Here is a 57,671-nt window from a genome sequence, read left to right as displayed (position 1 = left end):
GTTCTTATGTACTTTATGCGGGTGGGTTGGCGTCAATAGGACTAGCTCTTTGTTACTGGATCATCGATGTTCAGGGTTACAAAAAATTCACCACTCCTTTTGTTGTTTATGGTGTAAATGCCATAACAGTCTTTTTCTTAGCAGGCTTAATGCCACGGGTATTAAACCTAATCCAGATTACCAAACCTGATGGTACAAAAACAGGATTATTGGTACGCTTTTATGAAACTTGTTACAGTCCGTTTTTTAGTCCCGTAAATGCTTCCTTAGTTTGGGCCATAACCTATGTTCTTGGTTTTTATGTATTATTATATTTTATGTATAAAAAGAACATTATTATTAAGGTTTAGTAAATTTACGCTATAATTGATTGTCCCCCCTGCAATTGAAAAAGAAAACCACCATATACGATATAGCCAAGGAGCTTGATATTACCGTATCAACTGTTTCCAGGGCGCTTAGTGGCTTTCCGGCAATAAGTGACGCCACAAGGAAGGCAGTTGTTGAAATGGCTAAAAAATTAAACTATAGCCCGAATAAACTCGCCTCTGCATTAAAATCTGGCAAAACCCATATTATTGGTGTAATTGTGCCAAGTGTACAAGCACACTTCTTCGCATCTATTATCCATTGCATAGAAGACGGACTGAAAGACACCGGCTACCGCGTTATTATCTACCAATCCAACGAATCTGTAGAGAACGAAATAAACGGCGTAAGAACCTTGCTAGAGGCACAGGTAGATGGCATTATGGCCTCCATGTCTTTAGAAACAAAAGATGTTTCGCACTTTGCCGAAATTATAAAGCAAAATAAACCACTTATCTTATTCGACCGGGTAGATCTAGAACTAAAAGTCCCTACCATTACACTTGATGATTTCAAGGCAGGTTATATCGCTACGAAACATTTAATCGATCAGGGTTATAAAAAAATTGCATTTGTAACCACCGTTCATCAGATTAAAATATTTAACGATCGCTTAGAAGGCTACAAAGCAGCCTTAGCAGACCATAACCTTCCGCTAATGGAAGAACATATTATTTTTGGCGGTTTATCTATTAAAGATGGTAGGTTTGGCGCAGGGAAGTTAATGCGCAGCAGAAACAAACCCGATGCAATTATTGCGGGTGATGATTTTACCGCCTTAGGTGTAATTAAAAAGCTTAAAGAGATTGATGAAACACCCCCTGAAGTTGGCGTAATTGGTTTCGCCAATGAAGCATTCTCCGCTTACATTACCCCTAACCTATCAACAATTGATCAGCATGCACCACAAATGGGCAAAGAATGTGCTAAAATGTTTCTGAAAATGATCAATCAGGAGAGCCCATACGCCAACATGGAGCATATTGTGCTTGATCCAGCTGTTGTAGAAAGAGAATCGACCAATAAGAAAGATAAATAGCACTTATTATTCCTTTGCTAAGGGAACTTCGATACCAACAGGCCCACTAGGTTCACTTTCATTTTTTAGTCGGTCTAGCGCAGTCACTAGATAGCTGTACCGCTTTCCACTTTCTACGCTGGTATCAATATATGAAAGATAATCTTCAAAGCTTATTTTAACAATGTACTTAGGGTCGAGTACCGAAATTTTTTCTCCTTCATTAAACCTGTAAATTACAAATCCCGATGCCGTTTCTCCATCTTTCGCCTTTAACGGAAGCTGCCATTTTAAATGCACACCATCTTTTAGTGCATCAGCCGTTAATGCCTGAGGTTCGTTTGGCGGCACTTCATCCAGCCATGGCATTTGCGGTGGCAAAGCAGGGTACTTATAAAAATCATTCTTTAAGGAATCGCCTACGGCTTTAGCAACCGTACTTAACGATTTAGAACTAAAAAACACGCTCCCCTGAATTCGGTTGTTATTTCTTATGTATCTAATCTGATTGGGTATTTCACTAAGGTTTTTCCATGCTGCTTCTGCCCTCGAATTTACCAGATAAGCACCCTGTCCGATATAAACATGCCTACCAAAGGTATTATTGCTCCACCAGTCGACCAAAATACCATAGGGAGCTACTCTTCTGGTAAACGTAAAATAAATTTGAGGGTTGATGTAATCTACCCAACCTTCTCTAACCCATTTACGGCTATCGGCAAAAAGTTCTGCATAATTGGATAGACCACTGGTAGCAGAACCTTCGGGATCTTCATTTTTATTTTTCCAGATCCCAAAAGGACTAATGCCAAACTTTACCCATTTTTTATAGTGGTGGATACTATCGTCCAGCTGCTTGATGAGCAGATCAACGTTGTTGCGCCTCCAGTCTTTTATATCTGAAAAATTATTGGGGTATTTGTAAAAAGTATTACCATCGTTAATCGTTTGCCCTTCTACTTTATAAGGGTAAAAATAATCGTCGAAGTGAATTCCATCAATATCGTATCCTTTTACTACATCTAAAATTACCTGGACAATATACTCCCTCACATCTGGAATACCCGGATCAAACTGCTTTTTGCCCCCGTAGGTAAAAAACCAATCGGGATGTTTACGATAAGCATGGTTTTCACTTAAAACCGCTGTGCTACTCATGCTGGCTCTATAGGGATTAAACCAGGCATGAAGTTCCATTCCCCTGAAATGGGCTTCCTTAATGGCAAAGGCCAAAGGGTCGTAACCAGGTGCGGGTGCTAAACCTTGTTTACCCATTAACCATTGGCTCCAGGGCTCTCTGGATTTTGCGTAGAACGCATCGGCTGCTGGTCTAACCTGCAAAATAATTGCATTCATTCCTTGACTTTTATGTCTTTCTAAAATACCAATCAGCTCCTGCTTTTGTTGATCGATGCTTAAACCTGGCTTTGATGGCCAGTCTATATTGGTAACAGTAGCCACCCAAACACCCCTAAACTCCCTTTTTGGTGCAATTTTTGATAAAGGTTGTGCATTTAATATATAAGGTACTACAGTTAAAGATAAAAGTGCGTATAGGAAGTTTTTAAGCATTATTTCTGTCTTATTTTTTATTCAGGCTGTGTGTTTGTGTTGATTTGAATACAAATGAACATTAGCAAGTAAACGATTTTTTTTAAAAACTCTTATAAGTTTTTAAAAAAATTAATTTGCGCCCTGCTAAAATTAATTGTGTACCCCCCATTTACCTATGGACAACAAAAGTATATTAATTTACAGAAGATACAGCGTTATTAAAAATGGAACCACAAAAGATTAATAAGGGTGATAGAAACAAAATTTACTTCCTGGTCATCGTTATTGCTGCTTTAATTGGCACAAATGCTTACTTGTTTTTTAAAGACCGACAGCAAAGTGAAAGATTTGTTACAGTTAGTACAGAGAAAGATAAACTGCGGCTCGAGGTAGAAAAGATTGAGGTTGAGCTGGATAAGGTTAATGCATTAAACCTGGATTTAAACGAGAAACTTGTTGAAGAACAGAAGCTTGCCCGGGTAAAAATCGAAGAGCTTAAAGCAGCTTTAGAAAAAAACCAGATTACCCAGGGCGAACTCGACAAAGCCAATACGCAGATTAATGAACTGAAAACCTTTGTTAAAAACTACAATGATCAGATTATTCAGCTGCAGAAAGACAATATTTTCCTAAAAAACAGCCGCGATAGCTTACAGAATACCCTAAGAAACATCAGCAATAAGGCATCTAACTTAGAGAACGAAAACGCTAATCTCAATGCGAAAGTTAAAACTGCCGCGGCATTAAAGCTTCAATCTGCCGAGATTATTGCCTTCAGAACAAAATCAAGTGGCAAAAAAGTCGAAGTTACCAAATCATCTACCGCCGAGAAATTAAGCGTGCGCTTTAATGTTGTGCCTAACCAGTTAGCAGAAAAAGGACATCATAACATTTATCTTCGGGTATTCGATCCGGCTGGGAATCTGCTTGCAGACGAGGGAAACCATTTTGAGGCTGATGGGCAGGATATGCAGTTCAGCCACTCTATTTTTATTAACTACAATAACGATGACAGCACCTATGTTATCGACTGGGCAAACCCTAAACCATTTATAAAGGGCATATATACCGTAATTTTATATGCTGATGGTAATACCATGGGCAAGGCTCAAGTGGAGCTGAGATAAAATCCACCTTCTGATTAACCAAATCTCTTCCGATTATTTTTAATTTAAGCTAAAGGAAAGTTTAAGTAGAATGTTGTTCCTAAACCGTTTATTGAGGTAAACTTAACAGAGCCACCCGCATTTTCTACAGCCTGCTTAACAAAGGCTAAGCCTAAACCTGTACCTGATGTTTTTGTAGTGAAGTTCGGTACAAATATTTTATCGTGCAGGGCCGATGGAATGCCTTTTCCATTATCTTTTATTTCGATATATGCATTTTTTGCATCTACATATATAATTATGGTGATGCAGCATAAAGTTTCCTCATCAATAGCTTCTATTGCGTTTTTAAGCAGGTTGTTAAACGTTCTTAAAAGCTGATCATGATCGGCCATGATTTCGATGTCCTTATCGCTTTTGTTTAGCACATCAATGGTTACGTTTTCGGTACTTTTAAATACTTCTCTCGCCTGTTCAATAATCGGAAGCAAAGAAAGGCGCTCCAGATTGGTATCGGGCATTTTGGCAAAATTAGAAAACTCAGAAGCAATTTTCGAAAGGCTATCAATCTGTTCTATAAACGATTTGCTAAACTTATTAAACTTCAGCTCGAAATTAGGATCTTTCTCTTTCCACGATTTCTCTAACAGCTGAACACCCAATTTTAAAGGCGTTAACGGATTCTTGATTTCGTGGGCAACCTGTTTCGCCATTTCGCGCCAGGCACTCTCCCGTTCCGATCTGGCGAGCTTAATCGCACTATCTTCCAAGGCCGCAATCATGTGATTATACTCCTTAATTAAAGAGCCGATCTCATCATGCCTACGCCATACAATGGGTTCGTTCTTTTGCCCGATTTTCGTTTTACTAATACTGTCCTGAATAAAAGTTAAGGGACTGGTAATCTGATTGGCCAAAAATACAGCCAGCACTCCAATAGCCACAAATACCAGGGCATAAAGATTAATCAGGTTACTTACAAAAAGCGCCAGTTTATCTGTATATTCTTCTTCGGTAGAGTAATTTGGCAGGCCGATATAGGCAATTGTTTTATTTTGTGCATTCCTGATAGGAGCATATGCTGCAGCGTAGGTTAAGTTACCTATCTTTTCTTCAGCATTGATAAATTCTGAACGATGCAAACCTCCTAAAGAAGCAAAGGCTGATGGTCCCATCTTTTTACCGATAATTTTATAATTATAGAGTTTTGGATAGGTGGTCATGATCAGGTTACCATTCAGATCGTATAGGTTTAGATCCGCGTTATTGATATCAGCAAAATTGTTGAAATCTGCCGCTGCATTCTCGTCGTTTGCAATTATGCCATTGCTAAAAATCTGCTTCTCAAAATTCTGCTGCACCTTCCTTATCTTATCTTTTAATATAGTATCCTGTTGCCCTCGGTACTCATTGTTCATGTAATAATAAGTTCCCCAACCTACAATAACCAGCGTTGCAACAACGGCCAGCACAATAGATACCTGGATCCTGGTTTTGTACAAGATCTTATTGGCATTGATCATTAAAGACCTGTTGATACTAAACCAGCCCACCTTATCATCATCAAGGTTTTTGATTAGCCATATTAAACCATAAAGTAACAAAGAGAAGATGATAAATATCAGGAAGAAAAACGATAGCGCAGCCAAACGTTCTACATAATCTACCTTCTCTTTACTGATTACAACCATTTTGCTATCAGTAGGCTTATAAATTAAATGGCTGTAACGAAGTTCATCGTCGTTACTGGTTATAAAATCATCCTTTTTACCTTTAAATATGCTTCCATCTAAAGGGTAAGTATAATTTCCAGATTGATTAAGCAATTTATTATTGCTATACAAGGCAATAGAATAACCCTTAAAATCTTCGTCTTTGATCAATTTTTGATCACCTAAGAGATCGGGTAGCCGATTGTTATAATTATATGGCTTTGAGCGGAGTTCGATAACGAGTGTGCCTAATAAACTGCCATTATCTACAACAGAGATGATACCAAAGTAATCCTGATAACCAAATGTATTGTTAACCTGATAAAAAAAGTTTGATCCATCAATTTTAACAGAGCCGGCCTCAACCAGGTTTTTATATTTATCAATCGGTGGTGTATCAGAATTTTCTATCGCAGCACCCAATCTATCGTACGGATAGATCTGATAATCGTAGCGGTTTAAATAGCCATCCAAATAATCTTTAATATGATTTTTAAGCACCGAGTAACTGCCTTTTCGGTTTTGACTAAAATAGCCTGTCAGAAAATTATCTTTAACAATTTCATTGCCCAAAGTACCTAAAGCAATAATGGCATTCGGATCTTCTGACGATTGCACTTTTCTGGCCAAAGGCTCGCGTAAACTTCTTTCCTTAATATCTTTGTACTTTGTGTATTTAATAGAAGTATTAAAAGCCAAACAGAAAAACACAATGGCAAACATGCCGATTGAAAAGTTCTTTTCTTTTAAATAAACGGCCCGTGCCACGATAAATAATACAAGGGCAAAAACAATAAAAAATGCATTAAAATCTACCACGAGCTTGTAGATAAAAACACCTGCAAAGCCAATTAAAAAAATAATCACCCGCTCTTTATTGCTTACATTTAATTGGCTGCTTACTGTTGCCGAAACAGCTGTTATCAGGTAAATCTGAAACCAGGCCAGACACAAAATTACAATACCCACCCAGCTGGTTCCACTGAGTTTAAGAATATTAACGATATCGAAATTAATTTTTGAATTAAAAATCAATCCGAAGAAAATGTCATCGGTATCCCAAACTATCCGACCTATCAACACCATTAATCCAGCCTGAATAACAACTCCAATTATTTTGCTCCGCTTAACCCATCCCGGAAACTTATATTGTTCCTTATGGTTATACATAAACAAGAGCAGCCAGGTTAGTGCAATTACATTTAACAAAAAGTCGCCCAACGAAGGCATCAGGAAATTATCGGCATATATTTTCGGATCAAATAGATCTAAAGTAAACCGGTGGTTAAACCAGCCATAATATAAATCTGTTAACCGAAAGGCCAGGAAGAAAAACAATAACAAAAAAGTACCCCATGCAATGTGCCCACGCCTGGCAATGAACGAACTTAAAGAATTAAAAAACATGCAGATGCATAACATACCAGCAACAAACAACCATAATTGTGTGCCTGAATAATGGGTTTCTGCATATCCTGGTTTAACTTTAAGTCCGAATAGAAATTTATTATCCAAACTTTTTATTACATACACATCCTTATCTGTAAAAGATGCAAACGTTAATATTTTGGTATTTGATAAAATTGGATCGATATCATTTTTAAAATATTTTGTTTCTTTAAATGGATATTGAGATTGAATGCCGATCAAGAAAATAAAGCTGAAATTGCCCTGGGTACTTTTAATTACCTCGTACCAGCCGTTATAAAAAAACAAGACCGAACTACCCTCTTTTATTGTAGTTGGATCTATTTCTGCAACTTTATAGGTGCTCCAAAACTTAAGTTGGTTATTTTGATAGGTGAGCAGGTTTATGCCGTTGTTTTTGCGGTAGGTATTGATAAAATCTATCGCATTTTGCGGGTTGAGATGAAACTGTTTGGCCTTAGTAACCTGATTTTTATCGGCCAAAAAACTTTTTACCGCTTTTTCTTTAATCAAAAGGTTCTGTTGAATCTCTTGCGCGTCGTGCTCCAGGAGTTCACTTTTGGTTGTAAACCGACTTAACGAAATAGAAGTTGCAATGAGACAACAGCCCAAAACAAGCAATAGAAATCTTATTTTTACACCAAAGCTCATTTTCATCTACGGATAAAGATATTAAATATTGATAAAAAACAACGCCATAAACAGCTGAGTTTATGGCGTTGGCAAAATATTCTATTTTGAATAAATTAAGCTATGGCAGCACTACTTGTTTGTACCTCGCGGCTTACCTTTTTAACCAATCCCTGTAACACATTGCCTGGACCAACTTCTACAAATTCAGTTGCACCATCGGCAAGCATGTTCCCTACTGTCTGTGTCCAACGTACAGCACCTGTTAATTGTTTAATTAAATTGCCTTTAATTTCAGATGGGTCTGTATATGGCTTTGCATCAACATTTTGGTAAACCGGACAAATTGGTGCAGAAATATGAGTGGCCTCTATCGCTGCTTGTAATTCAATTTTTGCAGGTTCCATTAAAGGAGAGTGGAATGCACCGCCTACATTTAATTTTAAAGCTCTTTTAGCACCTGCTTCTGTTAGTTTAGCACAAGCCAGATCAATCCCTTCTATGCTGCCCGAAATTACCAATTGCCCAGGGCAGTTATAATTTGCAGGAACTACTACAGCATCAATTTCTGCACAGATTTTTTCAACTACATCATCAGCTAAACCTAAAATAGCTGCCATGGTTGATGGTTGTGCCTCGCATGCTTTTTGCATGGCATTTGCACGGGCAATAACCAGTTTTAATCCATCTTCAAAGCTTAACGCATTTGCAGCCACTAGTGCCGAAAATTCGCCTAATGAGTGACCTGCAACCATATCTGGCTTAAAATCATCGCCCAACACTTTAGCTAAAATAACCGAATGCAAAAAGATTGCCGGTTGGGTTACATTGGTTTGTTTAAGCTCTTCATCTGTTCCGCTAAACATAATATCGCTAATGCGGAAACCGATAATTTCATTAGCCTGTTCAAATAATGCTGCAGCTTTTGGGTGCTCATAAAGATCTTTACCCATACCTACAAACTGTGCTCCCTGTCCGGGAAAAATATATGCTCTCATTATAATTAGTTTGGCGTATCGCGTTTATCGGCTAGCGTTTTTATCTATTGCCCTATCTTGATACCTGTTACTTTCTACCTGATACTATTAATCTAAACTTGCGGTAATTAACCTTAAAAACTCGGCTCTTGTTTTATCGTTACTTAAAAAAGTTCCTGTAAAGGCTGATGTTGTGGTTACCGAATTTTGCTTTTGCACACCACGCATAGACATACATAAGTGCCTGCACTCCATCACCACTGCAACGCCCATTGGGTTAAGGGTATTTTGAATACAATCTCTAATTTCGTTCGTTAAACGTTCCTGTACCTGTAAACGACGGGCAAAAGCATCAACTACGCGTGGGATTTTACTTAAACCAACAATGTGTCCGTTAGGAATATAAGCAATATGTGCTTTACCGAAGAATGGTAGCATATGGTGTTCGCACATCGAATACACTTCAATATCCTTAACCACAACCATTTGGCTATAATCTTCTTCAAACATTGCACCCTTCAGAATCTCATCAGGTTTTAAATCGTACCCATGTGTTAAATATTGCAGCGCCTTAGCCACGCGCTCAGGTGTTTTTAGTAAACCTTCGCGTTCCGGATTTTCGCCCAACTGGCCAAGAATATCTTTATAATGTGTAGCTACAGCTTCAATTTTATCTTCGTTGTAACGGTCTATTTTTACATAACCATCTCTCGATTCGCCTTTCAATACGTCTTTATCGCTCATTAATTCGGGTTTTTAACCAAAGTATTCAACAAAATTATTTTCGGTCTCGTATATTTTTACGCAATGTAAAACTGCGCCGCTCTCTGCAATCGGCGCCCATAATTGTTTCCAGATTTCTATGGCCAGATTTTCAGTTGAAGCCAACTTGCCTTTCATAAAATCTACATCAAGATTCAGGTTTTTATGGTCAACCTTATCTACCACATAGTCATTCATTACGTCTTTCAGCCATTTCAAATCAACAAGAAAACCTGTTTCCGGATTCACTTCGCCTTTAACTGTAACATATAACCAATAGTTATGGCCATGCCAATTGGGGTTGGCACATTTACCATAAACTTCATTGTTTTTATCATCATCCCAATCGGTACGGGCCAATTTGTGCGCCGCATTAAAGGATGCTTTTCTCGTTATGTAAATCATTACTATAAAATAAAATGCAAATATACGGATAAAGGTTCAAGCTTAAAGACTAAAGACCAAAGCTTACATAAAACTTAAATGAAAACAATCTGCTAACTTTACGTTATGAAAACTTTAGTTGTTGCTGCCACAAAAGCCGAACTCACCTTCTTTTATCAACATTTTAATTTGCCAGATGGAGATTTTGTAGAAAGTAAAAATTTCGATTTGCTGATCACAGGCGTTGGAATGGTGGCAACAGCTTTTGCCCTGGGCAAACATCTTTCATCTAAATATAATCTTGTGGTAAATTTCGGCATTGCCGGAAGCTTCGATCGGGATATAGCTTTAGGTACTGTATTAAATATTGCCGAAGATACTTTTGCTGAACTGGGCGCCGAAAATGGAGATGAATTTTTAACCATAAGCGATTTGGGTTTTGGTGAGAACCATTACACCTCGAAAACAAACAAAAGCATTAATCTACCAATGGCAAAAGGCATAACCATGAACTGTGTAACGGGAAGCGAAAAAAGCATTAAAAATCTAATGAAAAGGTTAAACCCAACTACCGAAAGCATGGAGGGTGCCGCTGTTTTTTATGCCAGCAAACAGTTAAATATAGATTGTTTACAGATTAGAAGTATATCTAATTATGTAGAACCAAGAAATAAAGACAATTGGAAAATTGGCTTGGCCATTAAAAACTTAAATGATTGGGCCATTGCATTTGTTGGAGAAATGAACTGATTATGACTGATTAGTTTACCGCAGTACTTAATTTTGATTTATGAATCTAACAACTGAAAACAAAAAAATAAATAGATGAAACTTACACTTGGATTTTCTCCCTGCCCTAACGATACATTTATTTTTGATGCGCTAATTCACCATAAAATTGATACGGAAGGACTAGAATTTGAGGTTTCTTATGATGATGTAGAAACGTTAAACCAAAAGGCACTTAAAGGCGAATTAGATGTTACCAAGTTAAGTTTCCATGCCTTTGCCTATGTTGCTAATCAGTATGCCTTACTGGATGCAGGAAGTGCCCTGGGTTTTGGTGTTGGGCCGTTATTAATCAGTAAGAATCATTTCGATGGAGAAAAGGACGCTGAACTGCAAACGCCAGATTCCAAACTAAGGGTTGGAATACCAGGAAAATACACCACAGCTAATTTCTTGCTGGGAATTGCTTATCCTCATTTGCAAAACAAACAGGAACTTGTTTTTTCAGAAATTGAATCGGCTTTACTTAGCGGGCAGATTGATTTAGGACTGATTATTCACGAAAACAGGTTTACCTATCAGGATAAAGGTTTAACCAAAATTGTTGATTTAGGCGATTATTGGGAAAAACTAACTGGCTGTGCCATCCCCTTGGGTGGCATCGTAATCAACCGTAATTTAGATCGCGAAGTACAGTTAAAAGTGAACCGTTTAATCCGCCAGTCGGTAGAGTTTGCCTTTGCACATCCAAAATCTGGGATCGATTTTATCCGCCAGCATGCCCAGGCCATGGAAGAAAGTGTGATGTACAAACACATCGAATTATATGTAAATAAATATAGCGTAAACCTTGGCGAAGAAGGCCGTAAAGCAGTTGACACTTTGTTTAAACTTGCTCAGGAAAGAAATATTATTCCTGCCATTCAGGAGAATTTATATATCTAACCATATTTTTACTGCCTTGCGTCGTGGCTGTATCATCAGTTGTAATTCAGTAGAATTTGTCACGTTGAGCTCCCCGAAGAATCGGGACAAGTAGTCGAAACGTCTTTCTAGAAATTTAAACAGGTCCTTCGACAGGCTCAGGAAGACAATTCTATATTTATGATACAGCCTCCTTTCCTTTAATGCGTTACATCGGATACTGAAACAAGTTCAGGATGACGAACCGATCTATTAACTCACCAATAGTTTATAGCCTTTTCCGTGCACATTGATAATTTCTACCGTCGGATCTGCCCTGAGATACTTACGCAACTTACTCAAAAACACATCCATACTCCGCCCGTTAAAGTAATTATCATCATGCCAGATACTTAACAATGCCTCTTCGCGGGTTAAAACGGTATTCTTTTTCAAACACAATAAACGCAACAGCTCGGCTTCTTTGGTAGAAAGTTTTTGCTGATGATCGTTATCGGTAATAATCTGGGTTGTATAATCGAAATGATATTGACCGATAGAAAACTGTGTTTCGGCAGCCTCATCGTTATTATCTGTTTTATTGGCCACACGCTTAAACATCGCATTAATACGTAATAAAAGCTCTTCTATACGGAAAGGTTTGGTAATATAATCATCACCACCTAAATCATAAGCAGCAGATTTATCTTCCAACATGGTTTTAGCCGTTGCAAAAATAATGGGTACCTGTGTGTTTACCTTCCTAATGTCTTTACCCAAGGTAAAACCATCTTTTTTAGGCATCATCACATCTAAGATACATAAATCGAAGTTCTGCTTATTAAACGTTCTCAATCCATCTTCACCATCGGTGCATAATACTACATCAAACTTGCCTTTAAGCTGCAAATAGTCTTGTAACAATAAACCTAAATTTGGGTCGTCTTCTACCAGAAGTATTTTTTTCATTTTCTTGTTTTTATTCACATATGTAGCACTAGCCACACTGAAAGTTTGATTCTGAATATGCATAACGGTTTAATTGATGTTGTAGATTAAATTAATACTCCACTATATTAGCTAAATTAAACCTGTTCTATTTTAATGTATCGATAAAGTAAGCTTTTGTACCGATGTTTAATTATAAAGGTAAAGATATTTCGAACGTGGTTCCTCTATCTTTTTCGCTACTTACCTTAACGGTTCCATTCAATTTTTTAATTATATCCTGAACATAATTTAAACCTAAGCCAAAGCCTTTAACATCGTGTAAATTACCTGTTGGCACCCTATAAAACTGGTCGAAAATCCGTTTAGACTGCTCCTTGGTCATTCCAATGCCTTTATCTGCTATTTCGATAATTAAATTTTTACCAGTATTGCGGGTAGTAATCGTAATCTCTGGCGTATCGCTACTGTATTTATTTGCATTATCAATAAGGTTATAAATTACATTGGACAAATGCAGCTCATCGCCATATACAACGGCATTTTCTGCATTGGTATGTACATTGATAATGGCATTCCTTTTCTGTAATTGCAATTCCATGCTATCCAACACAATCACAATCAAATCGTTCACATCCACTTCTGTGTTCTCCATTTTAAGTTCACCTTTTTCTAAGCGGGCAATACTTAAAACGCGTTCAATATGGTTACCTAAACGAACATTTTCATCATAAATAATCCCTGCAAGGCGTTTTAATCTGGCCTTATCTTCTGTCACCTCCGGATCTTTCAAAGCTTCGCTCGCAATCATAATAGTAGCAACAGGGGTTTTAAACTCGTGCGTCATGTTATTGATGAAATCTGTTTTCATCTCCGACAGTTTTTTCTGCTTTAAAATGGCATAAAGGGTATATGAGAAAATAAAAACAAGTACCAGTAACAGGCCGATGGATGAGGCCAGTGTTGCACTTAGGTTAGAAATAATTGCCGAATTTTTATTGGGAAAACTGACGAAAAGCATCCCTGGATCGCGAAAGATATCGTTCCCAAACAAAGGTGTTTTATAGGTGTTTTCGGGTAAAAACTCTCCTTTAACGTTAGATGCCGTCATAAAAATGGTCGAATCTTTTCTGGCTAACGAAATCCGGTAAGAAGGTTCTAGTGTAATATTATTGGCAAGGAGTTCTTGTTTTAATAAATTGCCTAACGAATTAAAATTAATGCGTTTATAGATTGGCACATTGGTTTCCTGAAGTTCTTTAGATACATCCTCAACTACACTCGATCGGGTATACGAAAAAGTGTCTTTGCCCAACGCTGCAATTTTAAGTTCTAATTTTTTCCGCTCAATCTCATCTTCACGTTGAAATTTTTTCTGTAAATCGTTAGGGATTTTTGGAACATTTGCAAAACCGGGGCTACCATCTCTGGGATCAAAAACCAAATACCTTAATGTATCGGGCAAACTTTGTAAACTTTTAAATTCGAATGCTTTTGGTGGCGCTGTAAAAGGTTTTGTGCGCATGCTATAACCTTTTAAAATAAGGCTTTTGATATCAATAATCGCATCCATCTGCAAATCCAGCTTGTCGCCGTTCTTTGAACTCAACGAAGTATATTCCCTTTCAGAAATTACATTGGGCGCCCGGTAAGATACGCGGATAATACTATCTTGTTGGTTCAGGTAACTTTCGATCTGATTTTCCCTTTCGGCTTGCCGCAGCTCTGCCTCTTGTACATATTGTTGCCGTAAATCCTTAATGTCTAACGCCCTTTGCCTGGAGTCTTGTAGTTGTTTCAGTTTATTTTCAGCGTCTTTCCGATTTAAGTGATCGGCAACATTTCTGCGCTGTAGTTTATTTACTACCGATGTTAACGTTTGGTTTACCTGCTCATCAAAAAGCTGAGATTTTAGTTTATACGATTCCCTGATGTAATACAGCTGCATTACAAAAACACCAAGCAAAGCTACCGTCATTAAAACGGTAATTAACCAAAAACTCTTTTTCTTCATGAACTAGATTGGTTTTAAATTAAAAAAACCGGAGCATAATCTTCTTAAATCTAAACAGATATCAAAAATACTGATTAGCTAAGCGAAGTGTTTGTTTTTAACATATTTTAACAGCGCATGCGCGCGAAAGGCATCCGAAGTTTGCTGTGCCACGAGCCAGATAAACTTCGGATGTCTGGCAAAAGGGCAAAAAAAATGCCGAGACTAAAGCCTCGGCATGGTTCAAAATTGTTTGCTTAAAAAAGATTCTTTATTTAGAAAGGCAAATCATCATCTTCACCTGGTGCATTGCTTACATCAACCGGAGCTGCATAAGCTGGTGTAGCTGCTGGAGCACCTGCTGCAACTGCATTTATACGCCAAATAACCAAACTGTTAAAATATGATGTTTTACCTGCTTTATCTGTCCAAGGACGACCACGTAAATTAAAGAAAACCTCAACCTCATCGCCTGCTTTAAATGTATCTAATAATGCAGTTTTATCTTGTAAAGCCTCAAAACGGATATATTCTGGGTATGTTGGATTTTCTGCGTATTCTACTATTAAATCACGTTTTTTAAACGTTTCACTTACTTGTTGTGTGGCACCTACTTCGTGTACTTTTCCTTTAATTTCCATATCTAATACTACTTAATGTACTATAAACATCAAATCTCTATAATTTTATTGATAACTTCGCATATATTATGATGCAAGTTTTCCACAATAAAAGCAAGGTAATTATTACCTGCAACAAGCGCCTTTCGCCCTATTTACAAGATGAAGTTACGGCTTTAGGTTACACCATAGAAAGATCTTTCGCTACGGGTGTTGAGCTCAATATCACCCTCACAGAGTGCATAAAGCTCAATTTGAACTTGCGTTGTGCCAGTCAGATTCTCTATGCCATAAAAAGTTTCAAGGCCATTACACCCGATGATTTATACAATGAAATTGCAGCCATTGAGTGGGAAGAACTGATTGATTTTTCGGGTTATTTCTCGGTAACCTCAAATGTTGATAACCCAAATATTACCACGCCACTTTTCGCAAACTTAAAAGTAAAGGATGCAATAGTAGACCGCATGAAAGAGAAAAAAGGCATCCGCCCTAACTCTGGATCTGATGCAAACAAAACAGTAGTGCATTTATACTGGAAAGATGCAGACGCCGATGTTTTTATGGATACTTCAGGCGAAACCCTTGCCAAACACGGTTACCGTAAAATACCTGGTAAGGCCCCTATGTTAGAAGCTTTAGCCGCGGGGGTTATTCTGGCAACAAACTGGGATAAGAAATCACCATTTATTAACCCAATGTGCGGTTCAGGAACTTTAGCTATCGAAGCAGCGCTGATTGCAACCAACCGTGCCCCTGGATTATACCGCATGAATTATGGCTTTATGCATATCTTAGGTTATAACGAAGAAGATTTTTTCGCCGAGCGTAGAATTTTAAAAGATCAGGTAATTAAAAATGTCGACCTTAAAATCGTAGCTTCCGATCTTTCGGAAGATGCAGTTGAAGTAACCCGTAGAAATGCTAAAACTGCTGGTGTTGATACTTTAATCGAATTCGAAGTTTGCGATTTTGAATTAACGCCAGTTCCTGAAGATGGCAAAGGTGTTGTTGTTTTTAACCCTGAGTATGGTGAACGTTTAGGGGTGCATAGCAAGTTAGAATTGACTTATAAACGTATGGGCGATTTTATGAAAACGAAATGCAAGGGCTATTCTGGATATATTTTCACTGGAAATCCTGATCTTGCAAAGAAAATTGGATTAAAAGCTGCTAAAAAAGTTGAATTTTATAATGGTAAATTAGACTGTCGTTTACTAGAGTATGAATTATATGACGGCTCTCGCCGGGCGCCGTTAATTGAGGCCTAGTCTTTTTCATTGAAAATTAATATATTACGCTCTCTTACGTACCATAACGTAAAAAATTTTGAAGAATATGGAATTTGATGACATGGACCATATGCCCGAATGGGAACATTTTAGCCGATTTGGCCGGGATGATGAGGATGAAGAAAATCTATCAAGTGTTGATGCAGAAAAGGTCAGACTAAAAGTGACCAGGGCTAAAAGCCTTTACAACCAGGCAAGAGCTGTATATAAATATGCTGCCCTGTTCTGCGAAACGCTGGAAGGAGAGATGGCCGAAATGACCGCTAACTTAATTATGCAGAATGCCCTCATGTTATGTCCTAAAATTGTTGGGGCAGAAGGTGCAGATATGTATATTTTAAGAATGGAAAATGCCTCTATTATCAGAACCAATTGCCGTGAATTAGAAACCCAGGTGAGAGCAGCAGATATGTTCGAAATCTGCACTCCAGAATATAAAGATATTGTTTTAGACGAAATTGAAAAGTTTCGTCTACTCTTTATCGAATGGGTTAAATATTTCGAAAAAGACGAATTTGAAGATGACTGGGGGCTATACTAACCCTTAATAGTTAATTTTCCTGTATTTTCTTACCCCCACCTTTTCTCTTGTTGATTTGAACGGCCTAACGTAATAATGTTTCTAAATATCTCATTAGCCCCTTCTATCAAAAGAACACAATCATCACAAAAGCTTGATTATCAACCAAAAAAAGAACGCTTAAACATTTAGGTTATTTTTTTGTTGTAACATTTAGTTCATTAATCCGTTTCGCGTAATTCCCAATAGTGCTAAAATTTATACTTTTAAAAACTGTTGCGGTTAAAGTTTCGTACATAATGAAAAAACATTAAAAAATTTATCCCCTTTTTATGGAAGATGTATTGGCTTTAAAGACAAAGAATGTTGCCGGGAATATCAGAAAAATTAGAGAATACAGAGATTATACTCAGGATTATCTGGCGGCGAAATTGAAAATATCTCAAAATGCTTATAGCAAAATTGAGCTCGGTTATAGTAAATTAACGATCGATCGTTTGTTCCAAATTGCAGCAATTTTGGAGGTTGAAGTATCTCATTTATTAACTCTTAACCACAATGATTTAATTAAAATTATTGCTGATGATGAGAACAGGACAGCAGCTGCGAGTTAATACCCAGGCGCTGTTGATATCATTTCTTTTACCCTGCAAATAATTCCAATACCTTTGGAACAAATTTAGAACTATGCAGGCTACCATTCAAAAAACTATCGATTTTGTTCAGAAAACATTGGCTAATGCCGAGGCAGGGCACGATTGGTTCCATATTGAACGTGTTTTTAAAACCGCTCAAACCATTAATCAACAAGAAAATGGTGATGAACTTGTAGTAGCCTTTGCCGCATTGTTGCATGATATTGCTGATCCTAAATTTAATAATGGGGATGAAGAACTGGGGCCGAAAATGGCTGCTTCATTTTTAGCATCGATAGCTGTTGATACTGAGGTTATTGCCCATGTTAAACTGATTATCCAGAACATGTCGTTCAAAAATAGTTTTGATGGCTCAGGTTTCACCTCAAAAGAAATGCAAATTGTACAGGATGCAGATCGCTTAGACGCAATTGGGGCCATTGGCATTGCAAGAGCATTTACCTATGGTGGATTCAAAAACAGGGTACTTTACGATCCGGCTATTTTACCCGAAGAACACCTCACTAAAGAAAGTTATAAAAATACCACCGCGCCTACCATTAACCATTTTTACGAAAAACTGCTGTTATTGAAAGACATGATGAATACGGAAGCAGGTAAAGCAATAGCCACAGAAAGACACAATTTTATGCTGCTGTATCTGGATCACTTTTATAAAGAATGGGATGGCAAATAATCAACTATAAGCCATTAAAATACCTAATAGTAAGTATTCCGGAACAATGCATTAGGGCTTAACTTTACAAAAATTAATCCTCATGCATCCTTACAAACTAAAATACCATAAAAATAGTGTTTTGTTAATCGCGATGGTTGGCATTCCTGTGTTCTTCATTTCCTTAATGTTGTATTGTCTTTTTAGTTTACCTTCATCGCTTTCCGAAACGTCTACTTTGATATTTGTTTCGCTATCAATTATTTTAATGGCACTTCTTTTATTATGGATTACCAAAACACAGATTTTTGTACATAGTAAAATTTTAATCAGTGAAAAAGGTATAAGCTTTAAATTAAAAAGCACTTCTTTCTTATACCGGAGAACCGAGTTTTTTTCTGGATGGGAAAATGTAAGCAGCGTAACTGAAATGTTCGATAACCACAATGGAGGGTACTTTTATCAAATTGCATTTAAAAACCCAGATTTCGTCGCCAACTTTAGTCCGCTTAAAAACCACGAAATAGAGGCCGACCGCTTCTTTTCTGAGCTGCAATACTATCAGGAAAGCTATAATATTGCGCATCAACTGCCAATAAGCAGAAAGCTCAACCCTTCTAACAGTTTTAATTAACGCTATTATTCCAAAATAGAATAGGTTAAACAAATCTATTTGCTAATATTTTTAGTTATTAAACTATCTTTGTTAGTAAATATATCCCTATGTTCGATCGAATCCGTGAAAAATTAAATATTCTTGCTGACGCCGCTAAATATGATGTTTCTTGTTCATCAAGCGGCGGCACGAGAAAAAACACCAATAAAGGCCTTGGCGATAGCCATGCATCGGGCATTTGCCATACTTATACTGAAGATGGCAGATGTGTTTCGCTTTTAAAAATCCTCCTAACCAATCATTGTATCTACGATTGTTTGTTCTGCGTTTCGCGAAAAAGCAACGATGTAAAACGTGCGGCCTTTACCGTTGATGAAGTAGTAGAACTGACCATGAATTTTTATCGCCGCAACTATATTGAAGGCTTGTTCTTAAGCTCAGGGATTTTCAAAAATGCCGATTTTACCATGGAACGGCTGTTGTTAGTCGTTAAAAAACTCCGTTTGGAACAGAACTACAACGGCTATATCCATTTAAAAACCATTCCGGGCGCCAGTGATGAACTGATTAAGGAAGCTGGCTTATATGCTGACCGGATGAGTATTAATTTAGAAATGCCAACTGAAGCCGGCCTGAAGCTTTTGGCTCCCGAGAAAAACCATGGGGAAGTAATTAAACCTTTGGCTTTTGTGCAACAGCAGATTAGCCAGTTTACTGCCGATAAAAAACTGATCAAACATGTACCAACATTTGTACCTGCAGGACAAAGCACACAGATGGTTATTGGCGCCACGCCAGAAAGCGACAAAGATATCATGTACACCGCGAATACGTTTTACAAAAATTTTTCTCTAAAAAGAGTTTATTATTCGGGTTATGTACCCATTAGCAATGACACCAGGATGCCAATACTTGGTACACAGCCACCATTGCTAAGAGAAAACAGGTTGTATCAAACCGATTGGCTGATGCGGTTTTATGGTTTTAAAGTACAGGAAATTTTAAACGATGCCAACCCAAACCTTGATATTGATATCGATCCAAAATTAAGCTGGGCGATTAGAAATATGCAACATTTCCCTGTGGATATTAATACGGCTGATTATAAAATGATCCTCCGGATACCGGGTATCGGCGTAATGTCGGCCCAAAAAATTGTGCAGGCCAGAAAATTCGGAAAACTCAGGATTGATCAGTTGAAAAAAATCGGCGTGGCTTATAACCGGGCCAAACACTTTATTGTTTGCCTGGATAGCCCCTATCAGCTGAAAGATTATCAGGGCACACAGATCAAGGCTTTTATTTTAGCTGAAAGCCAGAGCAAATATTTAAAAACAGATAACAATCAGATGATTTTGTTTTAAAAGCACTGTCCGTTTAACGAGACGCGTCGTTCCCAACTTGACTGGGAATCTTAAAGCTTAGGGCATTAAGATTCCCGCCTGCGCGGGAATGACGACCGATATAAAACCTGTCAATTTAAATTATGACCTACATTTTCGACGGCACTTTTCAAGGTTTATTAACCGCTGTTTTCGAATGGTTTGAACGTAAACCAGGAAAAGTTGTGCTAAAATCTACTTCAATTTTTCAGCCTGAAGCTTTTGTAGAAAGTTTTACAGTTAACACCAATGCAGAAAAAGCAGATCGGGTTTGGGCAGGGCTGCAAAATAAACTCAAAAAGGATTGGCAGCGCAAATACTATTGTACTTATTTATCAGAAATACCCGAGGCTTACAACCACGTCTTTCAGTTCACCATATACATTTTTCAAAATCAATTGGGTGCAGAAAGTAATTATGGCAATCCGCATGTAATTGCACTGGCTAAGTATGCCAAAAGTGTAGAAAGGGAAAAACACAGAATGGAAGCATTTATCCGTTTTCAAAAAACTGGTGATGGAATATTTTACGCCAATATAGATCCTGATTTTAATGTACTGCCCTTAATATCCAGTCATTTTAAAAACCGTTACGCCGATCAGCCTTGGGTAATTTACGATTTAAAGCGCAAATATGGTTTGCATTATAATTTAACAAGCGTGGAAGAAATTACGATCAGCTTTAGCAACGGTGCAGATAAGCAAAATCTTGCACCAGTTTTAATGGACGAGCGTGAGGCATTGTACACTACCCTTTGGAAAGATTATTTCAAAAGCGCCAACATTGTCGCGCGGAAAAACACCAAACTGCATCTGCAGCATGTACCTAAAAGATATTGGAAATATTTAACAGAGAAAGTTCCAATTTAGCTAACAAGGGCTGGCGAACTAAGAGCATACAGGTTAGTAAGTTGTCAACGCTGAATATCTATACAATAAATCTGGCTCAAAAAATCAAAACTTACTGCCATGCTGACACCCACATTCTCAATTAGCGTGAAAAGTTTGACAGTTTGGTGAAAATTTGTCCCGCTAAACCTCTTGGCATAAAAAGTGTTAATTGTAAGCTTAGTTAAAAACTCAAATCAAAATAAAAAAATAATAAAAGTTATGGCGTTAAACCTTAAACCAATTGCTGGCAGTTCGAACAGAGTAATAGTTGAACCGGCTGCGGCAGAAGAGAAAACTGCATCAGGTTTGTATATCCCTGATACTGCAAAAGAAAAACCATCTAAAGGAACTGTAGTTTCTGTTTCTGAAGAAGATGCTGAAGGTAAAAAAGCGAGTGTAAAAGTTGGCGATGTTGTAATTTATGGTAAATACGGTGGTACCGAATTCCCTTATGAAGGTAAAGATTACTTAATTATGCGCGAAACTGATATTTACGCTGTTGTTGGGTAAAAATTAAAATGTTGCAACGTAGTAATGTTGTAATGTTATATAAATCGGAGGAGTGAAATGTTTCAACCTTCCAACATTAAAACTTTAAAATATTCTTAAAAATGTCAAAACAAGTAAAATATAACGTAGAAGCTCGTGATGCCCTGAAAAGAGGTGTTGATATTCTTGCAAATGCAGTAAAAGTAACTTTAGGTCCAAAAGGCCGTAACGTAATTATCGATAAAAAATTCGGTTCACCAGCAATCACTAAAGATGGTGTTACAGTTGCAAAGGAAATCGAATTGAAAGATGCCGTTGAGAACATGGGTGCTCAAATGGTTAAAGAAGTAGCATCAAAAACAGCTGATATTGCTGGTGATGGTACTACTACTGCAACTGTATTGGCTCAGGCAATTATTACTACAGGTATTAAAAACGTTGCTGCTGGTGCAAACCCAATGGATTTAAAACGTGGTATTGACAAAGCGGTTGCTGCTGTTGTAGAAAACTTAAAATCTCAATCGCAAGCGGTTGGTGATGATAACAATAAAATTAAACAAGTTGCCTCTATCTCGGCTAACAACGACGAAGTTATCGGTTCGTTAATTGCTGAGGCAATGAGCAAAGTTGGTAAAGATGGTGTAATTACGGTTGAAGAAGCAAAAGGTACCGAAACTGAAGTTAAAACAGTAGAAGGTATGCAATTTGACAGAGGTTATTTATCTCCATACTTTGTTACCAATGCAGATAAAATGGAAGCTGAATTAGAAAATCCTTACATTTTAATCTACGACAAAAAAATCAGTAACATGAAAGAATTGTTACCGGTTTTAGAAAAAACTGTTCAAACTGGCAAACCATTGGTAATCATTTCTGAAGATTTAGATGGCGAAGCTTTAGCAACATTGGTAGTTAACAAAATCCGTGGTTCGTTAAAAGTTGTTGCTGTTAAAGCTCCAGGTTTTGGTGATAGAAGAAAAGCAATGTTAGAAGACATCGCGATCTTAACCGGTGGTATTGTGGTATCAGAAGAAAGAGGTTACAAATTAGAAAATGCTGATTTAACTTATTTAGGTTCTGCTGAGAAAGTTGTTGTTGATAAAGACAATACAACAGTAATTAACGGCGCAGGTAACTCAGATGATATTAAATCACGTGTTAGCCAAATTAAATCTCAGATCGAAACGACTACATCTGATTACGATAAAGAAAAATTACAAGAGCGTTTGGCTAAATTAGCTGGCGGTGTTGCCGTTCTTTATGTAGGTGCAGCCAGTGAGGTTGAAATGAAAGAGAAAAAAGACCGTGTTGATGATGCTTTACATGCAACCCGTGCGGCTGTAGAAGAAGGTATTGTTGCCGGTGGTGGTGTTGCTTTTATCCGTGCGGTTGAAGCTTTAGCTAACCTAAAAGGTGCTAACGAAGATGAAAATACTGGTATCCAGATCATCCGTCGCGCTATCGAAGAGCCATTACGTCAGATTTGCGAAAACGCAGGTATTGAAGGTTCTATCGTAGTTCAAAAAGTTAAGGAAGGTAAAGCTGATTTTGGTTACAATGCACGTACTGATGTTTACGAAAACTTAATTGGTGCTGGTGTTATCGATCCGACTAAAGTAAGCCGTGTAGCGTTAGAAAATGCAGCTTCTATTGCAGCGATGTTATTAACTACTGAAGTTGTTTTAGCAGACGAACCTGAAGAAGGTGGTGCTCCAATGCCTCCAATGGGCGGCGGTGGCATGGGTGGTATGATGTAATACCATTCTGCAACGAAACGATTTCGTGTAAAAATACACCCTCAAGGCATAAGGCCTTGAGGGTTTTTTTATGCCTTATTGTAGCAAAAACGAAGCTTTATCCATTCTATAACCCATTCATTTAGTTGACGTTGGTGTAAAGTTTTATAAGCGTAGTACTAAAATCACGTTCTTTGCAAACGAATATTTATTGACGCGTCTTAGGTCTAATACTCATCTCTGAGATTGGATTAAAGCAAGGTTCACTAACAAAGCTTCCAGAACGCAATAAAATCATTCCCTAGTGTTAGAGATTTATGAAGATTCGTTGTAAAAGGAAATGGCTTTCTTTTGTCCTGTTTTTTGGGGCATTTTTGTTCACGTCGAATGTTTTCGCGCAGGTAACCATTGGTACAATAGACCCAGGACCGTATACACCAGGCAGTACCATTGCCGTTCCTTTTAAAGTGCCAACAAGTTGCATATCACAGGGAAACCAATTTCAGCTCTATTTATCAGACCAAAATGGAAGTTTCGCAACAGAAACACTTATCGGTACTTATGCTGGCTTTTATAGCACTTACATAAATGGCAGACTTCCCGCAGCTCTTACGACTGGCACAGGTTATCAGGTTAGGATAAAATCTACCACTCCTGCATCCACAAGCACACCATCGACCGCTTTTGAAGTAAAGGCAGGATCACCAGTTGAGGCTAAATTGACATCAACATTGTTAAATGCGGCAAATGATGAAACTTTTGGTACCTGCACCAGCAAGGCCAATAATTCTTTCTTCCTTACAAATGCATCTACAGCAAACAGTACGGTTACCGCGAGTATAACCGACGAAGTAAATGGGGGGAGCCCAACTTTAATCAATTTTCCCACTCCAATACAACCTTTCACCGCTCAACAGGCACATTATACCATTTATACCAAAGCCGTGATGCCAGATGGCACTGTGGCGACCAAGGCCTATCTACTGATCAACAATAAAGCGATAACAGCTTTTGCCAACACCGGAAATACGGCACTATGTTTACCTACGGCTAATTTTACCTTTAACGTAGATGTTTCCTCGAGTTCGGGCATTCAAAACAATTTCCCGGGAGATATTTATACCATCACATGGGGTGATCAAACTACAACCACACACACCCTTTGCGAAATTATTGCTAATGGCGGGAAGGTAACTCATCTTTATGACAGATCATCTTGTGGAAGCGTTTCTACATCGAGCGCCGGTACCATTTATAATGCCTTTGACGTTTCCATACGCGTATCCAATGCTTTCTGTAATACCATGGGTACACCAGTTTCTTCTTCAGCAAAGGTGGTCGTAAAACCAATAAACTCGTTCACATATAATACACCAGGCTGTACCAATGCAAATATCACATTTGTTAACACATCTGTTTTGGGTGAAAACCCAACTACCAATACTCCAGGCTGTACCCCCAATAACGTTACTTATAACTGGTATGTGGATGGTGTAATCATAGAATCTGATAAGCCAAAATCATACAATTTTGTATACAGCTTTCCCACCCATGGAGAACATACGGTTACATTAACGTCCAAAAATCTTTCGACCGATTGCGATGCCGATCCGGCCAATAACCAAATTTGTATTCAGGACCCGCCAAAGCCTGATTTTAGTCTGCCTTCAACTACCATTTGCTCCGGAACAACTTTAAAGGCTTCTGATCTTTCAGTTTTAGATAATATCTGTGATGCAGCCAACAGTTACTTTTGGTCAGTTTCTCCAGCGGTTGGTTTTACAGGAGGCACAAGTGCTACAAGTAAAGAACCAGTATTCAATTTCACCAATCCAGGTACTTACACCATCACCTTAAACATCACTACTCCATCTTGTGGGTTAATTACCAGCTTACCACAAACTGTTGTAGTAAATGAAAGTCCGGTAGCTACGCTTTCGCCTGATATCACTCTGTGTAACCTGGCTACTTACGATTTTAACAATACCACAACAGGGCCAACCCAAACATTAATAACAGGCACCACAAAAGATTTACCCGATAGTTATACCTGGACCGTTTCACCATCAGGATCAGGCACCTATAGCTTTACTGGTGGCACAACCTCCAATTCTAAATATCCATCAATAAAATTCGATAGCTACGATACTTATACCGTAACTGTTGTACACAAAAACAATTGTGGTACCGCAAGCGATACCCAAATCCTAACCTTCAGCACGGCTCCCGTAATTAGTGCGGGTACTGACCAAAGCATCTGCTTCAACGACCCCAGTTTTACACTTAGCGGAACCATAACAGGTGCCACTTCAACCCAAACCTGGATTGGCGGATTAGGAACATTTACACCCAGCAGAAACGATTTAAATGCAACCTACACGCCAACCCCAGCCGAAAAAACAGCTGGCACGGTTACTTTGAGGTTAAGGGTTACCACCGCACTGGCTGCCCCCTGCAACCAGATTGATGATGATATCATTCTTAAAATAAAACCCAATATCAGTTTAACGAGTGCAGCAGCTAAAACCATCTGCACAGGCAATAGCGTTACATACACCCCAACTTCTGCAGTAGCAGGTGTAACCTATACCTGGACAGCGACTGGAACTGCAACTGGCTATACCGCCAACGGAAGCGGCCCCATTAACGATATCCTCACCAATACCGATCTTAATGCCGATGCAAGCGTAACTTATATCATCACTCCCCATTTTGATGGCTGCGATGGAACGCCATTTAATTTAGTAGTTACCATTAAACCTAACCCGGTTGTAACACCAACTGCAGCCAATTCGACCATCTGTAATGCCACCTCATCGGCCATAACCTTAACAACAAACCTAACAGGTGTAAACTATACTTATACCAGTGTGATAACCGGAGCAATAACCGGAAATAGCAATAGAGCAGTAGCATCGGCAGGAACACAGATCAATGATATTTTGACCAACTCTGGCACTACCGCAGGTACAGTAACTTATACCATTATACCTGTATCTACAAATGGTTGCCCAGGCACGCCTGCCAGCATTACCATTACGGTTTTACCAAGCGCAACACTGCCAAATGCCGGCCCGGATGAAGCGATCTGCAACGCCAGCACTTATACCCTAAAAGGAAATACACCAATAGTTGGCACAGGCAAATGGACAATCCTTACTGCACCAACAGCCGTAACTTTTGCAGATGACACAAAGGGCAATACAACAATTGCTGGTTTACAGGCAGGAAGTACTTATACTTTTAGATGGACAATAAGCGATACCAACTGTTCTACATCCAGTGATGATGTTCAGATTACGGTTAACCCGCTCAGTGTTGGTGGCCAAACCACAGGCGACGTAAATGTATGTGCAGGTGCAAATGGTGGAAACATCAATTTAACAGGGCAGGTTGGAAATATTATCCGTTGGGAAAGATCTATCGATAACGGAGTTAACTGGTCTACAATTACCTCAACAGCAAATCCATATGTATTTTCTAACCTCACTATAAGCACGCAGTACCGTGCAGTAGTACAAAGTGGTAGTTGTGCAGAAGCCGTATCAACCGTAAGCACAGTCACTGTAAATCCGGGTACCGTTGCAGCAAATGCAGGCGCAGATCAAAACTTGTGCAGTGGAAACAACATTACCTTAAATGGCAACAATCCTTCGCCTAACAGCGGTACATGGACTTTAACATCAGCACAAGCCGGCATTACCATAACGAACCCTGCACTGTACAACACTACGGTTACCGGTTTGGTACCAGGGCAAACTTATACCTTCAGGTGGACTATTTCTGGTTTCAACGGCTGCCCTCCATCTGTAGATGATGTAACGGTTACCTATTACTCACCTGTTACCAATAATATTGGGCCATCATCAGTGCCGGTTTGTGCCGGACAAAGTATCACCATTATGGGCGATATGCCAACCGGCGGAACAGGAACATTCGCTTACCAATGGCAAAGCAGTACCGATGGAAATACCTGGAGCAATGTTCCTTCGGCCATTAATAAAGATTTAAGTCTAATTGTAAGCACCTCAACCTATTTCAGAAGATTGGTGAACAGCACCATCTGTACTTCAATTAGTAATTCTTTACAGATTAACGTCTTACCGGGCTTAACCAACAATACCATTTCTGCCGATCAAAACATTTGTATCGGCACAGTTGCTGCAGCTTTAACAGGTACTACGCCGAGTGGTGGCAGCGGAACTTATGTGTATCAATGGCAATCGAGCTTAAATGGAACAGCCTGGAGCGATGTATTGGGCACAAACAGCATAAACTTTACACCGCCAACGCCAACTGTAAGCATTTATTACCGTCGATCGGTAGCCAGCGGCCCTTGTAGTAGCAATTTAAGCAACCAGATTAAGATAACAGTTAATCCACATGCCCAGGCAGAAATTACTTATAATAAAAATGTAGATTGCGCTCCTTTTATTTTAGATGCAAACAATATTGCTGCAACTTTATATCCCGATAGGAACAGCATTTATACCTGGTTTGCCAACAATGTACAAATCGGCATAGGATCAACATTTCCGGGTTACACCATCATAAATGGTAATGAAAGCGTAACCATAAAACTCGTTGTTACCAGTAGTTTGGGCTGTAATACTGATGAAAAAAGTGAGGTATTTAGCACGCTTCCAGTAATTACGCCTTCTTTTACTCCAAGTATATCTGAAGGCTGCGGCCCGCTTAATAATGTTACTTTTACCAATACCACGACCCCACTTACCGGCGCATCATTTAAATGGATTTTTGGCAATGGACAAATATCAACTTTAGCCCAACCACCAGCTCAAACTTTTTTGGCAGACCCAACCGGAAAAGACATTGTTTATGAAGTTACCCTAGAAACCACCACACCATGTGGTCCTCCAATTATAAAAACCGCAAAAGTTATCGTGCATGCAGAACCTGTTTCTATGTTTTCGCCCGATAAAACAACAGGATGTTCTGGTCTGCTTGTAAACTTTAGCAATACTTCCCCAGAAAGTGCGGGCACAACCTATACCTACGATTTTGGGGATGGTACCACTTCAGATCCTCTTACTGATAGGAGCACAATAAGCCATACTTTCGAGACACTCGTAGTAAAGGACTTTATTGTGAATATGACAGCTAAGAATAGCTGTGGCGAGGCAAATGCAATTCCAGTTGTAATCAGGGTTTCGCCAAATAATATTATACCAGCCCTAGTGGTAAATGGAAACGAGAAAAAAGGCTGTGTGCCTCATGAGGTGCATTTGATTAATAACACAAGTGGTGCCAGCCGTTTCGTTTACACTTTTAAAAACGAAGATACGGGCGAAGAACTGCCTCCGTTTATACCTACTTTAAGAAACCAACCTTACACCTTTTTTAAACCAGGAAGATATACCATTCGCTTAGATGCGGAGAATGATTGTTCCAAAAATTTTGCCACAGAAACCGTAACGGTTTTGGAATCGCCAACAGCCGATTTTACAGCAGATAAGACAGTAGGCTGTACCAATCTTATTGTTAAATTTAAAAACAACAGTAAAGGTGCAATAGCCTACACTTGGGATTTTGGCGATGGTTCTCCAAAATCAAATGAATTTGAACCACAACATACCTTTTCCGGTTCAGGAATAAATTATACCGTTACCCTAACGGCCTCTGGTATTGAATGCAGCACTCCTGTAAGTAAAACCGATTTTATCCACATTGTTGCACCACCAGTGGCCACATTCACTGTTAGTCCTGGTAACGAAGTATCCATTCCCAACTATTCATTTGCCTTTAAGGATATCAGTACCGATGCCGTAAGCTGGGAGTGGACTTTTGGTGATGGATCGGGATCAACCTTACAAAACCCAAACCATACTTATGCCAACGAAGGCACTTATACTGTAACCCTGAAAGTACTGAACAAAGAAGGCTGCTCTTCCACTACTTTCCAATCGGTAAGGATTATTGGTGTACCGGGTTACTTAAATATCCCCAATTCATTTATGCCTGCAAGTGCCAAAAACGAGATTAAAATCTTTAAAGCAAAAGGCCGCGGCATAAAAGAATGGAACATGTCTGTTTTTAATAAATGGGGGCAGTTACTTTGGGAAACGACCAAACTGGATGATGGCGCCCCGCTGGAGGGCTGGGACGGCACTTACAAAGGACAAGAACAACCGCAAGGTGTTTATTACTGGAAAGTAGATATAAAATTTGTCAACGGCAGTGATTGGAAAGGGATGACTTACGATTCATCTCCTCCAAAGAAAACAGGTGTAATATATTTAATAAGATGATGAGGAGAGGGATAATATTATTTTGGTTTGCATTAGTGTTGCCCTTAATGATTTCGGCGCAAGACCACATTTATTCGCAGTTTTACAATGCTCCTGTTTACTTAAATCCGGCTTTAACAGGTCAGTTTGAGGGCGACATTAGGTTTAATGCCTTATACCGCAACCAATGGACGGGTTTAGCAAGTGATTTTTCGTACATGAGTGCTTCTGGCGACCTTAATCTAAGGAGACTAAACAGTGGCATCGGAATAATTTTTAACCGCAGCAGCGAGGGTACAGCCTATCTGGTAAAGAATAATATTGCTGTAAGTTATGCTTACATTATCGGGGGAGACGACTTTGCCCTTTCATTTGGATTACAGGGAGGCATCACCAACCAAAAGCTAAACTGGGATAAACTTGTTTTTGGCGATCAGATCGATATCAACACAGGGTATATTCCTGGTAGTATTTCTGGCGCCGAAAGACCAAGTATAGATAGTCGGTATTATTTCGATTCTAATGCGGGTGCCAACCTGGTGGTAGGGAAATTTATGATGGGATTAGCGGTACATCACCTTAACCGTCCGGATGAATCCTTATCGGGTTTTCAGGCCAAGTTGCCGATGCGCATCTCAGGCAATTTAAGTTATAAGTTAACCCTGGTACCAGATGAGTACGATCGCGATGGGAATTACCTCATCCCATCCATAGTTGCCTACAAACAGGGCAACGTAAAATCGTTCAGTGCGGGTATGCAATATAAATATGCGGGCATAAATGCAGGTATATGGTACCGCAATGATGGCAATTCGAATGGAAATGATGCGATTGTGTTTTCTGTAATCTTCGATATTTTTAACCGCAGAACAAATGGCGAAAAATTCAGACTCGGTATCAGTCATGATGCTACAACTTCTAAAATCAACTACACCAATACCGGCGGAACATCCGAAATTGGCGTGGGTTATGAAAAATATTTTCCAAATAGTTCGAGTGGTGGCAGGGCAAATGGCCTAAGATGTTACGATTTTTATTAATTTGCCTTTGATAATTCAAGGCGATGAACGAGATCATAGACCAAAACCATTTCATTACACAAAGTGAAATCAATAAATTTCTATTGGCGACCCTGCTTTGTGGCATAATCGGAGCAGAACGAGAATACAGAAGTAAATCTGCCGGACTCAAAACCATGATGATGATTGGTTTAGGCGCCACCCTATTTACCATCCTGTCCATCAAAATCGGGCCAACCAGTCAAGACCGCATTGCCTCCAACATTGTTACTGGAATCGGTTTCTTAGGCGCGGGGGTAATTTTTAAGGAAGAAAACCGCGTTAAAGGTCTCACTACCGCCTGTATCATCTGGATTGTTGCTGCCATTGGAATGGCCGTAGGCTCAGGTTATTACGAACAGGCTATAGGGGTAACCATTGTGGTTTTATTGGCGCTGATTATTTTTCCCTTTTTAGAAGAGATTGGCGACCGCCGTTTTACGAAAAGGCTTTATCGCATTGTTAAAAAACAGCATACCCATGGCAATTTAGAAAGTTATGAAGAAGTTTTCCGCGAAAGTAAACTCAAACCACAACGAGGGAAACATCAATTGGTAGATAATATCATCACCGGAAACTGGACGGCTACTGGCACACCGAAAAATCATCAGAAATTTGTGGAGCGCATGCTTAAGGACGATGAGATTATTGAGTTTGATTTTTAGGGATTTATACGTTCAAGGATAATAAATGATTACCACTTTTCTCACTATAAATCTCTATTAAATAGCCATCTCGAAAATTTCTACTCCAAACTAATTCAGTAACTCTAATAAAATAATTATACCATTTTCTTTCTCCTAAAATTTCAGGATTAAGTTTTTTCGTGTCGATCGCTTTTAGAACTTTAGCTTCTAACTTATTCATTTCTTTAATTTAAATAATCAAAAAATAAATGCTTTATATTTCTTTGTGAATGACAAGATTCATAAATTCTATGGTTATTAATTAACTGTTCTTTAAAACTAATAATTTCAAGATTACTCTTTTGTAATTCAATTTTATTATTGATTTTCAACAGCAAATCGTCTAATTTACCATTAACTATGTAAGCCAACATACAGCCATTTTTATCTTTAAAATGCCCAGTTAAAAATCTCTCTATTCCTTTTGTTATGTATTCGGTTTGTTGTTGAGATGCGTTAACTTTTGTTCCCGTTGATTTTCTCCATTCAACCGAAGAAATGTTTTTAGCTTCAACATGATATTCTAAATATTCTACCTTTCTCCATTGATTTTTTTGAAAGAAAATATCAATCCTGTTTGAGTTCTTTACCTTTTTTATCGCATTGTAAATATCTTTTTCAACCAATGGCACTTCATAGTTAATTATAAAATCACTTTTAAGATTGCGAAGATGCTGTACGATGTGAGCAGAAATAGATTCTTCTTCCCACTCTATCGTAAGTAAGTTTTCTTTAATTACTGAACTAAATGACTGAATCAAAAGGCCTAAGCATTTTAATTCAAAACTCAGATTCACTTTATTAATTAAATTGATGTTTTTAGCCATTTCCTTTTGCTATTTCTACTAACAAAGATTTACTATCTTCCATAGCAGCAGTTTGACTCCAAAATCTTCTTTGATTTGGTTTTATGATGTACACATCGTCTCCATCAAAATAATTTAATTTTTTCTTGAAATAAAGATTTTTTCCTTCTTCATTCCAAAGTTTTTTATCTAAAATTTTAAGTTCTTGTCCTATATTTTCTTTTGAGATTACTGTCTCTTTTTGTTCACTACCAAAAGATAACTTTACCATATATAATGGACATTTATTATCTATTAAGTAATGCGTTGCTGAAACTTTTAAATCTACATCGTCCAACCAATCGTTGAGCTCTTTGACTATTCTGTTAATGAAATGACCAATTTTAAAAACTGGTTTTACAGCATCTGAATTTGCTTGTCGTTCAAATAAATCTAGACTGAAATCTAAAGTATCTTGAATAATAATTTGCTCATCAACCGTCAATTTTAAAATATCATTATAAATAATCTGGTCAATTTCTCTTTCCAAAAATGAAATATCAGATTCTGCTCCATTTTTCTCATCATTTTTTTTGGCTTGGAAAATCCTATTAAATGGATCAACAAGTTTCAATTTAATTTCCTCACTTATTGAATAGGGTAAGGTAAGAAATTCATTTTTCATAATCTGTTCCCTTTCAATTCCGTATGATGAAATGGTTAAGAAAAGGAAGTATGAGCTAATTTTTGAATTTAATAATACAGTTATTACTTTTAAATAATCTTCGTTCTCATCTAATGAATAAAAACCATAAACACCATCTCTAAAAGTACAAGCCTTATCAAGATATGATGCGCAAATTTGATTGTTAATCAATCCTTTTTTAAGCAATAAATGTGGTGCAAGATATGCATCCAAATCTCCTAACCTTCTGAAATACGATATGTTCTCAAATTCATTAGCAAATAATAATTTATCATCAATTCCATAAAATTTTTTTGCTATTTCGGTCTTTATTGAAGTGTTTATCCCTTTTAAATTTGAATTTTGAGATGTGTACCTTTCAATACAATCGGCATCTAAAAATTTGCTGTCAGATATAAATTGACTTTTTAATTTCTTATCCTTTTTATTTGTTAATAATTGAAAGCCAACTCCATTTTTGATATTATTTTTTATTAAATCCTGTCTTAATGATTTAGATTCAAAAAGTTTTTCAAGCAGTTCAAAATCGAAATAACTTCCCCACATTGCTATTTTCCAGATTTTAGAATCTTTCTTCTCGCATTCTGTTCTTGGCAAATGTTTCTCATCAGATGAATCAATAACAATTCCTTCTAAAATGTCATTTTTAATATATGTTTTAGGGGCGTAATAAGTTATTGTATCTTTTGGATTTTCGGGTTTTTCATTTTGATAAAAAACAATACTTATTGGTCCTACTGCAGAACCGAAAAGCTGTCCGCCTGAAAATTTTGGAGCCTTTCTTAAAATGGAAAAATTATATATTTTTTCCACATAGTTTTCATTGAACAACCATTTTCTGAAATTTTGGTAAGTTCCGCCTGTGTTTGTTAACACTTTAGTGTTGAAGATTAATGCAATTTTTCCTTTAGGAGCTAAAAGGGTCGCTTTGTGCAAGAACGGTAAAACCATTTCTTGAGCAAAGTTTTCCTTTTTACAATATGCTGTAATTGTTGGTAATAAATTTTTAGTTCCGAAAGGTGGATTTCCTACAATTAAATCGAAATTTTGCAATTCCTGAATATCAGATAAATCAGAAATGGTATCTCTTTTAAAAAGATTATTTCCGGATTCTTTTAAACTTGTGTCGTCAGGATCATTAATTAAATAAGGAAATTGAATGATTTTGTTCCACCAACCTGTTTTTGGATCAAGATTATCTAATAATGCCAAATACAAGCTAAAAGCTGCAACTTTTATGGATTTTGGATCAAATTCAATCCCAAAAATATTAGCTTTTAAAATATCAACTAAAACATTAAAATTGTTTAGTTTTTTATTATGCTTATTTTCATAGCGCTTGACTAATCTTTTAAAACTTTGAACCAAGAAAATTCCCGAGCCACAGCTTGGGTCCAAAGTTTTTATATTGTATTCTGACTCCTTATTTTTAACGGGTAGCTTTTCGTTTAAAATTAGTTCAACCAATGATGGTGGAGTGTAGAAAGTTCCTGTATCTTTTTTCTCTTTCTTGTCTAGTTCTGATAAGAAATTCTCATAGATTTCACTTAATAGTTCGATTCTAATAATACTAAAATCAAATAATTTTTCATCTCTAAATAAGATTGGATTAACCTCATCTACATAGCCATCAAAAAAGCAATTTTTAATTAATTTTAAATGTTCCTTTGTAACAGAATCCTTCTCTTTATCTTCAAAATTGAAAAGACTTCCATTAAAGTCATCTGCTAATTTTTCAAACAAATTATAGGTTGCTTCAACGTTGTCTAAAATATCAAAAAAGGAATTTGCATTTGGTAAAAAAGACTGATACAATTCTTGAGAAGTTGCTTTTCTGTCCTCCAAATAAAACAAAAACAGAGAACGCATAATCAATTTGTGGATGATGAATTTATTTTTTAGTCCTCTTTTATCTAATGCATCTGCAGTTTTAATAAGGCTTTGGATCAGATATTTATCAACCCTATTTTGAAGTTTAATATTCTTTCTGATTTCGACTGCTTCATTTGAAGACCAGACAAACCCAGTATCGATAGCAATTCTTGAAAATATTATATTTAATAATTGAAGTTTTTCTTTGTCGGTCTGTTTGCAAGAATAAAGTTCTATATTTTCTAACTTATTTACGATTTCATTTTCTCTAGTTTCTTCATTAAAGCCAAATGGCTTTTCAGAGCAATTATAAATTCTGATTTCCGTTTTTGTATAAACGTATAAAAAAAGAACTTTTTGAAAATTCCAACAAATTTTATGGATTTCAGCAATTAATTTTAATGTTATAAAATCGAATGAATCAACTTCTTTTAAAAAGATTACTGGTTGATTTTCATTTTCATAAACTTGGACAATACCATATTTTTCTTTTTGAAACAAATTGATATCAAACAATTTGCAGTCTTTCGCAAAATCAATAATATCTAAATCGTTTATTACAGAGTGGTCCATTTTTATTTTATAACTATATTCAGCTGTTTGATTTTTACAGAAACCTTTAGCTTCTAAACACGATAGTAAATTAAACTAATAAATTTATCTTAATAATTGTTACTTAAGTTTCTAACAACTAACAAAGATAGTCAAATTACTAATTTTTTTAGCTAAAATTAATTTTAAAATTTCAGTCTGCAAACCTAAGCAAATTCCTCAAAAACTTATCTTAGCTTTGTGTAACTATATTCATAATGATCAAGGAACAGATTTCAGTTTTCGATATTTTTAAAATAGGCATAGGCCCATCCAGCTCACATACCTTAGGCCCATGGCGGGCCGCACAACAGTTTACAGCTTCGCTTGCTCAAAACAATTTGATTGATGAAATTGAGGGTATAAAAATATTGCTTTATGGTTCGCTTGCCAAAACAGGTAAAGGCCATGGAACTGATGTAGCTATTCTACTCGGTTTAACAGGAGCTGATCCGGTAACTTTTGATGTTGATGCCGTTACCCCTACTTTCGAAAGCATCCAAAGAGATAAGAAATTAAATCTTGCTGATCATTTAATTCTTGATTTTGATTACGATAACGACTTGCTTTTTCTTTTTGCCGAAAGTTTGCCCTTTCACCCAAATGCGGTTACTTTTCAGGCATTTTTAAAAGATGGAAAAGCGTTTTCAGAAACCTATTACTCTATTGGTGGTGGTTTTGTGGTAAAAGAAGGCGAAGACAATAGTAAAAAACCACAGGTAGACCTTCCCTTCCCTGTAGAAAAAGCAAAAGACCTTTTACATTGGTGTTTATCTACAGGTTTAAAGGTGAGTGAAATCGTAATGGAGAACGAACTGGCCTGGCGCACCGAAGCAGAGACAAAAAAAGGCATCCTGCAGCATTTTGCGGTTATGCGCGACTGTATTTATCGCGGATGTCATACCACAGGTTTTTTACCAGGCGGTTTAAATGTGGCGCGAAGGGCATTTCCGCTAAATAAACGGTTAATTGGTAAAAGTGAATATTCAGATTACAATAGCTGGGTAGAAGCCATTAGAAAAGGTGGAAACGGCTTTAATTATACTTTAGATTGGGTAAGCTGTTTCGCGTTAGCGGTTAACGAAGAAAATGCATCTTTTGGTCGTGTTGTAACGGCCCCTACCAATGGTGCTGCAGGCGTAATTCCAGCCGTATTACAATATTTCATTACCTTTTGTGATGGTTACAGCGAAGAAAAAATCATCCAGTTTATTGCCTGTGCTTCAGAAATAGGCAGTATCTTCAAAAAAGGAGCAACAATATCAGCCGCTATGGGCGGATGTCAGGCCGAAATTGGCGTTTCCTCAGCCATGGCTGCAGCAGCGCTAACAGAGTGTTTAGGTGGCTCGCAAAGACAGGTTTTAATGGCAGCAGAAATTGCCATGGAACATCACCTGGGTTTAACCTGCGATCCGATTGGGGGTTTGGTGCAAATCCCTTGCATCGAAAGAAACACCATGGGCGCTATTAAAGCCATCACAGCCAGTCAGCTAGCCCTACAAAGCAACCCTGATAAGGCTAAAGTAAGTTTAGATGCAGTGGTAAATACCATGTGGGAAACCGCCCTAGATATGAATGCCAAATACAAAGAAACATCTGATGGAGGATTGGCAACCAATATTCCGATCAGTTTGCCAGAATGTTAATTCAACATTGTTGCAATAAAATGACCGATGTTATCGATTTATTACAAATTTTCCGGCGCCAAATCAACAAGTATTTTTACATTCGCTGAATTATTAATTATTCATAAAAAAATGATCAACTACACAAAAATCAGTGTGATTGGTTTGGCTTTGTCGTTATCTATATCGGCGACTTATGCGCAAGACAATCTCGTTAATTCTTTAAAAAACAACCAAAGCGAAAACAGTGCTTCTTCTTTTAAATTTACTGAAGTGATTAACCTGGCCAATACACCAGTTCAGAATCAAGGATCTTCAGGAACTTGCTGGAGCTACTCTACCAACTCATTTTTAGAATCAGAAATGATTAAAGCTGGTAAACAGCCAGTAACATTATCTCAACTTTTTTCGGCCCGTAACGCTTATGTAGAAAAAGGTAAAAATTACGTGCGTATGCATGGTGCGGTTTCATTAGGCGATGGTGGTGCTTTGCACGATGTAATCAACATGTACAGAAAATACGGTGCAGTTCCGCAAGAGGTATATACCGGATTAAATTATGGCACTAAAATTAATAAAACTGCAGAGCTTGGCGATATCGAAAAAGGTGTTTTAGAAGCTGTTGTAAAGAATGCAAATGGCGAGTTAACCCCAAACTGGTTAAAAGCCTATACTGGTGTAATTGATGCTTATTTAGGTGCTGTACCAGAAAACTTTACCTATAATGGCAAAAAATACACGCCAAAAACTTTCGCTCAGGAAGTGGTGGGTTTAAATGCTGATAACTATGTAGAACTTTCATCATTCAACAATCATCCTTTCTATAGCAAATTTACTTTATTAGTGCCTGATAACTGGTCTTTCGATCAGGTTTATAACGTTAAAGTAAACGAGTTAACCGACATTATCGATAACGCTTTAAAAGGTGGTTATACTGTTGCATGGGCTACAGATGTAAGCGAAAAAAACTTCAGCTGGAAAAATGGTGTGGCTTTTGTTCCGCAAACGCCTTTCGCTGATATGACCGTGAAACAGAAAGCAGATATGTTTAACGGCCCGCAGCCAGAGATGGAAATTACGCAGGAGAACCGCCAATTGGCGTTTGATAATTACCAAACAACTGATGATCATGGTATGCATATTGTTGGTTTAGCCAAAGATCAAACAGGTAAAGAATATTATATCGTTAAAAACTCCTGGGGTGCGACTAACGATTATAAAGGATACTTATATGTAACCAAAAACTACGTAAAATATAAAACAACAGCAATTTTATTAAACAAAGCAGGTATTCCATCTGCAATTTCCAAAAAATTAGCTTTGTAACTAAATCTAAATCATTAAAGGAGCCGCAGAAGAAATTTTGCGGCTTTTTTTTGTTAACCACAGAGCTCACCGAGTTTACACAGAGGGACATAAAGTGATGGAAGATAGAAGTCACCTTGTGAAGTAGACCTTCAACTCCACTCACGGTGACGTCTCATAATTAAAGTTCTATCTGTGCCTATTCTTTTTATCTGTGGTTAAACATACAAGCCTCTGTGATCTCCGTGCCTTCTCTCTGTAGGCTCTGTGGTAAAAAAAGATAAGCATTAAACCAACCCAGAATAAGTCAGCACCAACCACCATAAACCCGTGGTGATAAAACACAATAAAATTCCAATTCCAACCACCAAATTAGAAAGCTTTGGATTAAGGTTATACTGATCGGCTACCACACCAGCGGTTACCAATGTTGGCATAGCCATTTCGAAAATCGTTATTTTGGTAATCATTCCATTCATGCCTAAAACAAGTGCCATAACTAAAACTACCAATGGCGCTAAAATCAGTTTATACAATAAAGCAAAACTAATGTGTTTCAATTCGCTAAACCAACCACCAAATTTTAGCTGCAAACCGATTGAAAACAATGCCAACGGGCCAACCGTATCCGCTAGTTTCTCGAATAATGGATCTAATGAAGAAAGATCAATAATATGCGGGAGCGTCAGCGCTAAAAAACAACCTATAAGCGGGGGAAAGGTCGATACTTTTTTCAGCACCAATTTTGCGCTTAACTTTTGATTCTGCGAGGAGCGTATGGCTACAATAACACCAATCGTAGATAAAAGCATAAAGGTAACCTGATCACAGATAATGGCGACTGCCAGTTCTTTTTCACTAAAATAAGCCACAATTAAAGGAAACCCAACAAATGAAGTATTACTTAAAGAACTGGTTAGTTTTAACCCGCCAGCAGTGGATTTGCTAATATTCCGGATGCGACTATATAGCGTAATAAATAACCAACCAAATAGCCAGACACAAATTGGTGCCAGTACAGGAAAAAATAGATCCTTAGTCCAGGTAATGTGTGGCAGATATTTAAAAGAAACTGCTGGTAGCGCGATATAGATAATCCAGGCATTAATGCCTTTGTGCGCATCTTTGGGTAGCGATTTGCTTTTTCTGAAAAGAATCCCGGCTAAAATGCATAAACCTATAATAATGAAGTTTGCCATTGTTAGCGCAAAGATAATTTATAAAAGAAAACGCCAATAAGAAATGTACTTATGGCGTTTTAAATAATTTATACAGAAGGCTTTGGTTTTTTCTTTTTGTTCCAAACCTTTTTCTTGCCCTTATGTTGAGGTCTCTTTTCTTCCACATGCGTAATTTCCATTGCAGCTATGCTTTCTGGCAGTGGCATGCGGGGAACTTCCTTCTCGATTAATTTTTCGATGTTATCGAACTTACGTTTATCTCTTCCATTAACCAATGTAATGGCCGTTCCTTTGGTTGCAGCTCTTGCCGTACGGCCAATGCGGTGTACGTAATCAGCCGGATCGCCAGGAACATCATAATTGATTACCAGGTCGATTCCTTCTACGTCGATTCCGCGGGATAAGACGTCAGTTCCGATTAAAATTGGCAATCTCCTGTTTTTGAAAGCCAGTAAAATATCTTCGCGTTCTTTCTGCCCTAGGTCGGAGTGAAAAGCTTCGGCTTTAATGCCCAATCCTTTAAAGGTTTTATACAGCGCTTTTACTTTTTCTTTGGTCGAAACGAAAATGATACTGCTTTTGTATTGCCCGCTTTTAAAAATATCGGTTAATAAGGCCTGTTTCTGTTGGTCGTGGATGTTATAGGCTTGTTGATCGATCCCTTCAGCAGGTTTAGCAATTGAAATGGTAATCTGCTTCGGTTCGTGCAAAATCTTACCCGCCATGGTTCTTATTTTCGGTGCCATTGTAGCCGAAAACAAAAGTGTTTGCCTTTTCTTTGGCAGGTAGCTAATAATGCGGATAATGTCATCGTAGAAGCCCATATCCAACATTCTATCTGCTTCATCTAAAATTAAATGCTGCAAATGTTCCAGTTTTAACACACCTGAAGATAAATGTGCCATTAGTCTGCCCGGAGTGGCAATAATAATATCTACGCCATCACGCATAGAACGTTTTTGCTGTTCGTAAGCGATACCATCTCCCCCACCGTAAACTGCTAAAGAACTGATATTGGTAAAATAAGCTAATGCTTCAACCTGTAAATCGATCTGTTGCGCAAGCTCGCGTGTTGGAGCCAGAATTAAGGTATTGTTGTGCCTATCGGCAGCTTTGCTAATTTTATCCATTACGGGTAAAAGGTAGCTGGCCGTTTTTCCTGTACCGGTTTGAGCGCAGGCAATCAGATCATGATTATCTAAAATTACCGGGATGGCTTGTTCTTGTATTGGAGTAGCGCTTTTATACCCCATGGCCATTAAGCCTTCGTATAAATCGGGGTTAAAATTAAAATCGTTAAAATTCAATCTATTGTGTTTATGTCTTTTAGCAAAAGTACCTTAAAATACCGCTAATAGCAAACCGCATTTTAATATCGATATATTAAGTGATTTTGAAGCCCATATGTGGCAAGGCTTTAGGTAGTATAAAAACAAAAAAGCCCCGGTTGTTATAAACAACCGGGGCTTGGAAATTATAATAGACGAAACTTAGTCTACCAGAATATCTTTCTCTGGTGTATTCGTTTCAGGGTTTTTAGGTAGAGTAACCTTCAAAATTCCATCAGCATAACTGGCTGAAATATTTTCTACTAAAACTTTTCCGTTTAAACCAAAAGCTCTTTCGAAAGTGCCGTTACTATATTCTCTTCGGCTATACTTTTTTGCCGAATCGGCTTCTTCTTTAGCTTGGTAAGAAATGGTTAATACATCATCTTTAGTAACCACCTTTAAATTTTCTTTAACCAAAGCTGGTGCAAAAAGCTCAATAATAAAGCTGGTTTCTGTTTCTTCTATATTAGCAGCTACTTTTCTAAAGCCCTGGTTAAACATGGCGTGTTTGTGGTGCCCGAAAGGACCACCAAAGTGCCTTCCAAATCTTCCTTCTCCTGCGCCAAAGCGACTATGCATCTTGCCCGAATGGCATCTATGTTCGTTGTACATTTTGTTTAATTTTAATTGTTATTTATTGTGTTAATTTATCGGCTTAAGCCAATATTAGTTGTAAGCCGCCTGCTCCGTTTTAGGGATACCCAATAGCTGTGTAATAATATTTGCGTAGGGATACGACGGCGAGAAAACGGCGTAATCAAATTTTAAACCCCTTATCTGAACCAAAATATCATCGATAAATTTCATTGGCTCAAGCAATGCGCTGATTAATCCCGATTTAGGTTTCTCTTCTTCATCAATTGCCTTTTTCCCTTGAAAAATATTCAGTTCCTGATTGTAGGCTTTAAAGTCAGCGCCGATTTGTTCTATTGGGACCTTAAATTCATCCGAGCTAAAGAAAGTTACCTTCTCTCCCCGGGTAATCAGTTCGTTTGCCATACCCAAAATCGGACTAACATCGGCCTGAGATGGATCGCTTAAAAAAAGTACCTGTGACATAACGTTATCTATTTACTTTGTTTATACTGTCAATAGGCGTAATCATGGTATCGTCCATTTTTCTGCTATGGTGACTGTAACTATGGTTTCTATGATGTTCTTGCTGGCAATCATCACGATAATGCCTGTTTTTAAAATCTAACCGATCGCGGTATCCATTCTGAACGGCCAATACATTTAAGCTGTAAAAAGTTCCTGCAGCAACAGCCAATGCCAATAATATTCTAAATGCTCTCATGACGGTTAATAATTTACGTTAATGTTGTTAACTGTTCCATTGCCTTCTACGGTTGGTCTGTACCATTGATTATCGATTGGTACAATTGGGTTGTAATGATTCTCGAAACCGTTAAAGCGGTTATGGAAATAATGGTGGCGCCTACCGATAAAAATTCTGAACATTAAACCGATCAGCATGATGGCCAATATAAATTTGAATACAAATGGTATGAAGAAAGCGACTGCACCAAGTACAATCCCGAATCCTATGGCTTTTACTATCTTTTTCATCTTTTTATATATGTTTTTATTTGTGATGAAGCTATCATGATTTCTCCCGTTATTTACGGTTTTGAAAATCATGATGGTTTCATCTTTTTATAATTTTAAAATATTGTAATCAATTCACCTTAAACAAGTTGAACTACTAATACTGTTGTTTTTGTTATTTATATAGGAAGACGGAGCAACTTTATTTTTACTTTAAATTATTTTGATTTTTTATTTCCTAAAGAATTTTGTCATCCTGAATGCAATGAAGGATCTTTTTAAATGGATTAAACACTTGTTCGGCGAGCGACCAACTGATAGGATCTATAGGTACTCGTTCATCCTTTCGTTATGTCATCCTGAGCGGAGTCGAAGGATCTTTTAGTAGTTACCATTTCTGTCGGTGAGACACCAACCGATAGAATAAGTAGAAAAGTCGTTATTAGTATGACCGTTTAAAAAATCGACCGTCATTTCGACTGAAGCGCAGCGAAATGGAGAAATCTGTCTTATAGATCTCTCCACTCCGCGTTGCTGCGGTCGAGATGACGATTCGCGGAGAGGCTTTCACGATGTTCAGAATAACGGAGAAATAGATAAAACAAAAAGCCCCGATTTTAATCGAGGCTTCCAAATCATTCCTTGTTACGATGGTGGCGCCATCCGCCACATCTCCGTTTATATTCTTCTTTGAATTTTGCTCTTTCCTCATCGTTCATCGTCTCCCATTTGGCACGCATGCTCCTTGCCCGCTCGCGGAAACCATTATGCCCCCCATGGCCACCTTTATTAAAATTCCCAAAAAGCAGCCTGCACAGCACAAGTAAACCGAGGGCTTGCCAGTAATTAAGTTTGCCTGCATGTGCCACCTCAGGTAAAATCCAGTTCCATAAAAACATAACCACATAACCCAATATTGCTGCAATAAGCACCGCCACGGGTAAAAAGAAAATAAATTTCTTGCGCCGATTAAAATTTCTATTCATCATGTCTGCAAATTTAATAGTTAATAAATTCCTGATATAAATTTTGTAAACGGTTACGCAGGTGTTTTACAGCATAACCCTTTCTTGATATTAATGTTTTGATATTCTCTCCGCTTTCATCCGCCAGTTCCTGAAAAGTGCGTTCCTCCAATTCGTTTTGAACAAACACGTAACGCTGATTCTCCGGCAGTTCTTCCAGGGCCAAAAACAGTTGATCCCAGAATAGTTTTTTTAAACTTTCTTCTTCAGGCGAGTAAGCCTCGGCAAGTAAAATTTCTTTAAAATTGATTTCGCCATCTTCACCTTCGAAAGTGAAATCTTCTAACGATTCTTCTTTTTGTTTTCGGTATTTATCGGTGATCTTATTTCTTGCCACGCGATATAGCCATCCACTAATCTGCTCAATGGCTCCAGCCTCGGGTTGGTTGCTGAGCTGAAACCAAACATCCTGTAAAATATCTTCCGCATCCTCATCCGTATTCACCCTTCCACGGATGAAACTGAATAAGCGCTTACCATAATTGGCAACCGTTGAAATGATATTTTGAGGTTCGTTTGTTGGCACTAAATTTTGCTTAATAACCCAGTAAACGGATGAGACTCAATATTACTTTAAATTTTCTTTACTTTTTTCAAAAAACCGACATTTCAGACCCAAATAATCTGGTTTTTAGCAACTTATAGTGATCCTTTTTTAAGTAATCCTTCGTACATTTTTTGATAAGCCGGTGCAGCAATACCAAGTTTTTCGGCTTCGCGTACAATGTAGCCTGTTAACGACTCCACTTCTGTTTGCGGTTTTTGATTGAGATAATCGCGGTGCATGGATGAGGTAACTTCGTAAGGCATCGATTTCATTGTATTTAATGTTTTACCCGAAATGTCATCACTAATGGTTACGCCTTTAGTCAGGGCAAGGTTTTTCACTTCTTCAATTAATTTCAGAACAGTTTCAAGATTTTCTTCCAGTACCTTTCCGATAGTGCTATCGAAATAAGATGTGGCAGTAGCTGTAGGAGAAATAAATATAAATTTTTCCCAGATGGCGGTAGAGATTTTATCCGAAACCGTTACATCGATTCCTGCATCAAACATTAAATCTTTCAGATATAAAACCGCTTCGCTAAGTGGCCCATCCATTCCAAAAGATAGCTTCTGAATATTGCCAGAATTTTCGATTATACCTGGCGATTTAATTTTGGAAACGATAAATGCACAGCCTTTTAAAACATTTGCATGAGGCAGAATTTCTAAAATTTCATCACTTGCACTAACGCCATTTAAAAGTGGCAATAATATCGTGCTATGGTTGATTAAGGGCTTTAACTTTTCGATGGTTTGTTTTAAATCGTAGCTTTTCGTGCAGATTATGATATAATCGGCCACGCCAATTTTACTATAATCATCGGTAGCAAAATATGGCTTGGTTACAAAGCTTTCGTTCCCTTTTATTACAGTTAAACCCTTGTTTTGGATCTCCTTTAAATGTTCGCCACGGGCAACAAAAACAACTTCTACATCATTTTCACCGGTGTATTTCTTAGACAATAAGCCTCCGAAATACCCACCTACGCCACCAATTCCTACAATAACAATTCTTGTTTTATTTGGCATGATAATGCGGATTATTTCAATGCACCTGTTGGGTTGTTTCCTTTATCCACTACCGTTTTAATATTCCCGTCTAAATCAGAAACATATATTTTGCTTTGTGTAAAGGGTTTTTCAGCTCCGCTATAAAAAATCCGATCATCGGCTGTAAGAAAAACATAAGGAACATTTATACCTTTTGGCGAAATCCGCTGTACTTTTTTACTGGCCAGATCTAAAATATAAACCGCTTCACTGGGGCCTGTTAATCCGTCTAAAATATCCGTATTCCCTGCATTAAAAATCAGTTTTGCTCCATCTTTTGTATAAAAGAAACGGTTGCTACTTGCAATGGAAAATTCATTCCCGATCAAGTCGGCTATCAATTTAGTATCGATTAACTTTCCGGTACGATCAAAGGTGTAAAGCTTCGTAAGATCCTGTCCGATGATTTCCTTTTCATTTTTCCAGGTTGGCGCATAAACATTTATTTTAGATGCACTATCGAGCATCACATATCCCGAGTTATCGGTTTTAATTACACCGATCTTCCATAAGTTTTTACTGTTAAAAATATTGAAAGCAATCGCACCTCCATCAGCGGACCACATGGCCTGATAATAATTATTGCTATTTACCTGCAATTTACCCTGGCTCTTGTTTTCCATGTCGGCAATCCAAATGGATCTGTTCCCGGCCGAATCGCTCAGGGTATAGGCCAGTTTATTTCCATCAGGAGAAATAGCCGGATCGGTAGCACCGCCGAACGAAATCTGTTTCATCGTATCGATACTCGTGGCTACAATTTTATCTTCATCCTGATAGGCTAACGCGAAATTTTTACTACTTAAAGAAACGGTATCTAAAACGGCTTTCGCATTTTCTGCCTCGGATTTATTACTATTGCAGGAAGTAACTAATACAACGCATGAAATTAAAATAGAAACTAATGTGGTGTTGATTTTCGTCATGTACAATTTTACAAATAGTTTTTGTGTCTGCGGTTTTTGAAGGGAAGCAGAAGCTATATTTTACTTAATACAAACTTTGTTTTGATCGATTTTATCCTTCGCTCTGGTTCCTGTCTCCACGAGCCACAATCAATACCTACACTTAAATCTAATTCAGTCTGTGAGAACACAGACCAAGGAAGGAGACCGAGGCAATTGATTTCTTTCCGCCGTGGTTCGTGTCCTCACGAACCACAATTACACAGATTAAATCTTTTTCTTATCGGCGTAACCGAACACCTTTTGCAACAAGGTTGTACTTCTTGAGCTTAAGTTTCCCCTGATTTTGAGTTCTTCCTTCGCAACTTCAACAAATAAACCATCTATCGCTTTTTGTGTAACGTATTCGGTTAAATTCGTGTTTACAGGCTTAACCAAAGGCAGGCGATTGTATTGTGTAGTTAAGTCGCTATAATATTTGGTGGCATTTACCTTATTTAAACTTGTCGTTACAATTGGACTAAATTTTTGCATCAGCTGAGAAGTAGTTACCCTTTTAAAGTATTCGGTAGCTGCGTCTTTGTTTCCCAACAAGATATTAGTCGCATCGGTTAAAGTCATCTGTTTAATGGCTGAGATAAAAATAGGCTTTGCTTCGGTAGCAGCATCTTCTGCGGCACGGTTTAAGCTTACAATCACATTATCGCAAAGTTTGTTCAAACCTATGCCACGTAATGTTCTTTCAACCTTTTGTGCTTCAGGAGGCATCAAAATTTTAACAGCCAGATTGCCTAAAAAGCCATCTTTAAGCGAAAGCCTGTCAGCACCTGCAGAAACACCAATTTGTAGCGCTTCCTTAATCCCCTGTCCTATTTCAAAAGTAGATGGCGTTCCGGTAGCGGCTGTGTTAGTACCCTGTTTTTCGGTTACTTTTTTAAATATGTCACTCAGTTTAATCTGTGCGCTAACATTTAGGCTTGCAAATACCAGTATGGCAAGTGATGCCGATAAAATATTGATCTTTTTCATTTTGTGTGTTTAATCATGTTCAGCAAAACAACTGCCATAATTCTTATTTACCCTCAAATATAAGCCTTTGCACATGGCAACAATGTTAAACCGCTTAAAAAGATAGGGAACAACGTAAAATATTTAAGCTCTTCTCTTCCTAAAAAATTAGTTTATGTGCCATCACTCAGAAATATTTTTTATACTTGAAAGATAATTCGAAATAGCTGCCATTTTTTTGAGGTTTATAAAAAACACAGCCGGGAACGCCCAGCAAGACGACGCCAAACTGATTGCCCAGTATAAAAATACGGGCGATTTAGACGCGTTGGGTACGCTTTACAATAAATACATGCATTTGGTGTTCGGGGTTTGCTTAAACTACTTCAAAGATGAAGAACAAAGCAAGGATGCGGTAATGCAGATTTTTGAAGAACTGGTAACGAAGCTAAAAATACATGAGGTACAGAACTTTAAAAGCTGGCTTCATGTTTTAACGCGGAACCATTGTTTAATGGCATTACGAAAATCGGCCAAGCAAAATAATGTCTCATTAGACGATACTTTTGTGGAAAATAGCGAGTTTGTGCATCTGGATATAGACAACACAAAAGAAACGCAGCTTACCATTATGGAAAAGTGTATGGAAACTTTGCCCGAAGAACAGCGAAAAAGCGTAGATTTATTTTATTTACAAGAAAAATGTTATAAAGAAGTAGCCGATATTACGGGCTACGACATGCTTAAAGTTAAAAGTTACATTCAAAATGGTAAGCGGAATTTAAAGATTTGTATAGAGAAAAACAGTAGTGAATAACGATTGGTTAGATATTGATGTTCTGGAAGATTACCTGGATGGTAAACTTGATGCTAAGGCTATGCACTTTGTAGAAAGACAGGCTTTGGAAGATCCTTTTGTTGCCGAAGCATTGGAAGGACTGAAACAATCGCCTAAACGCAAGCAAACACTTTCTATTTTACAAAAACAACTGTACGATCGTGTTTCGGAGAAACCTATAAAACGTAAACTTTGGGGCATTACTACCCAAAGGTTAAGTATTGCAGCAACAGCAACTGTAGCATTTATTGCAGTAAGCATTTTATTCTTTATGCGTGAAACTAACCGCAGGAATGCAGAACTTGCTGCGCATAAACAGGGCGGTGTGATGGTTCAGTTAGATAGTACAACGAATATTGCTTCAGTTCAACCCAAACCTAAAGAAGATACGGTTACGCAAAACTCTACAAAGGCAGCTTTGATTGATAAAGCAATTACTGTCGCAAAAACAGGCGATTTAGCAAAAAACACTAAAACGGACCTTGTTGTACAACCTGCAGAACAACAAATTGTTGAAGCAAAAGCCGAAAAAACTGCAACTGATAATAGCCGTGCTAAAGCGATGAGCCCTGTTGGCTTTGGCAATTACAAACCAAACCCAGTTATGATAAGTGAGACAGTAGTGGCAGCAGCGCCAGCATTAGGCTCAAGTAAAATTGCGTTTAGTGGCAACGTTGTAGACCAAAGCAATGGCCAACCTGTTCAGGGTGCTGTGGTAAAGTTAGCGGGCTCTAAAAATGTAACCGCAACAGATGCCAAAGGTTATTTCTATTTACCTGCTGATAGCAATGCAAAAGATAAGGACTTATTGATTAACGCCATTGGCTTTAAAGAATTACCTGTAGCTGGCCTGCAAGACCCTAACGCGATAAAAAGTGCCTTAAGTGGGAATAAATCGCTAAATGAAATTGCCTTAATTACAGGTTCGAACGGTCATAAGAAAGAAAATATTGCTGCACCAAAAATCACATTGCGTGCAGAACAAAACCTGGATGGGAAATCAGCTGATAGCATTACGAAACCTGTTCCCGTGTCTACCATTAACTATAGTCAATACTTAGAGAATAATAACAAACTTTATAACCCTAAAGGGCCGGAACAATTTGTGATTTTAAGTTTCAAAGTTAAAAGTAACGGGCGGCCTACAAATATCAGCGTTTTAAAATCACTGAACAAAAAAGCTGATGCGGAGGCGAAAAGATTGATTCAAGAGGGCCCGGATTGGGTGTTGCCTAAAAACGGGACCGATTTAGTTGAAATAAGCGTTAAGTTTTAATTTTCAGCTATTTATTACGGGCTCAGCGAAAGGTTTCACGCACCCAATATTTCCTAATAACTTTCTATTTTTTTAAAATTCCCTCGCATGTCAGTCTGAGCGTAGTCGAAGAAAACCACAGAGAACATAGAGAAAAAGCAGAGGACATGAAGTTAGGCCCAAGAGCTCGGTGTTTACGCCGTGTAAAACTCCGCGGTCTCTGTGGTAAATACCATAAGCCTAAATGCGCTCTGTGTTAAAAAAACAAACACCAACAAAAAAGACCAAGGCAATTAGCTTTGGTCTCTTGAGTATATTAAAGGATTTTGTTTTTATTTTAAGTAATAGATCACGGCATAAATAATGGCCGCTAATGTAGCCGAAACCGGAATGGTTAAAATCCAGGCCCAGATTAAGTTGATGGTTACACCCCAACGTACTGCAGAAACGCTTTTTACTACACCTACCCCTACAATCGAACCTGTAATGGTATGCGTTGTAGAAACCGGAATACCGAAATGCTCTGTAATACCTAAAGTTACTGCTCCAGCACCTTCAGCAGCAACACCTTCCAGTGCGGTTACTTTGGTAATTTTGGAACCCATTGTTTTAACAATTTTCCACCCCCCACTCATTGTACCTAACGATATTGCCGAATAACAGGCAATTGGCACCCATGCAGGCATTGCTTCGAAATTAGGAATTACTTTTGAAGCGATTAGAGCCGTTGCAATGATCCCCATTACCTTTTGAGCATCGTTGCCTCCATGGAAGAAACTTAATGCAGCAGAAGAGAGCAATTGCAGGCGTTTAAACCATTTCTCAGCAGTTGCTGGCTTGGCATAACGACAGATATTGATAATGATCAGTGTTAATACAACTGATATAACCATACCGATTATCGGTGCCAGTACAATGAAAGAAACAATTTTTATTACATAACCCATGTTTACAGCATCAAGCGGACTAGCGCCTATAAGTAAAGCATGTGTCATACCTGCACCAGCAAAACCTCCAATTAGGGTATGTGATGAACTTGAAGGGATACCATACCACCAGGTTAAAAGGTTCCAGATAATTGCTGCAACTAAACCTGCAAGGATAACTTCTAAAGTGATATAATTTTCAATTACCGTTTTAGCAACCGTATTAGCTACTTTGTGGTCGGTAAAATAAAAGTAAGCAGCGAAATTGAACAACGCAGCCCACAAAACCGCCTGAAAAGGCGTAAGAACTTTTGTAGAAACAACTGTTGCAATCGAGTTAGCGGCATCGTGAAAGCCGTTAATGTAATCGAAAGCAATAGCCAGAATTACAACAACAACCAATAAGGTAGTTACCATGTTTGTTTTTTATTAAGCGTTTTTAACCAAGATAGTTTCAAGCACATTCGCCACATCCTCACACTTATCTGTCGCTTTTTCTATCGTTTGTAAAACCTCTTTTTGTTTAATTAATTCAATCGCATTGGTTTCGTATTCGAATAAACGAGCTACCGCTAATGTAAATACATAATCAGCCTGGTTTTCGCCACTGTTAATACGGATACAAGCATCGGCAATTACGCGGATATTTTTGAAACTGCGTAACTCTTTAATCGCTTTATCAATATCAGTACACATTTCTACCAAAAGCTCGGCAATTTTAACAATCGGCTCATTAATGGTATTCATGTTATACATCTGCATACGGTTTGCAGTACCATAAATATAATCGGCAACATCATCAACGGCAGTAGCCAATGCATGGATGTCTTCTCTATCAAATGGCGTAATAAAGTTCCTGCTCAGTTCAAGAAAAATTGAATGGGTAATATCATCACCTACATGCTCCAAGCGCTCAATTTCTTTAAAAATTGTTTTTCTGCTTTCAGCATCACCTGTGCTAACCATTTCTAAAAGGGTTTCTGCAATTTTTAATGCATTGCTACCTGCTTGCTCGAAAAGCGGATGAAACTTTTTGTCTTGAGGTGTAAAGAACTTAAAAATATTGTTCATGTTAATTTTTAATATGTTGCAAAGCTACAAGCCCAATGTTAAGTTAATGTTAATTTCTTAATTATATTAACTAATTATCGCCTTATTTAATCAGGCCTAGTTTATTTCAATAGTTTTAGGTAGCTGACAATGAAATAAATAGGTTTTTTTGAAAAACCGCGTGAACAAGTACTTCGGTTACGATAGTCCTGCTAAACGCTTTATCCTGATGAAAAATCAGGATGTTCGCTAATATCGGGTTTATCAACAGTGGTCTATGGCTTTTCGGAACCAAATCGGATACCATATTTTCCGTGCAATCCGTGTTTCCGTGGCAAAAATTGAAGAATGATTATCAAGGCACTAAGGCTACCCGCCTTTTTGTAGCGTAAATGCAAAGGTAGTACCTATACCCGGCGTACTTCTTACTGAAATGGTTTGTTGGTGTGCCTCTAAAATGTGTTTTACAATGGCTAAACCTAAACCTGTGCCTCCAACTTCTCGTGCGCGATGGGTATCGATGCGATAAAAGCGTTCAAATAAGCGCAACAAATGTTTTTCTTCTATGCCAATGCCGTTATCGGTAACTTCGATCAAAACCTGATCGTGCAGTTCAAAAATCTTAATGGCTGTTTCGCCGCCATCAATACCGTACTTAATGCTGTTTACCAGCAAGTTAATCAAAACCTGCCTAATCTTTTCGCGATCGGCCGAAACCAGTGTAATGGCTGTATATTTATCTTTAAAAAAGAGTTTAATGTTTTTTGCTTCAGCACGGTCTTCGAGGTTTTCCATTACCTCTTTCGCCAATTGTACAAAATCGAATTTTTGGTAGTTAATTGGCGATTCGCCTGTTTCTAATTTTGAAATAACGTCTAAATCATTAATTAAATAACTTAGTCGCTCTACATTGTTTTCTGCCTTTTTTAAAAACAAAACAGCCTGATCCGGATCATCTACCAAACAGTCCTGTAAAGTTTCGATATAACCTTGAATGGCAAAAAGCGGGGTTTTAAACTCGTGCGAAACATTTGAAAGAAATTCTCTTCTAAACTGTTCCTGTTTTTTTAATAAATCTATTTCTTTTTTCTTTGCACCTGCCCACTCCTTTACTTCCTGCTCTACATCATTAATCGGGTCAGAACTCACATACTCGCCGAGCGCATCTTTTAAATCTTTACCTAATTTAAGGTTATGGATGAGCTTGTAGATGAGTTTAATTTTGGTGTAAATATATTTCTCCAGCAAATAATAAAAAACCAAAAAACTGCATAGAAACGATACGCCAAAAGAAATAGCCATGTAATACAGGCTATGCTGAAAATAAAAATTAACCATCCCGATGGAAAGACCAACGGCGAGAGCAGTAAATAGAACCAGCACACTTAATTTCATGTTGCAATTTAAAGCTTTTTATGTTAAATGTGTGTTAAGAGATAAAGGCTATTGATTCATTTTTTACGGAATGTTAAAAAACAAAAGAGGTTGTATTATAAGTTGTGATTCCATTCGAACTAGTCACGTTGAGCTTCCCGATGAATCGGGACAGGTAGTCGAAACGCTTTGCGAGGCATCTAAACAGGTCCTTTGACAGGCTCAGGATGACAATTCTATATTTATGATACAGCTTCGTTAAAAACAAAAAAGCTTTCCCTTTTGAGGAAAGCTTTATAAAATACGGGTAAGTATTACTTATTTCTTTGTCGAATCTGTTTTAGCTGGAGTCGAAGCAGCAGGTTTAGTGCTGTTTAAATTTCCGCCAAGGGGAGATGGTGATGGCGTTTTATCTAAACGCTCTTGAATAGCTGAATTTCCAACCGCAGCAGTACCACCGCTGGTTTTAGCAATTGTAGTAACAGCAAGGGTTAACACTACTATAACGGTTAACAATACCCACGATCCTTTTTCTAAAACATCGCCAGTACGCTGTACACCAAACATGTTACTGGTGCCGCCGCCTGTAGCTAAACCTCCGCCTTTAGGGTTTTGTACTAAAACAAATAAGCCTAAGGCCACACACGCAATAATTAATAAAATGATTAAAAAGGTTACCATGGTAATATTATATTTTAAAATTTCTTTTCTATAGATTGGATAAGGTCGGCAAAGTAACGGCTTTTTTCCGGATATTTCAAACTTAATTTTTTATAAGTATCTATGGCTTTGTGATAAAGCATTTGCTCGATATAAATTTTAGCTAAAGTCTCCGAAACAAGGTCGTAATTGTCTTCTGCACTTTTCTTTGCCTTATTTTCATTGTCTATCTGTTCTGGCCTCGGAGGCTTGATTGTTGGATCTTCTTTTAAGAACCGCTCGATAATTTCGGCTCCCTTTGCATCCTTAATTTCGGCAGAAGGATATTCTGCTAAATGATCAGCTACCTCAAAAGGGGTTTGGATGTGAAAGATATGCTCTACATATTGCTGTTGAAACTCAGCTCTTTCTTGCTGCTGGTTGTTCTGTGGCTGCGGTTTTACCTTACCAGCATTGGGGTGTGCATAAGGCTGAAAAATCTGCTCGTGCTCTTTACGGGTTTTAGCTAACCACCATAAAAATGTGTACGGAAGCTTATCGTCGTTATATTGCGAAACAAAATTCCTTTCAGGCTCATCAGGAACAACCGTTTCAATTTCTGGTGCCGCCGTAACCACATCGGTACTTAATTTCTGTTCAAAAGCAAAGAAATCGGTAGCGGCTACACTTTCAATAAAAGAATCATCATCTGCAGGTAAGTCCATTAAATGACTATCAATACCTGGCAGGTGATTTGGCGTTTCTATAGAAATTACTGGGTTTTCTGAGTGAAGATCTGAAGCTAATTCTCCTGTTTCTTCAAAAACTACCTGTTCATCCTGTGTATTTTCAGTAACTATCCCGTTAATTTCCTCTTCTGTTGTTTCGCGGACTGAAACCATATTTAATATATGGAACAGTACATGCCCCTGGCTATAAAGCGCTGCTTTTGGCACTGCTGATGCATTAGCCTTAGCTAACAGTAAATGAATGGGCTGGGCATATGGAAATTGCGCCACCATTTCCTGCAACATGGATACATGCTCTGGTCCAACCTTTCCAGGTTGCGCAAGTAAATCTGCCAGTAGCTTTTTGTTATCCATTATCGAGGTTTGCCGCTAAGTTAAAAAAATGTAGACGGGTTTTGAAAATTTTGTCTTTTAGAATCCTGCTTTATTTACCACTGCGCAAATGCACGGTTAAAAATATCTTCCGATAATTGTTTGTTAATATTTTCGATAGCTCCAGGCAATAAGGTTTGAATTGGTGCCCCGCTGATCGGAAAATCAAAATATTTGGTAAAGCTTTCTTCAAAACTTTCTTTTTCGTGTTCTTTTATATTGTTCTTATACTTTACCGAAACGGTTATGGTTAATCTGTTTGCACCCGAAGTAGGTGTAGCACTATTTTGAAGCGCAACCGGCTTAATATCATAGCCCGTTATTCTGCCTTCAAATGATGCATCGCCTTCACCGGTAGGAGAAATAATTAATTTGGTCTGATTACGGATCCGGGTTTTTAACGATTCGGTAATCTGGTTACTTAATGTTGGTACCACTAACGGGGCATTGTTTTCAAACACCCGAACAACCACCGTTTTTAATCCTGTTGTTGATGCTCCACTGAATTTATAAGAGCAGGCGCTCAGTATTGTAGCAATAAGGATTAAAGCAAATATTTTTATTTTCATCAGCATATAAATATATAATTTGTTTTTAAAGGCGATGAACTTATAAATTTAATTCTTTAATTTTTCTGTACAGGGTACGCTCTGAAATGCCCAATTCTTGCGCAGCAAACTTACGTTTACCCTTGTGTTTTTTTAATGCTTTTTTAATCAGATCTGATTCTTTATCCACTAATGATAAAGATTCTTCTACCTCTTCGGCCTCGTGTGCAAAATAATCAGCATTGTTATTGTTGTTGATGTTATTATTGCTTGGTGTAGGTTGCTGAATGGTAAAGGCATGCTCTTGCCCTGCGGGCAGTTCCACATCCCGGTACAACTGATTGATATACTGCGGATTATCTGCCAAAACGGTAGCGGTATTTCCACCGTGCTGAATAATTTCGGCAACTAGTTTTTTAAGCTCAACCATATCCTTCTTCATATCGAAAAGTACCTTATACAAAATATCTCTTTCCGTAAAATCTTCTTTCGACTGCGCATTAATCGCCATTGGCAGGTTACTTCCAGCCTCGTTCGGGATATAGTTTAAAATAGCTTGTCCGGTTACATTCCGGTCTTTTTCTAATACGCAGATCTGCTCGGCAATATTTTTTAACTGACGAACATTACCTGGCCAGCTATAATTGGTTAAGATCTGAATGGCATCTGGTTCCAAATGCAATGCAGGACTACGGTATTTATCGCTAAAATCGGCAGCGAATTTTCTGAATAATAAATAAATATCTTCTTTACGCTCTTGCAAAGCCGGTATGCGTAATGGAACGGTATTTAACCTGTAATATAAATCTTCGCGGAATTTTCCGTTTTTAACGCGGTTATACACATCAACATTGGTTGCGGCAATAATGCGGACGTCTGTTTTCTGAACTTTAGATGAACCTACGCGTAAGTATTCGCCGCTTTCCAAAATACGCAATAAACGTGCCTGTGTTCCTAGAGGCAGCTCAGCAACCTCATCTAAAAAAATGGTTCCGCCGTTTGCTACTTCAAAGTAACCTTTACGTGCTTCGTGTGCGCCTGTAAAAGATCCTTTTTCGTGACCAAACAATTCAGAATCAATGGTTCCCTCGGGAATGGCACCACAGTTTACAGCAATAAAAGCACCGTGTTTACGGGCACTCATTTGATGGATAATCTGCGAGAACACCTCTTTACCGCTACCACTTTCGCCTGTTATTAACACCGACATATCAGTTGGTGCTACCTGGCTTGCAATATCGATGGCACGGTTAAGCAATGGCGAATTGCCAATAATACCGAACCGTTGTTTAATATTTTGTGTATCCATTTATTCTTTCTAAAGTTACGTCACTCTGAACTTGTTTCAGAGTCCTTCAATTTAAGATGCTGAATCAAGTTCAGCATGACGGGATATTATGATACTATTTTACCAATTAGCGTAGCTGATGTACATTTTTCGATAAATACATTTGCATATTCGCCCGGCTTAACGCCTTCAATTGCAGGGAAAATGGCCATCGCTCCGCTATCTCCTCTTCCGCAATAATCCAGATCAGATTTTTTAGAAGTGCCTTCAATCAAAACACGAACGGTTTTACCCACCCACTCTTGTAGGCGCATTAACGAATGTGCCTGTTGTTTAGCCAAAATCTCAGCCAAACGACGTTTTTTTACTTCTTCAGGAATATCATCTTCCAATTTACGGGCAGCTAAAGTTCCAGGTCGTTCAGAATAAGTGAAGTTATATGCAAAATCATATTCTACGTAATCCATCATACTCAGGGTTTCCTGATGCTCTTCTTCTGTTTCAGTACAGAAGCCAGCAATAATATCGGTAGAAATTGCACAACCCGGGATAATGTTACGGATAGCATCAATACGATTGATATACCATTCGCGGGTATAAGTCCTGTTCATTAACTCCAATATGCGGGTATTGCCTGATTGAACTGGCAAGTGAATATAATTACAGATGTTATCGTATTTAGCAATGGTATGTAAAACCTCGTCGGTAATATCTTTTGGATGCGAAGTAGAAAAACGCACCCTTAAATCAGGACTAACCAAAGCTGTTTGCTCCAAAAGCTGGGCAAAGTTTACGGTTTCTGTTCCATCTTCCGATGTCCAGGTGTAAGAATCAACGTTTTGGCCTAAAAGTGTAACCTCACGATAACCAGCTTCAAATAAGCCTTTTGCTTCTTCTATAATAGAATGGGCATCGCGGCTGCGTTCGCGGCCACGGGTAAAAGGAACAACACAGAAAGAGCACATGTTATTACAACCACGGGTAATCGAAATAAAGGCGGTAATTCCGTTGCTGTTTAAACGCACCGGACTAATATCTGCATAAGTTTCTTCGCGGGATAAAAGTACGTTAACGGCTTTATGTCCACTTTCTACCTGTTCAATTAAGTTGGGCAGATCGCGGTAAGCATCGGGCCCTACTACTACATCTACCAAACGTTCTTCTTCTAAAAATTTAGATTTTAAACGTTCTGCCATGCAGCCCAAAACCCCAACAATTAATTTCGGGTTACGGCGTTTTTCGACACCAAACTGTGATAAGCGGTTCCTAACCCTGGTTTCAGCGTTCTCGCGGATAGAGCAGGTATTGATGAAGATTACATCTGCCTGGTGATAATCCCCTGTGGTTTCAAATCCTGTTTCAGAAAGAATAGAAGCAACAATTTCACTATCAGCAAAATTCATTGCACAACCATAACTTTCGATATATAATTTACGGGCATCGGCTTTAATTGGTGTATCTAAAATTAAAGCTTCACCTTGCCTGGCTTCATCGTGCGTCTTATCCTGTACTTGTAAATCAATCATTATTTAAAAACATTTTGGGGATTGCAAAAATACATAAATAAAATTAAAAGTGACAAATTGACATATTTTGTTTAAATGTTTACAGTACGATTATGATAAGACAGTTAGCAGCCCCAATTAATCCATATTTTATATAGTTGAATAAAAAGTTTTTGGAAATGTAGGCTTCGGTGTCATGGGTAGGCTGCAGCTATTCCTGCTACTATGAGGGGTTTCCATACCACCGTCCTAACCCATCTAGCCCTTGGCGAAGCGGTACCCTGCAGG

General features: G+C 38.0%; 51 protein-coding genes (1 of these 51 running past the window's edge). 21 read left to right on the top strand and 30 right to left on the bottom strand.

Annotated features, from left to right (window positions below; translation table 11 throughout):
- A protein-coding gene (locus tag ASU31_RS15720) for an acyltransferase family protein (protein ID WP_057933235.1) crosses the window boundary here: on the top strand, positions 1 to 350 show its end. Its footprint begins 811 nt before the window's first position; 350 of the gene's 1,161 nt are visible here — the last part of the coding sequence; its start codon lies off the left edge, out of view; it ends in the stop codon at positions 348 to 350.
- 35 nt (positions 351 to 385) lie between these two features.
- Positions 386 to 1,408, top strand: a complete 1,023-nt coding sequence (locus tag ASU31_RS15715; protein WP_057933234.1) for a LacI family DNA-binding transcriptional regulator — start codon at positions 386 to 388, stop codon at positions 1,406 to 1,408.
- 6 nt (positions 1,409 to 1,414) lie between these two features.
- On the opposite strand, the gene ASU31_RS15710 is transcribed toward ASU31_RS15715, so the two are convergent.
- On the bottom strand, positions 1,415 to 2,959 hold the full coding sequence (locus tag ASU31_RS15710; protein WP_057933233.1) for a glycoside hydrolase family 10-like protein: 1,545 nt from the start codon (positions 2,957 to 2,959) through the stop codon (positions 1,415 to 1,417).
- 206 nt (positions 2,960 to 3,165) lie between these two features.
- On the opposite strand from ASU31_RS15710, the gene ASU31_RS15705 reads away from it, so the two are divergent.
- Positions 3,166 to 4,068, top strand: a complete 903-nt coding sequence (locus tag ASU31_RS15705) for a hypothetical protein (RefSeq protein ID WP_057933232.1) — start codon at positions 3,166 to 3,168, stop codon at positions 4,066 to 4,068.
- Positions 4,069 to 4,112: 44 nt separating this feature from the next.
- On the opposite strand, the gene ASU31_RS15700 is transcribed toward ASU31_RS15705, so the two are convergent.
- From ASU31_RS15700 to ASU31_RS15685, 4 genes are all read right to left on the bottom strand, one after another.
- Positions 4,113 to 7,844: a sensor histidine kinase gene (locus ASU31_RS15700; RefSeq protein ID WP_057933231.1), complete on the bottom strand. Its 3,732-nt coding sequence runs from the start codon at positions 7,842 to 7,844 to the stop codon at positions 4,113 to 4,115.
- A gap of 89 nt (positions 7,845 to 7,933) precedes the next feature.
- On the bottom strand, positions 7,934 to 8,815 hold the full coding sequence (fabD, locus tag ASU31_RS15695) for an ACP S-malonyltransferase (protein ID WP_057933230.1): 882 nt from the start codon (positions 8,813 to 8,815) through the stop codon (positions 7,934 to 7,936).
- Between the two features lie 87 nt (positions 8,816 to 8,902).
- Positions 8,903 to 9,538, bottom strand: coding sequence for a GTP cyclohydrolase I FolE (gene folE / locus ASU31_RS15690; protein WP_029274208.1), 636 nt, complete (start codon positions 9,536 to 9,538; stop codon positions 8,903 to 8,905).
- 12 nt (positions 9,539 to 9,550) lie between these two features.
- Positions 9,551 to 9,961 carry a 6-pyruvoyl trahydropterin synthase family protein gene (locus ASU31_RS15685; protein ID WP_029274209.1) on the bottom strand — a complete coding sequence of 137 codons (411 nt, stop codon included), beginning with the start codon at positions 9,959 to 9,961 and terminating at the stop codon, positions 9,551 to 9,553.
- 105 nt (positions 9,962 to 10,066) lie between these two features.
- Here ASU31_RS15685 and mqnB point away from each other — a divergent pair, with 105 nt between their 5' ends.
- Together mqnB and ASU31_RS15675 are read left to right on the top strand one after the other, a co-directional pair.
- Positions 10,067 to 10,690, top strand: coding sequence for a futalosine hydrolase (mqnB, locus tag ASU31_RS15680; RefSeq protein WP_057933229.1), 624 nt, complete (start codon positions 10,067 to 10,069; stop codon positions 10,688 to 10,690).
- Positions 10,691 to 10,765: 75 nt separating this feature from the next.
- Positions 10,766 to 11,614: a menaquinone biosynthesis family protein gene (locus ASU31_RS15675; protein ID WP_057933228.1), complete on the top strand. Its 849-nt coding sequence runs from the start codon at positions 10,766 to 10,768 to the stop codon at positions 11,612 to 11,614.
- Between the two features lie 231 nt (positions 11,615 to 11,845).
- On the opposite strand, the gene ASU31_RS15670 is transcribed toward ASU31_RS15675, so the two are convergent.
- The 3 genes from ASU31_RS15670 to ASU31_RS15660 form a co-directional block, all read right to left on the bottom strand.
- Positions 11,846 to 12,541 carry a response regulator transcription factor gene (locus ASU31_RS15670; RefSeq protein WP_029274212.1) on the bottom strand — a complete coding sequence of 232 codons (696 nt, stop codon included), beginning with the start codon at positions 12,539 to 12,541 and terminating at the stop codon, positions 11,846 to 11,848.
- 172 nt (positions 12,542 to 12,713) lie between these two features.
- Positions 12,714 to 14,534: a sensor histidine kinase gene (locus ASU31_RS15665; protein ID WP_057933227.1), complete on the bottom strand. Its 1,821-nt coding sequence runs from the start codon at positions 14,532 to 14,534 to the stop codon at positions 12,714 to 12,716.
- A gap of 254 nt (positions 14,535 to 14,788) precedes the next feature.
- Positions 14,789 to 15,154 carry a DUF3127 domain-containing protein gene (locus ASU31_RS15660; RefSeq protein WP_057933226.1) on the bottom strand — a complete coding sequence of 122 codons (366 nt, stop codon included), beginning with the start codon at positions 15,152 to 15,154 and terminating at the stop codon, positions 14,789 to 14,791.
- Between the two features lie 71 nt (positions 15,155 to 15,225).
- On the opposite strand from ASU31_RS15660, the gene ASU31_RS15655 reads away from it, so the two are divergent.
- The 12 genes from ASU31_RS15655 to ASU31_RS15595 all read left to right on the top strand — a co-directional run bounded on the left by ASU31_RS15655 (position 15,226) and on the right by ASU31_RS15595 (position 31,340).
- On the top strand, positions 15,226 to 16,404 hold the full coding sequence (locus ASU31_RS15655) for a THUMP domain-containing class I SAM-dependent RNA methyltransferase (protein WP_057933303.1): 1,179 nt from the start codon (positions 15,226 to 15,228) through the stop codon (positions 16,402 to 16,404).
- A 67-nt stretch (positions 16,405 to 16,471) separates the two neighbouring features.
- The gene (locus ASU31_RS15650) at positions 16,472 to 16,966 is read left to right on the top strand and encodes a hypothetical protein (RefSeq protein ID WP_057933225.1); all 495 of its coding nucleotides are present in this window, start codon (positions 16,472 to 16,474) and stop codon (positions 16,964 to 16,966) included.
- A gap of 311 nt (positions 16,967 to 17,277) precedes the next feature.
- Positions 17,278 to 17,559, top strand: a complete 282-nt coding sequence (locus tag ASU31_RS15645; protein WP_029274217.1) for a helix-turn-helix domain-containing protein — start codon at positions 17,278 to 17,280, stop codon at positions 17,557 to 17,559.
- 73 nt (positions 17,560 to 17,632) lie between these two features.
- Positions 17,633 to 18,277 carry an HD domain-containing protein gene (locus tag ASU31_RS15640; RefSeq protein WP_057933224.1) on the top strand — a complete coding sequence of 215 codons (645 nt, stop codon included), beginning with the start codon at positions 17,633 to 17,635 and terminating at the stop codon, positions 18,275 to 18,277.
- Between the two features lie 82 nt (positions 18,278 to 18,359).
- The gene (locus ASU31_RS15630; protein WP_157258037.1) at positions 18,360 to 18,890 is read left to right on the top strand and encodes a hypothetical protein; all 531 of its coding nucleotides are present in this window, start codon (positions 18,360 to 18,362) and stop codon (positions 18,888 to 18,890) included.
- An 89-nt stretch (positions 18,891 to 18,979) separates the two neighbouring features.
- Entirely contained in the window at positions 18,980 to 20,236 is a 1,257-nt protein-coding gene (locus ASU31_RS15625) for a putative DNA modification/repair radical SAM protein (RefSeq protein WP_057933222.1), read from the top strand.
- A 122-nt stretch (positions 20,237 to 20,358) separates the two neighbouring features.
- Positions 20,359 to 21,123, top strand: coding sequence for a TIGR03915 family putative DNA repair protein (locus ASU31_RS15620; RefSeq protein ID WP_057933221.1), 765 nt, complete (start codon positions 20,359 to 20,361; stop codon positions 21,121 to 21,123).
- Between the two features lie 240 nt (positions 21,124 to 21,363).
- Complete coding sequence (locus ASU31_RS15615; RefSeq protein WP_010599229.1) at positions 21,364 to 21,654, top strand: co-chaperone GroES; 291 nt, start codon at positions 21,364 to 21,366, stop codon at positions 21,652 to 21,654.
- Positions 21,655 to 21,755: 101 nt separating this feature from the next.
- The gene (groL, locus tag ASU31_RS15610; RefSeq protein ID WP_057933220.1) at positions 21,756 to 23,390 is read left to right on the top strand and encodes a chaperonin GroEL; all 1,635 of its coding nucleotides are present in this window, start codon (positions 21,756 to 21,758) and stop codon (positions 23,388 to 23,390) included.
- Positions 23,391 to 23,686: 296 nt separating this feature from the next.
- Positions 23,687 to 29,638 carry a PKD domain-containing protein gene (locus ASU31_RS15605; RefSeq protein WP_057933219.1) on the top strand — a complete coding sequence of 1,984 codons (5,952 nt, stop codon included), beginning with the start codon at positions 23,687 to 23,689 and terminating at the stop codon, positions 29,636 to 29,638.
- Entirely contained in the window at positions 29,635 to 30,657 is a 1,023-nt protein-coding gene (locus ASU31_RS15600; RefSeq protein ID WP_057933218.1) for a PorP/SprF family type IX secretion system membrane protein, read from the top strand. The genes ASU31_RS15605 and ASU31_RS15600 overlap by 4 nt, the downstream gene beginning before the upstream one ends.
- Positions 30,658 to 30,680: 23 nt before the next feature.
- A complete protein-coding gene (locus ASU31_RS15595; RefSeq protein ID WP_057933217.1) occupies positions 30,681 to 31,340 on the top strand; it encodes an MgtC/SapB family protein in 660 nt (219 codons plus the stop codon).
- Between the two features lie 4 nt (positions 31,341 to 31,344).
- Here ASU31_RS15595 and ASU31_RS15590 read toward each other — a convergent pair whose 3' ends face one another.
- The 3 genes from ASU31_RS15590 to ASU31_RS15580 are packed head-to-tail and all read right to left on the bottom strand — an operon-like array spanning position 31,345 to position 35,297.
- Positions 31,345 to 31,542 carry a hypothetical protein gene (locus tag ASU31_RS15590; RefSeq protein ID WP_057933216.1) on the bottom strand — a complete coding sequence of 66 codons (198 nt, stop codon included), beginning with the start codon at positions 31,540 to 31,542 and terminating at the stop codon, positions 31,345 to 31,347.
- A 4-nt stretch (positions 31,543 to 31,546) separates the two neighbouring features.
- Complete coding sequence (locus ASU31_RS15585; protein ID WP_057933215.1) at positions 31,547 to 32,188, bottom strand: hypothetical protein; 642 nt, start codon at positions 32,186 to 32,188, stop codon at positions 31,547 to 31,549.
- Positions 32,181 to 35,297: an HsdM family class I SAM-dependent methyltransferase gene (locus ASU31_RS15580; RefSeq protein ID WP_057933214.1), complete on the bottom strand. Its 3,117-nt coding sequence runs from the start codon at positions 35,295 to 35,297 to the stop codon at positions 32,181 to 32,183. The genes ASU31_RS15585 and ASU31_RS15580 overlap by 8 nt, the downstream gene beginning before the upstream one ends.
- 236 nt (positions 35,298 to 35,533) lie before the next feature.
- Here ASU31_RS15580 and ASU31_RS15575 point away from each other — a divergent pair, with 236 nt between their 5' ends.
- On the top strand, positions 35,534 to 36,961 hold the full coding sequence (locus ASU31_RS15575) for an L-serine ammonia-lyase (RefSeq protein WP_057933213.1): 1,428 nt from the start codon (positions 35,534 to 35,536) through the stop codon (positions 36,959 to 36,961).
- A gap of 111 nt (positions 36,962 to 37,072) precedes the next feature.
- Positions 37,073 to 38,266 (top strand): C1 family peptidase, encoded by a 1,194-nt coding sequence (locus ASU31_RS15570; protein ID WP_057933302.1) that lies wholly within the window; start codon positions 37,073 to 37,075, stop codon positions 38,264 to 38,266.
- Between the two features lie 266 nt (positions 38,267 to 38,532).
- On the opposite strand, the gene ASU31_RS15565 is transcribed toward ASU31_RS15570, so the two are convergent.
- The 11 genes from ASU31_RS15565 to ASU31_RS15515 all read right to left on the bottom strand — a co-directional run bounded on the left by ASU31_RS15565 (position 38,533) and on the right by ASU31_RS15515 (position 46,860).
- Positions 38,533 to 39,444 (bottom strand): AEC family transporter, encoded by a 912-nt coding sequence (locus ASU31_RS15565; RefSeq protein ID WP_057933212.1) that lies wholly within the window; start codon positions 39,442 to 39,444, stop codon positions 38,533 to 38,535.
- Between the two features lie 68 nt (positions 39,445 to 39,512).
- Positions 39,513 to 40,733, bottom strand: a complete 1,221-nt coding sequence (locus ASU31_RS15560; protein ID WP_057933211.1) for a DEAD/DEAH box helicase — start codon at positions 40,731 to 40,733, stop codon at positions 39,513 to 39,515.
- 183 nt (positions 40,734 to 40,916) lie between these two features.
- Positions 40,917 to 41,369: an Hsp20/alpha crystallin family protein gene (locus tag ASU31_RS15555; RefSeq protein ID WP_083505390.1), complete on the bottom strand. Its 453-nt coding sequence runs from the start codon at positions 41,367 to 41,369 to the stop codon at positions 40,917 to 40,919.
- Positions 41,370 to 41,423: 54 nt separating this feature from the next.
- Complete coding sequence (locus ASU31_RS15550) at positions 41,424 to 41,816, bottom strand: glycosyltransferase (protein ID WP_057933209.1); 393 nt, start codon at positions 41,814 to 41,816, stop codon at positions 41,424 to 41,426.
- Between the two features lie 4 nt (positions 41,817 to 41,820).
- Positions 41,821 to 42,054, bottom strand: coding sequence for a hypothetical protein (locus ASU31_RS15545; protein ID WP_057933208.1), 234 nt, complete (start codon positions 42,052 to 42,054; stop codon positions 41,821 to 41,823).
- A 5-nt stretch (positions 42,055 to 42,059) separates the two neighbouring features.
- Complete coding sequence (locus ASU31_RS15540) at positions 42,060 to 42,326, bottom strand: hypothetical protein (RefSeq protein WP_157258035.1); 267 nt, start codon at positions 42,324 to 42,326, stop codon at positions 42,060 to 42,062.
- Between the two features lie 614 nt (positions 42,327 to 42,940).
- Complete coding sequence (locus tag ASU31_RS15535) at positions 42,941 to 43,294, bottom strand: hypothetical protein (protein WP_209435005.1); 354 nt, start codon at positions 43,292 to 43,294, stop codon at positions 42,941 to 42,943.
- A 10-nt stretch (positions 43,295 to 43,304) separates the two neighbouring features.
- Positions 43,305 to 43,856 (bottom strand): RNA polymerase sigma factor, encoded by a 552-nt coding sequence (locus ASU31_RS15530; protein ID WP_057933206.1) that lies wholly within the window; start codon positions 43,854 to 43,856, stop codon positions 43,305 to 43,307.
- A 113-nt stretch (positions 43,857 to 43,969) separates the two neighbouring features.
- The gene (locus ASU31_RS15525; protein WP_057933205.1) at positions 43,970 to 44,905 is read right to left on the bottom strand and encodes a ketopantoate reductase family protein; all 936 of its coding nucleotides are present in this window, start codon (positions 44,903 to 44,905) and stop codon (positions 43,970 to 43,972) included.
- A gap of 11 nt (positions 44,906 to 44,916) precedes the next feature.
- Positions 44,917 to 45,852, bottom strand: coding sequence for a TolB family protein (locus ASU31_RS15520; protein ID WP_057933204.1), 936 nt, complete (start codon positions 45,850 to 45,852; stop codon positions 44,917 to 44,919).
- A gap of 246 nt (positions 45,853 to 46,098) precedes the next feature.
- Positions 46,099 to 46,860, bottom strand: coding sequence for a DUF4197 domain-containing protein (locus ASU31_RS15515; protein ID WP_057933203.1), 762 nt, complete (start codon positions 46,858 to 46,860; stop codon positions 46,099 to 46,101).
- Positions 46,861 to 47,077: 217 nt separating this feature from the next.
- On the opposite strand from ASU31_RS15515, the gene ASU31_RS15510 reads away from it, so the two are divergent.
- Both ASU31_RS15510 and ASU31_RS15505 read left to right on the top strand, forming a co-directional pair.
- Positions 47,078 to 47,656 carry an RNA polymerase sigma factor gene (locus ASU31_RS15510; RefSeq protein ID WP_057933202.1) on the top strand — a complete coding sequence of 193 codons (579 nt, stop codon included), beginning with the start codon at positions 47,078 to 47,080 and terminating at the stop codon, positions 47,654 to 47,656.
- Entirely contained in the window at positions 47,649 to 48,953 is a 1,305-nt protein-coding gene (locus ASU31_RS15505; RefSeq protein WP_057933201.1) for a carboxypeptidase-like regulatory domain-containing protein, read from the top strand. Before ASU31_RS15510 ends, ASU31_RS15505 begins: the two co-directional genes overlap by 8 nt.
- Positions 48,954 to 49,264: 311 nt before the next feature.
- Here ASU31_RS15505 and ASU31_RS15500 read toward each other — a convergent pair whose 3' ends face one another.
- The 8 genes from ASU31_RS15500 to miaB form a co-directional block, all read right to left on the bottom strand.
- Positions 49,265 to 50,275 carry an inorganic phosphate transporter gene (locus tag ASU31_RS15500; protein ID WP_057933200.1) on the bottom strand — a complete coding sequence of 337 codons (1,011 nt, stop codon included), beginning with the start codon at positions 50,273 to 50,275 and terminating at the stop codon, positions 49,265 to 49,267.
- 12 nt (positions 50,276 to 50,287) lie between these two features.
- Positions 50,288 to 50,929, bottom strand: coding sequence for a DUF47 domain-containing protein (locus ASU31_RS15495; RefSeq protein ID WP_029274248.1), 642 nt, complete (start codon positions 50,927 to 50,929; stop codon positions 50,288 to 50,290).
- A gap of 348 nt (positions 50,930 to 51,277) precedes the next feature.
- A complete protein-coding gene (locus tag ASU31_RS15490) occupies positions 51,278 to 52,303 on the bottom strand; it encodes a sensor histidine kinase (protein ID WP_029274249.1) in 1,026 nt (341 codons plus the stop codon).
- A 297-nt stretch (positions 52,304 to 52,600) separates the two neighbouring features.
- Positions 52,601 to 52,963, bottom strand: coding sequence for a preprotein translocase subunit SecG (gene secG, locus ASU31_RS15485; protein WP_057933199.1), 363 nt, complete (start codon positions 52,961 to 52,963; stop codon positions 52,601 to 52,603).
- Between the two features lie 14 nt (positions 52,964 to 52,977).
- A complete protein-coding gene (locus ASU31_RS15480) occupies positions 52,978 to 54,024 on the bottom strand; it encodes a hypothetical protein (protein WP_057933198.1) in 1,047 nt (348 codons plus the stop codon).
- Between the two features lie 74 nt (positions 54,025 to 54,098).
- A complete protein-coding gene (locus ASU31_RS15475; protein WP_057933300.1) occupies positions 54,099 to 54,611 on the bottom strand; it encodes an LptE family protein in 513 nt (170 codons plus the stop codon).
- A gap of 40 nt (positions 54,612 to 54,651) precedes the next feature.
- The gene (locus ASU31_RS15470) at positions 54,652 to 55,899 is read right to left on the bottom strand and encodes a sigma 54-interacting transcriptional regulator (RefSeq protein WP_057933197.1); all 1,248 of its coding nucleotides are present in this window, start codon (positions 55,897 to 55,899) and stop codon (positions 54,652 to 54,654) included.
- A gap of 86 nt (positions 55,900 to 55,985) precedes the next feature.
- Complete coding sequence (miaB, locus tag ASU31_RS15465) at positions 55,986 to 57,404, bottom strand: tRNA (N6-isopentenyl adenosine(37)-C2)-methylthiotransferase MiaB (protein ID WP_057933196.1); 1,419 nt, start codon at positions 57,402 to 57,404, stop codon at positions 55,986 to 55,988.
- Positions 57,405 to 57,671 lie beyond the last annotated feature (267 nt).

Origin of the sequence: Pedobacter ginsenosidimutans, from assembly GCF_001442625.1 — a bacterium.
Taxonomy (GTDB): Bacteria; Bacteroidota; Bacteroidia; order Sphingobacteriales; family Sphingobacteriaceae; genus Pedobacter; species Pedobacter ginsenosidimutans.
The sequence above is the reverse complement of the archived record's forward strand: the minus strand, read 5'-3'. Positions and strand labels throughout refer to the sequence as shown.

Bases quoted from the DNA above. Each gene is read 5' to 3' on its own strand.
- ASU31_RS15710 (WP_057933233.1), bottom strand. From the start codon at position 2,959: ATGCTTAAAAACTTCCTATACGCACTTTTATCTTTAACTGTAGTACCT.
- ASU31_RS15705 (WP_057933232.1), top strand. From the start codon at position 3,166: ATGGAACCACAAAAGATTAATAAGGGTGATAGAAACAAAATTTACTTC.
- ASU31_RS15700 (WP_057933231.1), bottom strand. From the start codon at position 7,844: ATGAAAATGAGCTTTGGTGTAAAAATAAGATTTCTATTGCTTGTTTTG.
- fabD (WP_057933230.1), bottom strand. From the start codon at position 8,815: ATGAGAGCATATATTTTTCCCGGACAGGGAGCACAGTTTGTAGGTATG.
- folE (WP_029274208.1), bottom strand. From the start codon at position 9,538: ATGAGCGATAAAGACGTATTGAAAGGCGAATCGAGAGATGGTTATGTA.
- ASU31_RS15685 (WP_029274209.1), bottom strand. From the start codon at position 9,961: ATGATTTACATAACGAGAAAAGCATCCTTTAATGCGGCGCACAAATTG.
- mqnB (WP_057933229.1), top strand. From the start codon at position 10,067: ATGAAAACTTTAGTTGTTGCTGCCACAAAAGCCGAACTCACCTTCTTT.
- ASU31_RS15675 (WP_057933228.1), top strand. From the start codon at position 10,766: ATGAAACTTACACTTGGATTTTCTCCCTGCCCTAACGATACATTTATT.
- ASU31_RS15670 (WP_029274212.1), bottom strand. From the start codon at position 12,541: ATGAAAAAAATACTTCTGGTAGAAGACGACCCAAATTTAGGTTTATTG.
- ASU31_RS15665 (WP_057933227.1), bottom strand. From the start codon at position 14,534: ATGAAGAAAAAGAGTTTTTGGTTAATTACCGTTTTAATGACGGTAGCT.
- ASU31_RS15660 (WP_057933226.1), bottom strand. From the start codon at position 15,154: ATGGAAATTAAAGGAAAAGTACACGAAGTAGGTGCCACACAACAAGTA.
- ASU31_RS15655 (WP_057933303.1), top strand. From the start codon at position 15,226: ATGCAAGTTTTCCACAATAAAAGCAAGGTAATTATTACCTGCAACAAG.
- ASU31_RS15650 (WP_057933225.1), top strand. From the start codon at position 16,472: ATGGAATTTGATGACATGGACCATATGCCCGAATGGGAACATTTTAGC.
- ASU31_RS15645 (WP_029274217.1), top strand. From the start codon at position 17,278: ATGGAAGATGTATTGGCTTTAAAGACAAAGAATGTTGCCGGGAATATC.
- ASU31_RS15640 (WP_057933224.1), top strand. From the start codon at position 17,633: ATGCAGGCTACCATTCAAAAAACTATCGATTTTGTTCAGAAAACATTG.
- ASU31_RS15630 (WP_157258037.1), top strand. From the start codon at position 18,360: ATGCATCCTTACAAACTAAAATACCATAAAAATAGTGTTTTGTTAATC.
- ASU31_RS15625 (WP_057933222.1), top strand. From the start codon at position 18,980: ATGTTCGATCGAATCCGTGAAAAATTAAATATTCTTGCTGACGCCGCT.
- ASU31_RS15620 (WP_057933221.1), top strand. From the start codon at position 20,359: ATGACCTACATTTTCGACGGCACTTTTCAAGGTTTATTAACCGCTGTT.
- ASU31_RS15615 (WP_010599229.1), top strand. From the start codon at position 21,364: ATGGCGTTAAACCTTAAACCAATTGCTGGCAGTTCGAACAGAGTAATA.
- groL (WP_057933220.1), top strand. From the start codon at position 21,756: ATGTCAAAACAAGTAAAATATAACGTAGAAGCTCGTGATGCCCTGAAA.
- ASU31_RS15605 (WP_057933219.1), top strand. From the start codon at position 23,687: ATGAAGATTCGTTGTAAAAGGAAATGGCTTTCTTTTGTCCTGTTTTTT.
- ASU31_RS15600 (WP_057933218.1), top strand. From the start codon at position 29,635: ATGATGAGGAGAGGGATAATATTATTTTGGTTTGCATTAGTGTTGCCC.
- ASU31_RS15595 (WP_057933217.1), top strand. From the start codon at position 30,681: ATGAACGAGATCATAGACCAAAACCATTTCATTACACAAAGTGAAATC.
- ASU31_RS15590 (WP_057933216.1), bottom strand. From the start codon at position 31,542: ATGAATAAGTTAGAAGCTAAAGTTCTAAAAGCGATCGACACGAAAAAA.
- ASU31_RS15585 (WP_057933215.1), bottom strand. From the start codon at position 32,188: ATGGCTAAAAACATCAATTTAATTAATAAAGTGAATCTGAGTTTTGAA.
- ASU31_RS15580 (WP_057933214.1), bottom strand. From the start codon at position 35,297: ATGGACCACTCTGTAATAAACGATTTAGATATTATTGATTTTGCGAAA.
- ASU31_RS15575 (WP_057933213.1), top strand. From the start codon at position 35,534: ATGATCAAGGAACAGATTTCAGTTTTCGATATTTTTAAAATAGGCATA.
- ASU31_RS15570 (WP_057933302.1), top strand. From the start codon at position 37,073: ATGATCAACTACACAAAAATCAGTGTGATTGGTTTGGCTTTGTCGTTA.
- ASU31_RS15565 (WP_057933212.1), bottom strand. From the start codon at position 39,444: ATGGCAAACTTCATTATTATAGGTTTATGCATTTTAGCCGGGATTCTT.
- ASU31_RS15555 (WP_083505390.1), bottom strand. From the start codon at position 41,369: ATGTACAACGAACATAGATGCCATTCGGGCAAGATGCATAGTCGCTTT.
- ASU31_RS15550 (WP_057933209.1), bottom strand. From the start codon at position 41,816: ATGTCACAGGTACTTTTTTTAAGCGATCCATCTCAGGCCGATGTTAGT.
- ASU31_RS15545 (WP_057933208.1), bottom strand. From the start codon at position 42,054: ATGAGAGCATTTAGAATATTATTGGCATTGGCTGTTGCTGCAGGAACT.
- ASU31_RS15540 (WP_157258035.1), bottom strand. From the start codon at position 42,326: ATGAAAAAGATAGTAAAAGCCATAGGATTCGGGATTGTACTTGGTGCA.
- ASU31_RS15535 (WP_209435005.1), bottom strand. From the start codon at position 43,294: ATGATGAATAGAAATTTTAATCGGCGCAAGAAATTTATTTTCTTTTTA.
- ASU31_RS15525 (WP_057933205.1), bottom strand. From the start codon at position 44,905: ATGCCAAATAAAACAAGAATTGTTATTGTAGGAATTGGTGGCGTAGGT.
- ASU31_RS15520 (WP_057933204.1), bottom strand. From the start codon at position 45,852: ATGACGAAAATCAACACCACATTAGTTTCTATTTTAATTTCATGCGTT.
- ASU31_RS15515 (WP_057933203.1), bottom strand. From the start codon at position 46,860: ATGAAAAAGATCAATATTTTATCGGCATCACTTGCCATACTGGTATTT.
- ASU31_RS15500 (WP_057933200.1), bottom strand. From the start codon at position 50,275: ATGGTAACTACCTTATTGGTTGTTGTTGTAATTCTGGCTATTGCTTTC.
- ASU31_RS15495 (WP_029274248.1), bottom strand. From the start codon at position 50,929: ATGAACAATATTTTTAAGTTCTTTACACCTCAAGACAAAAAGTTTCAT.
- ASU31_RS15490 (WP_029274249.1), bottom strand. From the start codon at position 52,303: ATGAAATTAAGTGTGCTGGTTCTATTTACTGCTCTCGCCGTTGGTCTT.
- secG (WP_057933199.1), bottom strand. From the start codon at position 52,963: ATGGTAACCTTTTTAATCATTTTATTAATTATTGCGTGTGTGGCCTTA.
- ASU31_RS15480 (WP_057933198.1), bottom strand. From the start codon at position 54,024: ATGGATAACAAAAAGCTACTGGCAGATTTACTTGCGCAACCTGGAAAG.
- ASU31_RS15475 (WP_057933300.1), bottom strand. From the start codon at position 54,611: ATGAAAATAAAAATATTTGCTTTAATCCTTATTGCTACAATACTGAGC.
- ASU31_RS15470 (WP_057933197.1), bottom strand. From the start codon at position 55,899: ATGGATACACAAAATATTAAACAACGGTTCGGTATTATTGGCAATTCG.
- miaB (WP_057933196.1), bottom strand. From the start codon at position 57,404: ATGATTGATTTACAAGTACAGGATAAGACGCACGATGAAGCCAGGCAA.